The 55,826-nt window shown below is 65.4% G+C and carries 49 protein-coding genes, 2 rRNA genes, 1 pseudogene and 1 other annotated feature (2 of these 53 running past the window's edge); of the genes and pseudogenes, 26 read left to right on the forward strand and 26 right to left on the reverse strand.

The features are described from left to right. Window positions 1-2,368: ribosomal RNA gene (locus tag ACTPOI_RS09650) — 23S ribosomal RNA — on the forward strand; it begins 511 nt to the left of the window's first position. 144 nt (window positions 2,369-2,512) lie between these two features. After that, window positions 2,513-2,625: ribosomal RNA gene (gene rrf, locus ACTPOI_RS09655) — 5S ribosomal RNA — on the forward strand. 157 nt (window positions 2,626-2,782) lie between these two features. Here the strand turns inward: rrf and ACTPOI_RS09660 are convergent. The 5 genes and pseudogenes from ACTPOI_RS09660 to ACTPOI_RS09680 all read right to left on the reverse strand — a co-directional run bounded on the left by ACTPOI_RS09660 (window position 2,783) and on the right by ACTPOI_RS09680 (window position 8,483). Then, window positions 2,783-3,550 (reverse strand): class II glutamine amidotransferase, encoded by a 768-nt coding sequence (locus ACTPOI_RS09660; protein WP_440108413.1) that lies wholly within the window; start codon window positions 3,548-3,550, stop codon window positions 2,783-2,785. A gap of 303 nt (window positions 3,551-3,853) precedes the next feature. After that, window positions 3,854-5,337, reverse strand: a pseudogene (locus tag ACTPOI_RS09665) (DHA2 family efflux MFS transporter permease subunit). Between the two features lie 94 nt (window positions 5,338-5,431). Beyond that, complete coding sequence (locus ACTPOI_RS09670) at window positions 5,432-5,620, reverse strand: 4-oxalocrotonate tautomerase (protein ID WP_440108414.1); 189 nt, start codon at window positions 5,618-5,620, stop codon at window positions 5,432-5,434. A gap of 64 nt (window positions 5,621-5,684) precedes the next feature. Beyond that, on the reverse strand, window positions 5,685-5,924 hold the full coding sequence (locus tag ACTPOI_RS09675) for a cysteine-rich CWC family protein (protein ID WP_440108415.1): 240 nt from the start codon (window positions 5,922-5,924) through the stop codon (window positions 5,685-5,687). A gap of 351 nt (window positions 5,925-6,275) precedes the next feature. Beyond that, window positions 6,276-8,483 carry a malate synthase G gene (locus ACTPOI_RS09680; RefSeq protein WP_440108416.1) on the reverse strand — a complete coding sequence of 736 codons (2,208 nt, stop codon included), beginning with the start codon at window positions 8,481-8,483 and terminating at the stop codon, window positions 6,276-6,278. Between the two features lie 393 nt (window positions 8,484-8,876). Between ACTPOI_RS09680 and ACTPOI_RS09685 the strand changes: the two genes are divergently transcribed. Continuing rightward, window positions 8,877-9,824, forward strand: coding sequence for a LysR family transcriptional regulator (locus ACTPOI_RS09685; RefSeq protein ID WP_440108417.1), 948 nt, complete (start codon window positions 8,877-8,879; stop codon window positions 9,822-9,824). A gap of 63 nt (window positions 9,825-9,887) precedes the next feature. Continuing rightward, the gene (locus ACTPOI_RS09690; protein WP_440108418.1) at window positions 9,888-10,526 is read left to right on the forward strand and encodes a response regulator; all 639 of its coding nucleotides are present in this window, start codon (window positions 9,888-9,890) and stop codon (window positions 10,524-10,526) included. A 52-nt stretch (window positions 10,527-10,578) separates the two neighbouring features. Here the strand turns inward: ACTPOI_RS09690 and ACTPOI_RS09695 are convergent, their stop codons facing one another. Both ACTPOI_RS09695 and ACTPOI_RS09700 read right to left on the reverse strand, forming a co-directional pair. Continuing rightward, window positions 10,579-11,310, reverse strand: coding sequence for a hypothetical protein (locus ACTPOI_RS09695; protein WP_440108419.1), 732 nt, complete (start codon window positions 11,308-11,310; stop codon window positions 10,579-10,581). 159 nt (window positions 11,311-11,469) lie between these two features. Next, window positions 11,470-14,148 (reverse strand): hybrid sensor histidine kinase/response regulator, encoded by a 2,679-nt coding sequence (locus ACTPOI_RS09700; RefSeq protein ID WP_440108420.1) that lies wholly within the window; start codon window positions 14,146-14,148, stop codon window positions 11,470-11,472. A 295-nt stretch (window positions 14,149-14,443) separates the two neighbouring features. Here ACTPOI_RS09700 and ACTPOI_RS09705 point away from each other — a divergent pair, with 295 nt between their 5' ends. Beyond that, window positions 14,444-15,814: a dicarboxylate/amino acid:cation symporter gene (locus ACTPOI_RS09705; protein ID WP_440108421.1), complete on the forward strand. Its 1,371-nt coding sequence runs from the start codon at window positions 14,444-14,446 to the stop codon at window positions 15,812-15,814. 162 nt (window positions 15,815-15,976) lie between these two features. Further along, on the forward strand, window positions 15,977-16,423 hold the full coding sequence (locus ACTPOI_RS09710; protein WP_440108422.1) for a DUF2214 family protein: 447 nt from the start codon (window positions 15,977-15,979) through the stop codon (window positions 16,421-16,423). 92 nt (window positions 16,424-16,515) lie between these two features. On the opposite strand, the gene ACTPOI_RS09715 is transcribed toward ACTPOI_RS09710, so the two are convergent. Continuing rightward, window positions 16,516-16,818, reverse strand: coding sequence for a PsiF family protein (locus ACTPOI_RS09715; protein WP_440108423.1), 303 nt, complete (start codon window positions 16,816-16,818; stop codon window positions 16,516-16,518). 113 nt (window positions 16,819-16,931) lie between these two features. Further along, a complete protein-coding gene (locus ACTPOI_RS09720) occupies window positions 16,932-17,456 on the reverse strand; it encodes a hypothetical protein (RefSeq protein ID WP_440108424.1) in 525 nt (174 codons plus the stop codon). An 87-nt stretch (window positions 17,457-17,543) separates the two neighbouring features. On the opposite strand from ACTPOI_RS09720, the gene argS reads away from it, so the two are divergent. From argS to ACTPOI_RS09750, 6 genes are all read left to right on the forward strand, one after another. Further along, window positions 17,544-19,253, forward strand: a complete 1,710-nt coding sequence (gene argS / locus ACTPOI_RS09725) for an arginine--tRNA ligase (protein ID WP_440108425.1) — start codon at window positions 17,544-17,546, stop codon at window positions 19,251-19,253. A 15-nt stretch (window positions 19,254-19,268) separates the two neighbouring features. Then, on the forward strand, window positions 19,269-19,922 hold the full coding sequence (locus tag ACTPOI_RS09730; RefSeq protein WP_440108426.1) for an SPOR domain-containing protein: 654 nt from the start codon (window positions 19,269-19,271) through the stop codon (window positions 19,920-19,922). A gap of 69 nt (window positions 19,923-19,991) precedes the next feature. Further along, on the forward strand, window positions 19,992-20,648 hold the full coding sequence (locus ACTPOI_RS09735) for a thiol:disulfide interchange protein DsbA/DsbL (protein WP_440108427.1): 657 nt from the start codon (window positions 19,992-19,994) through the stop codon (window positions 20,646-20,648). Window positions 20,649-20,774: 126 nt separating this feature from the next. After that, a complete protein-coding gene (gene lptA / locus ACTPOI_RS09740; protein ID WP_440108428.1) occupies window positions 20,775-21,440 on the forward strand; it encodes a lipopolysaccharide transport periplasmic protein LptA in 666 nt (221 codons plus the stop codon). Continuing rightward, window positions 21,437-22,219, forward strand: a complete 783-nt coding sequence (lptB, locus tag ACTPOI_RS09745; protein ID WP_440108429.1) for an LPS export ABC transporter ATP-binding protein — start codon at window positions 21,437-21,439, stop codon at window positions 22,217-22,219. Before lptA ends, lptB begins: the two co-directional genes overlap by 4 nt. Before the next feature lie 99 nt (window positions 22,220-22,318). Beyond that, on the forward strand, window positions 22,319-23,920 hold the full coding sequence (locus ACTPOI_RS09750) for an RNA polymerase factor sigma-54 (RefSeq protein ID WP_440108430.1): 1,602 nt from the start codon (window positions 22,319-22,321) through the stop codon (window positions 23,918-23,920). 390 nt (window positions 23,921-24,310) lie between these two features. Here ACTPOI_RS09750 and ACTPOI_RS09755 read toward each other — a convergent pair whose 3' ends face one another. Together ACTPOI_RS09755 and ACTPOI_RS09760 are read right to left on the reverse strand one after the other, a co-directional pair. Continuing rightward, complete coding sequence (locus tag ACTPOI_RS09755; RefSeq protein WP_440108431.1) at window positions 24,311-25,963, reverse strand: methyl-accepting chemotaxis protein; 1,653 nt, start codon at window positions 25,961-25,963, stop codon at window positions 24,311-24,313. Window positions 25,964-26,067: 104 nt separating this feature from the next. Continuing rightward, on the reverse strand, window positions 26,068-26,535 hold the full coding sequence (locus ACTPOI_RS09760) for a cache domain-containing protein (protein WP_440108432.1): 468 nt from the start codon (window positions 26,533-26,535) through the stop codon (window positions 26,068-26,070). Window positions 26,536-26,814: 279 nt separating this feature from the next. Between ACTPOI_RS09760 and ACTPOI_RS09765 the strand changes: the two genes are divergently transcribed. Further along, entirely contained in the window at window positions 26,815-27,249 is a 435-nt protein-coding gene (locus ACTPOI_RS09765; protein ID WP_440108433.1) for an acyl-CoA thioesterase, read from the forward strand. A gap of 226 nt (window positions 27,250-27,475) precedes the next feature. Here ACTPOI_RS09765 and ACTPOI_RS09770 read toward each other — a convergent pair whose 3' ends face one another. Next, on the reverse strand, window positions 27,476-27,709 hold the full coding sequence (locus ACTPOI_RS09770; protein ID WP_440108434.1) for a hypothetical protein: 234 nt from the start codon (window positions 27,707-27,709) through the stop codon (window positions 27,476-27,478). 250 nt (window positions 27,710-27,959) lie between these two features. On the opposite strand from ACTPOI_RS09770, the gene ACTPOI_RS09775 reads away from it, so the two are divergent. The 4 genes from ACTPOI_RS09775 to ACTPOI_RS09790 all read left to right on the forward strand — a co-directional run bounded on the left by ACTPOI_RS09775 (window position 27,960) and on the right by ACTPOI_RS09790 (window position 31,753). After that, a complete protein-coding gene (locus ACTPOI_RS09775; protein ID WP_440108435.1) occupies window positions 27,960-29,114 on the forward strand; it encodes a zinc-dependent alcohol dehydrogenase in 1,155 nt (384 codons plus the stop codon). 16 nt (window positions 29,115-29,130) lie between these two features. Further along, window positions 29,131-29,673: a hypothetical protein gene (locus ACTPOI_RS09780; RefSeq protein ID WP_440108436.1), complete on the forward strand. Its 543-nt coding sequence runs from the start codon at window positions 29,131-29,133 to the stop codon at window positions 29,671-29,673. Window positions 29,674-29,972: 299 nt separating this feature from the next. Beyond that, window positions 29,973-31,271, forward strand: a complete 1,299-nt coding sequence (locus tag ACTPOI_RS09785) for a THUMP domain-containing class I SAM-dependent RNA methyltransferase (protein WP_440108437.1) — start codon at window positions 29,973-29,975, stop codon at window positions 31,269-31,271. Beyond that, on the forward strand, window positions 31,268-31,753 hold the full coding sequence (locus ACTPOI_RS09790) for a putative toxin-antitoxin system toxin component, PIN family (RefSeq protein ID WP_440108438.1): 486 nt from the start codon (window positions 31,268-31,270) through the stop codon (window positions 31,751-31,753). The genes ACTPOI_RS09785 and ACTPOI_RS09790 overlap by 4 nt, the downstream gene beginning before the upstream one ends. 63 nt (window positions 31,754-31,816) lie before the next feature. Here the strand turns inward: ACTPOI_RS09790 and ACTPOI_RS09795 are convergent, their stop codons facing one another. From ACTPOI_RS09795 to ACTPOI_RS09810, 4 genes are all read right to left on the reverse strand, one after another. Continuing rightward, the gene (locus tag ACTPOI_RS09795) at window positions 31,817-33,535 is read right to left on the reverse strand and encodes an ABC transporter ATP-binding protein/permease (RefSeq protein ID WP_440108773.1); all 1,719 of its coding nucleotides are present in this window, start codon (window positions 33,533-33,535) and stop codon (window positions 31,817-31,819) included. Between the two features lie 347 nt (window positions 33,536-33,882). Continuing rightward, window positions 33,883-34,311, reverse strand: coding sequence for a GNAT family N-acetyltransferase (locus ACTPOI_RS09800; RefSeq protein WP_440108439.1), 429 nt, complete (start codon window positions 34,309-34,311; stop codon window positions 33,883-33,885). Between the two features lie 12 nt (window positions 34,312-34,323). Further along, complete coding sequence (locus tag ACTPOI_RS09805) at window positions 34,324-35,178, reverse strand: hypothetical protein (RefSeq protein WP_440108440.1); 855 nt, start codon at window positions 35,176-35,178, stop codon at window positions 34,324-34,326. Further along, the gene (locus ACTPOI_RS09810; RefSeq protein WP_440108441.1) at window positions 35,175-36,926 is read right to left on the reverse strand and encodes an FMN-binding glutamate synthase family protein; all 1,752 of its coding nucleotides are present in this window, start codon (window positions 36,924-36,926) and stop codon (window positions 35,175-35,177) included. Before ACTPOI_RS09810 ends, ACTPOI_RS09805 begins: the two co-directional genes overlap by 4 nt. Before the next feature lie 233 nt (window positions 36,927-37,159). Between ACTPOI_RS09810 and ACTPOI_RS09815 the strand changes: the two genes are divergently transcribed. The 4 genes from ACTPOI_RS09815 to ACTPOI_RS09830 all read left to right on the forward strand — a co-directional run bounded on the left by ACTPOI_RS09815 (window position 37,160) and on the right by ACTPOI_RS09830 (window position 42,214). After that, window positions 37,160-38,038: a UPF0149 family protein gene (locus ACTPOI_RS09815; protein WP_440108442.1), complete on the forward strand. Its 879-nt coding sequence runs from the start codon at window positions 37,160-37,162 to the stop codon at window positions 38,036-38,038. Between the two features lie 315 nt (window positions 38,039-38,353). After that, a complete protein-coding gene (locus ACTPOI_RS09820) occupies window positions 38,354-39,868 on the forward strand; it encodes a SulP family inorganic anion transporter (protein ID WP_440108443.1) in 1,515 nt (504 codons plus the stop codon). Between the two features lie 655 nt (window positions 39,869-40,523). Continuing rightward, window positions 40,524-41,749 (forward strand): IS3 family transposase gene (locus ACTPOI_RS09825; protein WP_440108155.1). Its coding sequence is split into 2 segments (ribosomal slippage): window positions 40,524-40,812 and window positions 40,812-41,749, totalling 1,227 coding nucleotides; the frame shifts between segments, so codons are not numbered across the junction. Then, window positions 40,802-40,918 (forward strand) — a sequence feature (AL1L pseudoknot). Its footprint overlaps the gene before it by 117 nt. Window positions 41,750-41,797: 48 nt before the next feature. Then, complete coding sequence (locus tag ACTPOI_RS09830) at window positions 41,798-42,214, forward strand: GIY-YIG nuclease family protein (RefSeq protein WP_440108444.1); 417 nt, start codon at window positions 41,798-41,800, stop codon at window positions 42,212-42,214. Window positions 42,215-42,342: 128 nt separating this feature from the next. On the opposite strand, the gene ACTPOI_RS09835 is transcribed toward ACTPOI_RS09830, so the two are convergent. The 5 genes from ACTPOI_RS09835 to ACTPOI_RS09855 all read right to left on the reverse strand — a co-directional run bounded on the left by ACTPOI_RS09835 (window position 42,343) and on the right by ACTPOI_RS09855 (window position 45,269). Continuing rightward, window positions 42,343-42,831 (reverse strand): nuclear transport factor 2 family protein, encoded by a 489-nt coding sequence (locus tag ACTPOI_RS09835; protein ID WP_440108445.1) that lies wholly within the window; start codon window positions 42,829-42,831, stop codon window positions 42,343-42,345. 42 nt (window positions 42,832-42,873) lie between these two features. Then, a complete protein-coding gene (locus ACTPOI_RS09840; protein ID WP_440108446.1) occupies window positions 42,874-43,779 on the reverse strand; it encodes an alpha/beta fold hydrolase in 906 nt (301 codons plus the stop codon). Window positions 43,780-43,836: 57 nt separating this feature from the next. Then, window positions 43,837-44,364: a CinA family protein gene (locus ACTPOI_RS09845; RefSeq protein WP_440108447.1), complete on the reverse strand. Its 528-nt coding sequence runs from the start codon at window positions 44,362-44,364 to the stop codon at window positions 43,837-43,839. After that, on the reverse strand, window positions 44,364-44,879 hold the full coding sequence (locus ACTPOI_RS09850; protein WP_440108775.1) for a phosphatidylglycerophosphatase A family protein: 516 nt from the start codon (window positions 44,877-44,879) through the stop codon (window positions 44,364-44,366). The genes ACTPOI_RS09845 and ACTPOI_RS09850 overlap by 1 nt, the downstream gene beginning before the upstream one ends. A gap of 237 nt (window positions 44,880-45,116) precedes the next feature. Next, complete coding sequence (locus ACTPOI_RS09855) at window positions 45,117-45,269, reverse strand: hypothetical protein (RefSeq protein WP_291515906.1); 153 nt, start codon at window positions 45,267-45,269, stop codon at window positions 45,117-45,119. 252 nt (window positions 45,270-45,521) lie between these two features. Between ACTPOI_RS09855 and ACTPOI_RS09860 the strand changes: the two genes are divergently transcribed. Beyond that, the gene (locus ACTPOI_RS09860) at window positions 45,522-46,613 is read left to right on the forward strand and encodes a hypothetical protein (RefSeq protein ID WP_440108448.1); all 1,092 of its coding nucleotides are present in this window, start codon (window positions 45,522-45,524) and stop codon (window positions 46,611-46,613) included. A gap of 32 nt (window positions 46,614-46,645) precedes the next feature. Continuing rightward, window positions 46,646-47,857: a HupE/UreJ family protein gene (locus ACTPOI_RS09865; protein WP_440108449.1), complete on the forward strand. Its 1,212-nt coding sequence runs from the start codon at window positions 46,646-46,648 to the stop codon at window positions 47,855-47,857. Between the two features lie 64 nt (window positions 47,858-47,921). On the opposite strand, the gene ACTPOI_RS09870 is transcribed toward ACTPOI_RS09865, so the two are convergent. Next, window positions 47,922-48,806 carry a LysR family transcriptional regulator gene (locus ACTPOI_RS09870; protein ID WP_440108450.1) on the reverse strand — a complete coding sequence of 295 codons (885 nt, stop codon included), beginning with the start codon at window positions 48,804-48,806 and terminating at the stop codon, window positions 47,922-47,924. A 144-nt stretch (window positions 48,807-48,950) separates the two neighbouring features. Here ACTPOI_RS09870 and ACTPOI_RS09875 point away from each other — a divergent pair, with 144 nt between their 5' ends. Continuing rightward, complete coding sequence (locus tag ACTPOI_RS09875; RefSeq protein WP_440108451.1) at window positions 48,951-49,985, forward strand: NAD-dependent epimerase/dehydratase family protein; 1,035 nt, start codon at window positions 48,951-48,953, stop codon at window positions 49,983-49,985. A gap of 81 nt (window positions 49,986-50,066) precedes the next feature. Next, the gene (locus ACTPOI_RS09880) at window positions 50,067-51,251 is read left to right on the forward strand and encodes an Acg family FMN-binding oxidoreductase (protein WP_440108452.1); all 1,185 of its coding nucleotides are present in this window, start codon (window positions 50,067-50,069) and stop codon (window positions 51,249-51,251) included. Between the two features lie 64 nt (window positions 51,252-51,315). On the opposite strand, the gene thiL is transcribed toward ACTPOI_RS09880, so the two are convergent. After that, window positions 51,316-52,290, reverse strand: a complete 975-nt coding sequence (gene thiL, locus ACTPOI_RS09885; RefSeq protein ID WP_440108453.1) for a thiamine-phosphate kinase — start codon at window positions 52,288-52,290, stop codon at window positions 51,316-51,318. A 59-nt stretch (window positions 52,291-52,349) separates the two neighbouring features. After that, window positions 52,350-53,258, reverse strand: a complete 909-nt coding sequence (locus tag ACTPOI_RS09890) for a LysR family transcriptional regulator (protein ID WP_440108454.1) — start codon at window positions 53,256-53,258, stop codon at window positions 52,350-52,352. A 198-nt stretch (window positions 53,259-53,456) separates the two neighbouring features. Here ACTPOI_RS09890 and ACTPOI_RS09895 point away from each other — a divergent pair, with 198 nt between their 5' ends. Beyond that, window positions 53,457-53,855: a tautomerase family protein gene (locus ACTPOI_RS09895; RefSeq protein WP_440108455.1), complete on the forward strand. Its 399-nt coding sequence runs from the start codon at window positions 53,457-53,459 to the stop codon at window positions 53,853-53,855. 17 nt (window positions 53,856-53,872) lie between these two features. Here ACTPOI_RS09895 and ACTPOI_RS09900 read toward each other — a convergent pair whose 3' ends face one another. After that, window positions 53,873-54,997 (reverse strand): YbdK family carboxylate-amine ligase, encoded by a 1,125-nt coding sequence (locus tag ACTPOI_RS09900; protein WP_440108456.1) that lies wholly within the window; start codon window positions 54,995-54,997, stop codon window positions 53,873-53,875. Further along, window positions 54,987-55,826, reverse strand: partial view of a cation:proton antiporter gene (locus ACTPOI_RS09905; RefSeq protein ID WP_440108457.1) — the 3' portion only. Its footprint extends 420 nt past the window's final position; the window shows 840 of its 1,260 coding nt (coding positions 421-1,260); its start codon lies beyond the right edge, outside the window; its stop codon occupies window positions 54,987-54,989. Before ACTPOI_RS09905 ends, ACTPOI_RS09900 begins: the two co-directional genes overlap by 11 nt.

Here is a 55,826-nt window from a genome sequence, read left to right on the forward strand (position 1 = left end):
ACCGCATGCTTACAAAAAGTAGGAGCCCGCAAGGGTGACTGCGTACCTTTTGTATAATGGGTCAGCGACTTACATTCAGTGGCAAGGTTAACCGAATAGGGAAGCCGTAGAGAAATCGAGTCCGAATAGGGCGAATCAGTCGCTGGGTGTAGACCCGAAACCAAGTGATCTATCCATGGCCAGGATGAAGGTGCCGTAACAGGTACTGGAGGTCCGAACCGACTAGTGTTGCAAAACTAGCGGATGAGCTGTGGATAGGGGTGAAAGGCTAAACAAACTTGGAAATAGCTGGTTCTCTCCGAAAACTATTTAGGTAGTGCCTCAAGTATTACCGTCGGGGGTAGAGCACTGTTTAGGCTAGGGGGTCATGGCGACTTACCAAACCTATGCAAACTCCGAATACCGACGAGTACAGCTTGGGAGACAGAGCACCGGGTGCTAACGTCCGGACTCAAGAGGGAAACAACCCAGACCGCCAGCTAAGGTCCCTAAAATTGGCTAAGTGGGAAACGAAGTGGGAAGGCTAAAACAGTCAGGATGTTGGCTTAGAAGCAGCCATCATTTAAAGAAAGCGTAATAGCTCACTGATCGAGTCGTCCTGCGCGGAAGATGTAACGGGGCTAAGCCAGTTACCGAAGCTGCGGATTTGCAATTTATTGCAAGTGGTAGGAGAGCGTTCTGTAGGCCTGTGAAGGTGTCTGGTAACGGATGCTGGAGGTATCAGAAGTGCGAATGCTGACATGAGTAGCGTTAAAGGGGGTGAAAAGCCCCCTCGCCGTAAGCGCAAGGTTTTCTACGCAACGTTCATCGGCGTAGAGTGAGTCGGCCCCTAAGGCGAGGCAGAGATGCGTAGCTGATGGGAAACAGGTCAATATTCCTGTACCGATCAATAGTGCGATGTGGGGACGGAGAAGGTTAGCTCAGCCAACTGTTGGATATGTTGGTTCAAGCCTGTAGTCGTGCCTGGTAGGCAAATCCGCCGGGCTTAGATGAGGGGTGATAACGAGTCTGCTTGCAGACGAAGTGAGTGATACCCTGCTTCCAGGAAAAGCCACTAAGCTTCAGCTATTGACGACCGTACCGCAAACCGACACTGGTGCGCGAGATGAGTATTCTAAGGCGCTTGAGAGAACTCAGGAGAAGGAACTCGGCAAATTGATACCGTAACTTCGGGAGAAGGTATGCCCCAAGTAGGTGAACCTGTACAAGGCGAGCCCAACGGGGTTGCAAAAAATCGGTGGCTGCGACTGTTTAATAAAAACACAGCACTCTGCAAACACGAAAGTGGACGTATAGGGTGTGACGCCTGCCCGGTGCTGGAAGATTAAATGATGGGGTGCAAGCTCTTGATTGAAGTCCCAGTAAACGGCGGCCGTAACTATAACGGTCCTAAGGTAGCGAAATTCCTTGTCGGGTAAGTTCCGACCTGCACGAATGGCGTAACGATGGCCACACTGTCTCCTCCTGAGACTCAGCGAAGTTGAAATGTTTGTGATGATGCAATCTCCCCGCGGAAAGACGGAAAGACCCCATGAACCTTTACTGTAGCTTTGTATTGGACTTTGAACAGATCTGTGTAGGATAGGTGGGAGGCTTTGAAGTGAGGTCGCTAGATCTCATGGAGCCAACGTTGAAATACCACCCTGGTGTGTTTGAGGTTCTAACCTAGGTCCATTATCTGGATCGGGGACAGTGCATGGTAGGCAGTTTGACTGGGGCGGTCTCCTCCCAAAGCGTAACGGAGGAGTTCGAAGGTACGCTAGTTACGGTCGGACATCGTGACGATAGTGCAATGGCATAAGCGTGCTTAACTGCGAGACTGACAAGTCGAGCAGATGCGAAAGCAGGACATAGTGATCCGGTGGTTCTGTATGGAAGGGCCATCGCTCAACGGATAAAAGGTACTCTGGGGATAACAGGCTGATACCGCCCAAGAGTTCATATCGACGGCGGTGTTTGGCACCTCGATGTCGGCTCATCTCATCCTGGGGCTGTAGCCGGTCCCAAGGGTATGGCTGTTCGCCATTTAAAGAGGTACGTGAGCTGGGTTTAAAACGTCGTGAGACAGTTTGGTCCCTATCTTCCGTGGGCGCTGCAGATTTGAGGAAGCCTGCTCCTAGTACGAGAGGACCGGAGTGGACACACCTCTGGTGTATCGGTTGTCACGCCAGTGGCATTGCCGAGTAGCTAAGTGTGGAAGAGATAACCGCTGAAAGCATCTAAGCGGGAAACTCGTTTCAAGATGAGATCTGCCGGGGCCTTGAGCCCCCTAAAGAGTCGTTCAAGACCAGGACGTTGATAGGTCAGGTGTGGAAGCGCAGTAATGCGTTAAGCTAACTGATACTAATTGCTCGTGCGGCTTGACCCTATAACTTTGATTGCCAACGCAAGTAATTGCGATAAGCTCAAAGATTGTTATGCCAAGTTGACGCAGTCAAAAGACACAAAAATCTGATTCCAAACTCTATGAATTCGTTGTGTTGCTCCCAGAGCAGCCCGACACCAAGTTATGCCTGATGACCATAGCAAGTTGGTACCACTCCTTCCCATCCCGAACAGGACAGTGAAACGACTTTGCGCCGATGATAGTGCGGGTTCCCGTGTGAAAGTAGGTCATCGTCAGGCTCTTACAGCCCAAACCGCCCTTCTGCTCGTTCGAGTAGAAGGGCGTTTTGCTTTGCGGGTCTGAAAAGTGAATCAGCAATTAGTTCTACTGGTTCATGTGATCGCGTTCTGAAGATTGAGGCAGCGCGTGTCTGCCTGATGGGGACCTTCCCCCCGCTCAGCTCTCCAGCCTTCTTCCTTCCGAAAACACCAGCAGCTCTCCAGGCTCGAATGCCGTCCACGTTTCGTTCGTCGTCAGCGGGCTCGTCACAATGACCGCAACCCGGTCGCTCGCGCCCGTGTACTGCGCAAAGTCCAGAGCAATGTCTTCGTCGCTCAGATGCGCCTGACCAAATGGGTGCCTTCTCTCCAGGTAGTACAACTTGGTCGAGGCGTGGCTCCACAGCGCTTGGCCGTTAGACAGCAGGTAGTTGAATGTGCCCTGGGGCCTCAGATGCGCCGTCAGCTCACGCAGCGTCAATGTCAGCTCCGAGACGCTTGGCACCGTCGCGTGCGACTTCGACAGTTCCTGCATCAGCCAGCAAAACGCATGTTCACTGTCTGTATCGCCCACGGGGCGAAACTGCCCGTGAAGTCTGGGCCTTTTCGTCCCCAAGTCACCGTTGTGCGCAAAGACCCAGTACCGGCCCCACAGCTCGCGCACAAACGGATGGCAGTTCTCCAGCTTCACTTCGCCTTGCGTTGCCTTGCGGATATGGGCGATGACGTTGCGACTTTTGATGGGATACCGTTTGATCAGGTCCGCCACCGGTGAGTCGACCGCTGGCAAATGGTCCACGAAGTGGCGTACGCCCTTGTCCTCAAAAAAAGAGATCCCCCAGCCATCGCTGTGATGGTCGGTTCGCCCTCCCCGCTGAGCGAATCCACTGAAGCTGAACGTAATGTCCGTCGGAACGTTGCAGTTCATGCCGAGCAGCTGGCACATGTCGCTCTCCCTCTTCCGTAATCTGTAAACCCTGTTGGTATGCGCGTCGATGGTAGCGGCATCGCCATTTCAGACGCTGAATGATGAGGACTACCCGGCTCCAATCAGCGTAGCGCGTACGCTTTGCCAAGCAGCGTCCAGGCCCTTGCCACACTCATAACCGACGCGAAACGGTATCTGCTGTACGTCCCGACGCTCGCAGGGGCACGCCCAGCAATTGATCGAATGCCCCTGCGCGAAAAGGGCCCCAATCGTGCGAATGCGAAAACCACAGCCGACCGGACCTGCGCCACGTCCACTGGCTCAGTGCTTGCTACCGGCGGAGGCCGTTGCGTCCTTCGCTGACGGTCGCAGCTGCCACGCAGCCACCAGTGCCAACCCGCACAAGAATGTAAGCATCAAAAAAGTCTCACCAAACGCCGCAATGCCTGCGGCATTACTCGCTACGTCTGACAGCACAGCGCTGTGCGCGCTCAGGCGCCATTCCAAAACGATTCCGCAGAGACTCACCCCGGTGGCGCCGCCCAGCATTCTTACGAAGCCGATGGTGTTCGAGCCTTGCGAGATCAACGAGCGATCCAGCGGTCGCATGGCACCCAGATTGAGCGATGGAAGGATGAACCCAAGACCGATACGGCCGAGGATGACAAGACCTACCAGCATCCACAGAGATGTTCCGAGACCCACAAACACCACGAGCCCGAACGAAAGCGCCAGCAGGGCCAGGCCGACCGACACCAGCGCGTGGGTGGGTTGCCGATCCGCGAGCCTGCCCACCCAGGCAATGGTGAGCGCCAGCACGAACCCAGCCGGCAACATCAGCGTGCCCACATGCGATGCAGAAAGCTCCAGGCCCAACTGAAGGAACACGGGCAACAGATACGTAGAACCGAACAACGCCGTGCCGTAAATGAAGGCCACGATACTGCCCATGGTGAACTGCCGGCACTGGAACAGGCGAAAGTCCATCAGCGGCTTGCGGCCGTGCACAAGCTGCCTGCGTTGCCAGGCAATGAATCCAGCCAACGACAACACTGCACCCAGTAGCAAAAAACCGGCGTCAAGACGTGACCCACCATGCAGTGCAACCAGGCCGTTGAGCAGGCACAAAGTACCTGTTGCGCCCAGCAATAGCCCGCGCCAATCGAGGCCCTCCCCATTGCGGTTGGCCTCGACACCGCCGGGCGCAGTCGTCGGCACGAAGCGGTATGCGAGCGCGATCGACAGCAAGCACAACGGTACCACCATGAAGAAGATGGACCGCCAGCCAAACCAGTCCACCAGCAGTCCACCGATGCTGGGTCCTACCGCGGGAGCGAGCACCACGCCCATGCCAAAGATACCGCTGGCGCGACCCTGTTCGTGCGGGCGGAAGGCATAGAGGATGATCACGGCCGGGATGGGCTGCACCACACCAGCAGCCAGCCCCTCTGCTACGCGGGCGGCCAGCACCAGCCCGAAATCCCGCGCAAACCCACCGGCAACGCCCCCAGCCAGCAAGAGCAGTATGGCCCCACGTACGTCGCGCGGTAGCCGTAACGGGACAGCAGCCAAGGGGTGGTGAGCATCGACACCGTAGTGGCCACCATGAACCCGGAGGTGACCCACTGGGCGCGCTCCTGTCCCAGCGCGAAGAAGTGGCTCATGTCCGGGATGGCCACGTTGACGATGGTCGATGACATGATGGAGGCCATCGTCCCGACCATCACCGACAGCAGGACCAGCCAGCGGTAGCGCTCGCCGTAGCGCTCACGCAGTACCGCCAGTGACCCCGCGCGGTCTGTCATCGCAACGTGACTCCGGCCAGCGCAAGCGTTGACAGGTCCGGCCTCAGCAGGCGCCCGCGAACCGTTGCAACAGGCAGCAGGCGCAGAGGTACGCTCAGCTGCGTTCCGACCACAGCTTGCCGCCGGTGGCCCAGTTCTCACGCTTGATGTCGGTGATCAGGATGTCCACCGACTCAGGGGAGCCGCCAAGAACCTCCACCGACACGCGGGTGATCTCTTCCACCAGCTTGCGTTTTTGATCGACCGTGCGGCCTTCCATCATCTCGACGTGGTACGTGGGCATAGGATCTCCTTGAATGAACCGAATGGCAGCGCGACGCCCGCCAGGCGCCGCGTGAAGGCACGCATCATATCGACGGATGATCCTTGGCGCTGCCTGGGCCCGGGGCGTTCCCAACCACGCCGCACTGCCTGCAGATGCACCGCGTGCCGATTTCACTGGAGGGCAATGCCGCCAGCGCCTGATCGCTCACCGTGACGTTCATGCACCAGCACGACTCGGGCGGCAGCCCGGCGGCCATCGCGCACCCGTTGGGGCGGTGGCACAGCGGGCAGAGCGAGGGATCGGTGGGGAGTGTGGCGTCCATGGCGAGGGTTGTACCCGTGGGGTTCCAAGAAGATCAGTCTACGAGGTACCGGCCACGGTAGCGCAATGGCGCCAGCGCTACCACATGTCCCTCACCAAGGGCAACGTCGACGCACCGGCCGAGACCCAGTCGAACAAGTAAGGAGCCGCCTATGCCACCCCAAGACAGCACCACGCCGAAAACACCGCACAGCCGACTAACTTATCCGCCGGTTCAAGCAAAAAAAGCTACCAGCGCATGTTGAACATGCGCTGGTAGCTATCGATCAAATAGCAACCGAGGGGGATGCCCCGACTTCACGAAAAGTGGCGTGACGTCTGCAGCCCCCGGTCACCTAAAGATCTTGCGACATCAGCCGCCCGATGCCTTCACCTTCAGGCGCCACGCGTGCAGCAGCGGCTCGGTGTAACCACTGGGTTGCTCCATCCCCTTGAACACAAGGTCGCACGCGGCCTGGTAGGCCATGCTAGTCTCAAAGCGGCCCGCCATCGGCTTGTACAGTGGGTCGCCGGCGTTCTGGCCGTCCACCTTGGCGGCCATGCGCTCAAAAGTCTCGCGCACCTGGGCTTCGGTCACCACGCCGTGGTGCAGCCAGTTGGCCATGTGCTGGCTGCTGATGCGCAGCGTGGCGCGGTCTTCCATCAGGCCCACGTCGTTGATGTCGGGCACCTTCGAGCAGCCCACGCCCTGGTCCACCCAGCGCACCACGTAGCCCAGGATGCCCTGGGCGTTGTTGTCCAGCTCCTGCTGCTTTTCAGCGTCGCTCCAGTTCGGCGCGGCGGCCACGGGTACCGTGAGCAGACCGGTCAGCAGGTTGTCGCGCTCGGCGTTCACGTCGGTCTTTTCCAGCTCGATCTGGATGTCGCTCACCTTCACCTGGTGGTAGTGCAGGGCGTGGAGCGTGGCGCCGGTGGGGCTGGGCACCCAGGCGGTGTTGGCGCCCGCCTTGGGGTGACCAATCTTCTGCTTGAGCATCTCGGCCATCAGGTCGGGCATGGCCCACATGCCCTTGCCGATCTGCGCCTTGCCGCGCAGGCCGCAGCTCAGGCCCACCAGCACGTTGTTCTTCTCGTACGACTGGATCCAGGCGCTGGTCTTCATGTCGCCCTTGCGCACCATGGGGCCGGCGTGCATGGCGGTGTGCATCTCGTCGCCGGTACGGTCCAGGAAGCCGGTGTTGATGAAGGCCACGCGGCTCGACGCGGCAGCGATGCAAGCCTTGAGGTTGACCGACGTGCGGCGCTCTTCGTCCATGATGCCCAGCTTGACGGTGCTCTCAGGCAGGCCCAGCAGCTTCTCCACCCGGCCAAACAGCTCGGCGGCAAAGCCCACTTCGGCCGGGCCGTGCATCTTGGGCTTGACGATGTAAACGCTGCCCTTGCGGGAGTTGCGGATGCCGTTCGCTCCACGGCCCTGCAGGTCGTGCAGCGCGATGGTGGTGGTCACCACAGCGTCGAGGATGCCCTCGGGGATCTCGCGCTGCGTACCCTGCGCATCCGTCCAGAGGATGGCCGGGTTGGTCATCAGGTGGCCTACGTTGCGCAGGAACATCAGCGAGCGGCCGTGCAGGCGCACTTCGCCGCCCGCAGGGCCGGTATAGATGCGATCGGGGTTCAGGCCGCGCGTGAACGTCTGGCCGCCCTTGCTGACCTGCTCGGTCAGCGTGGCCTGGATGATGCCCAGCCAGTTGCTGTAGCCCAGTACCTTGTCTTCGGCGTCCACAGCGGCCACCGAGTCCTCCAGGTCAAGGATGGTGGACAGGGCAGCTTCCAGCACGAGGTCGCTCACGCCGGCAGCGTCGGTCTTGCCGATGGCGGTGCTGCGGTCGATCTGGATATCCAGGTGCAGGCCGTTGTGCTCGAGCAGCACCGACGAGGGTGCTGCGGCGCTGCCCTGGTAGCCCTTGAACTGCGATGGGTCCTTCAGCCCTGTGCTGCTGCCGTTGGCCAGCGACACAACGAGCTGGCCAGCCTCGACCTTGTAGCCGGCCGAATCCTTGTGCGAACCGGTGGCCAGCGGCGCGGTGTCATCCAGCACCTGGCGTGCAAACGCGATCACCTTGGCGCCGCGCACGGGGTTGTAGCCCTTGCCCTTTTCAGCACCGTCGGTCTCGGGGATGGCGTCGGTGCCGTACAGCGCGTCGTACAGGCTGCCCCAGCGGGCATTGGCGGCGTTCAGTGCGTAGCGGGCGTTCAGGATGGGCACCACCAGCTGCGGGCCGGCCTGCGTGGCCAGTTCGTCGTCCACGTTGGTGGTGGTGGCCTTCACGTCGGCAGGCTGGGGCACCAGGTAGCCGATCTTTTCAAGGAAGCTGCGGTAGGCCACCATGTTCTGGATGGGGCCGGGGTTGGCCTTGTGCCAGGTGTCCAGCTCGGTCTGCAGGCGGTCGCGCTCGGCCAGCAGGGCGATGTTGCGCGGGGCCAGGTCCGACACGATGGCGTCAAAGCCCTTCCAGAAGGCGGCCGCGTCAATGCCCGTGCCGGGAAGTACCTTGTCTTCGACAAAGCGGTACAGGGAAGTGGCCACTTGCAGGCCGTGGACGGAGGTGCGATCGGTCATGGAGAGCCTCTGGATAGGAAAGATGAAAAGGGTCTGCACGCCACAGGGCGGGAGTGGGATCACTGTATTGCAAATCTTTGACCACATAAATATGGCGAAAAGCTGGAAACCAGTGACTTATTCGCAAAAGTCGTGGAGATGGACCGCCATATTCGAGGTGAACAGACGTGGCGACTTGCGCCGCAAGCATCTAAATAGAAGCTATTTGCTATTGAAATGATAGCTTTCAAGGCAAATATAGCGTGCGCTACAGGCACTTTTTGCTTGAAACCGACGTGAAACAGGCCTGCGGAGCCCTCCGCTGCCGCCACGGGCAATTGCCACCCCGAGCGGGCTGCGCGCCCCGGGACGGCGCGCCGGAAAACGCCCGCCCTGTCCGCATAATTGGTGCCCATGGACAAACTCAAGGCCTTCGAATCGTTTGTGTCGGTGGCCACCCGGGGCAGCCTCACGGCCGCCGCCAAGGCCGAGGGCGTGGCGCCCGCCATCATGGGGCGCCGGCTCGATGCGCTGGAGGAGCACCTGGGTGTGAAGCTGCTGGTACGCACCACGCGGCGCATCAGCCTTACGCACGAGGGCAGCGCGTTTCTGGAGGATTGCCAGCGCCTGCTGTCCGACGTGGCCAATGCCGAGGCCAGCGTGTCTGAAGGCGGGGTGAAGGCCACCGGGCACCTACGCATCACCGCGCCTGCCGGCTTTGGTCGCCGCCATGTGGCGCCCCTGGTGCCGCGGTTTCGCACGGCCCACCCGGATGTCACGATCTCGCTCAACCTGAGCGACCGGGTGGTAGACCTGGCTGGCGAAGGCTTTGACTGTGCCGTGCGCGTGGGGGATCTGCCCGACTCATCCCTGGTGAGCGTGCGCATTGCCGACAACCGCCGCCTGTGCGTGGCCACGCCCGCCTATCTGCAGCGCCGGGGCACGCCGCGCCACCCGAGCGAGCTTTCGGGCCACGACTGCCTGACGCTGTCGAGCGAGGCATCGCAAACGCGCGGCTGGGCCTTCAGGATGCCGGTGGCGGGCAGTGCGGGCCCCGACGGCGCGCCGCGTGCCACCGAGGTCATGCACCTCAAGCCCGGCGGTCCGCTCGATTGCTCGGACGGGCAGGTGCTGCACGACTGGTGCCTGGCCGGCTACGGCATTGCCTGGCGCAGCACCTGGGAGGTCGAGGCCGAGATTGCCGCCGGGCGGCTGGTGGCGGTGCTGGAAGACTTTGCCGCGCCGCCCAACGGCATCTACGTGGTGTTTCCCCAGCGCAAGCACATGCCGCTGCGGGTGCGGCTGTGGATCGATTTCCTCAAGCACCACTACGCGCAGCCGGCGTTCTGGCGGGGTGCCTGATGGTGCGTGCATGGCACCTGCAGTCCGGGCGCCCATGCCCTGCCACCGCGCGACTGGGGGCCTATGCCTGAGCCCACACTCCTGGTTGCAGACGACCACCCGCTGTTCCGTGCCGCGGTGCTGCATGTGCTGCGCGAACGGCTGCCGCACTACCGCGCGCTGGAGGCCGCAAGCGCCGCCACCCTGGGGCAGATGCTGCAGGAGCAACCGGACATCGAGCTGGTGCTGCTGGACCTGAGCATGCCCGGCACGCGCGGTTTCTCGGCGCTGCTGCATGTGCGGGGCGAATACCCGGAGCTGCCCGTGGTCATCATTTCGTCCAACGACCACCCGCGCGTCATCCGCCGCGCGCAGCAGTTCGGCGCCGCAGGGTTCATCCCCAAGTCAGCCCCGGCCGACGCCATGGGCGACGCCATTGTGTCGGTGCTGGATGGCGGCAGCGGCTTTCCGCCGATCGCGGCCGAACGCTCCGAGGCCGATGACGAACTGGCCGCCCGCCTGGCGCAGCTCACGCCCCAGCAGTTTCGCGTGCTGCTGTGCCTGGCCGACGGTCTGCTCAACAAGCAGATTGCTGCCGCGCTGGGTCTGGCGGAGAACACGGTGAAAGTGCATGTCACGGCCATCCTCAAGAAGCTCAGGTGCTACAGCCGCACACAGGCAGCGGTGCTGGTGAAAAGCCTGGACACCGAATCCACGGCCTGAACGGTAAGCGATTCCACGGGATGCCGTGGCGAACGCTCTGCTCCAAGACGTGCTAAAGCGGAAGGAAGGTGTACACGGCGTCGAAGGGGTACTTGCCGTTGGTGCGTTCTGAATGGACGTGCAGGCCGTCCTCCTTCGCCAGACCGTCCATCTTGAACGCGCCGAACGAGGCTTTGAGGCGTGCGCTGAACGCGTGGTCGCCAGGCTTGTAGGTGCCTTTGACGATGAACGAGTCGCCGGTGGCAAAGCTGTCCATCGCGGCACGCCCCGTGAACCGGCCCCCCGCGCTTTGCCAGAAGATGTTTTTATCGGCCGTGAAGCACAGGTAGCTCCAGCCTGTTGCCGTCTTCGTCTCGTACACGCCGTCGAAGCGCACGCCGGATGTGCATTGGCTGGGGGCGCCCGGTGCCGGGACGGTCACCGACGGCGCCTGGGCTTCGCTGCCGTCCGCAAGGTACAGCACATGGCCTTCAGGATCGAACACGTGCACGCCATGCTCCTGGGCGATGGCGCGCAGTTGCTGTAGCCGCTCGCTGTCGAACTCGCGCAGTTCGAACGTCATCGCGAACACCGGGCCGACAGGCCGGTTGTGGTCAAAGCCTTCGTACCAGACAGCGCTGCCGGAGCCGTTTGCGGGCCAGGTTCGCAAAACATGATCAAAGAAGGCTGCCATGCGCTCGGTCGGTGCCTCTTTTTTGTCTTGCCACTTTTCAACAAAGTCTGCAGCTGCGTCTGCGTTCTTCACGCGCGGCGCGTCCATCGCGTACAGAATGGCTTCGCTCATCGTCTTCCCTCCGTTGTGGTGTGCTTCGTTACCGCCATCGTGTCATGCGCACGGCACGGATGTCCATTGAGCATGCGCTGACTCGGTATCGGATGGAAACCCTTGTGCTGCGGGCGCCGCCCGCGCCTCTCGCAAGTCCCTCTTGGGTCGAGAGGGCGCCTACGGTGTGTTGCTTTCGCGGAGCCGTAGCAGTGTCTGGCGCATCAATGCCCGCAGCGCCGGCGCCCGCACCGGCTTGGCCAGAAAGCCCCAGCCGCGTTCGGCGGCCTGGCGGCGCAGGGTGGCGTCGCGCTCGGCGGTGACGAGGATCACGGCGGGCGTCTGGCCCCAGCGCTCGCACAGTTGCACGAACACGTCGGGGCCGTGGTGGGAAGGGCTCAGGTGCACGTCCAGCAGGACCAGCCGGGGTGCCTGGCCGGGCTGCGCAGCGGTCAGTGCCTCGGGTGCGCCGCCGGCCAGTGGTACCTCGCAGCCCCAGCGCTCCAGCAGTGCGCGCGTGGCAGCGCAGGTGGGGTTGTCGTCTTCAATCACCCAGGCGCTGGTGCCCAGCAGCGGGGTTTCGTCGGATGACTGTTGTACCGTAGCGGGCGCTGGTGCGGGCGCCACCGCAGCAACATCGCCCAGTGGCACGCACACCCAGAATACGCTGCCGCGCCCCAGGTGCGAGCGCAGGCCGATCTCGTGGTCCAGCAGGCGACCCAGGCGCTCCACGATGGCCAGGCCCAGGCCTGCGCCGCGGTCATCGGCCCGGCCTTCGTCCAGGCGGCGGAATTCTTCAAAGATCTCGCGCTGCAGCGCCTCGGGAATGCCGGGCCCCTGGTCGTGCACTTCGATGCGCAGGTGGTCGCCGGCCACACGCTTGACCCGTCTGCAGCCCACCACGATGCGGCCGCGCCGGCTGTAGCGGATGGCGTTGGAGACAAAGTTCTGCAGGATGCGGCGCAGCAGGTTCTCGTCGGTGCGCACCACAGCGCGCGTGGGTATGCAGGCCAGCTGCAAGCCCTGGCTTTCGGCCAGCACGCCGAAGTTGTGCCCCAGCACCTGCAGCAGCGGGCCCAGGGCCACGTCGTGGATGTGCACGTCGAACTGGCCTGACTCCATGCGCGAGATGTCCAGCAGGCTGCCCAGGATGGCATCCTGCGCGGCCAGTGCGCCGTCGATGCTGTCCACCGCGTGCCGCTCGGCGTCGGCCAGCGGATGGCCGCGCAGCAGCGAGGTGAACATGCGGGCGGCATTCAGGGGCTGCAGCAGGTCGTGCACGGCCGCTGCCACAAAGCGCGTCTTGGAGCGGTTGGCCTGCTCGGCCTCGCGCCGGGCAGCATCCAGGTCGCGGGTGCGGTCGGCCACGCGTTGCTCCAGCGCATCGGCCAGAGACCGCAGTTCGCGCGCGGCGTTCTTGTAGCTGGTGATGTCGGCGTAGCTGGTCACGAAGCCGCCTTCGGGCAGCGGGTTGCCCCGGATTTCCAGTACCGTGCCGTCGTCCTTGGCGCTCTCGTGCAGGTGCGGGGTGCCGCTGCGCAGGTGGGCCAGGCGCCGCCCGATGGCCTCGTCGACCGGGCCAGGCCCCAGCAGCCCGCGCCGTGCGTTGTGGCGCAGCAGGTCTTCAATGGGCTGCCCCACACGCATCAGGTCGCCCGGAAATCGGAACAGCTGCACGTAGCGGGAGTTCCAGGCCACCAGCTTGAGCTGGGCATCGACGATGACCACGCCCTGCGGCAGGTGTTCCAGGCTGCGCGAGAGGCCGGTGTCTGCTTCACGGGCCGCCTGCACGATGCCGTCCTGTGCGGTGCGCAGCTCCTGCGCGTGCTGGTGCAGCACGGTCTCCAGCTCCTGGCGGCTGCGCTGGCGCAGGGCCGACAGCCTCTGGCGCTGGCGCACAAACAGGACCAGCAGGGCGAGCGCCAGCCAGCCTCCTGCCCCGGCCGCAGCGGCCCAGCGGCTGTCGGTCACGCTGCTGCGGGTGTCGTGTAGCAGGTGCAGCTGCCACGGGGTGCCGGGCAGAGGCTGCGTTTGCCACAGCACGCGGCCGGGCAGGGCGGGCACATCGGGCGCCCGCACCCGCACCAGGCGGCCGCCGTTGTCCATGGGCTCGTCCACCTGGTAGACCAGGGGCCGCAGTGCCTGGTCGGCGTATTGCCGGGTGGCCGTCAGTTCGCGCTGCTCCGCGTCAGACAGCGGCTCCAGCAGCCGGTAGCGCCAGGCATCCTGGCTGGCCAGGAACACCACGCCATGCGCGTCCGATGCCAGCACGATGTCCGGCGTTTGCAGCCACTCGCGCTCCAGTTCCTGCAGGGCAATCTTGATGGCCACCAGCCCCAGCGTGCGCCCGCTGTCGTCGCGGATGGCCTGCGACAGGAAGTAGCCGGGCTCGCCCGTGGTCACGCCAATGCCGTAGAAGCTGCCGCGCCCCTGTGCCAGCGCCTGCTGCACATAGGGGCGAAAGCTGTAGTCCACGCCCACGTTGCTGGTGGCGGTGCGCCAGTTGCTGGCGGCCACGGCCAGGCCTTCGCGGTTGAGCAGCGTGAGGGTGGACGACTGGCTCGCACCGCTGGCCTGCTCCAGCTTGTGGTTGAGCTGCGCCACCTCTGCCGGCGCCAGCGGGCGGCTCAAGGCGTCGCGCAGCTGCGCGTCTAGGGCCAGCACCTCGGGCAGGGTGCGGTAGCGGTCAATGCGCTGCGCCAGCGCCTGGCCGTACAGGGCCAGCTGGCGCTGCACGCTGTCGCTTTCCTCGTGCAGCGACCGCTGCCATGCCCACTGGCCGACGGCGTACATGCTGCCGGCCATGCCGGCGAGCAGGATCAGCACGGTCCAGAACTGGCGCAGGCGCGAGGGGGTCATGGCGGGGCGTGCAACGGGGGTGAAGGGGAGGTGCGCGATCAGGCGAAAAACGGCGGGTTGCCTGCAGGAGGCCGGCCGCCAGTGTGCAGGAGCGGGCAGGTAGGGCCGCTGTGGATGCTGCGTATCCATCCGTGACGGGCTAGGTATTTACCCTGATTTGGCATTGCGTGGCGCCTATGGCGGGCGCTGTGACTAATACCAATAGGTTATCGGCACCGAGCAGGGTGCGGCGGTACAAACGGCACCCCACACGCACCCTGGTGGTGCTGTGCAAACCGATTTTCCGGAGACATCCATGCACGTTCCTTCCGCCCCTGCCGCTCACGCCGAACGGCTGCCTTTTTACCGCCAGCTATATTTTCAGGTGGTGCTTGCCATCGTCCTGGGTGTGTTGCTCGGGCATTTCGAGCCCGCGTACGGCGAGGCGCTCAAGCCGCTGGGCGACGCTTTCATCAAGCTGGTGAAGATGATCATTGCGCCGGTGATCTTTTTGACCATCGTGACCGGCATCGCGGGCATGTCGCAGCTGAGCAGCGTGGGCCGGGTGTTCGGCAAGGCCATGGCGTACTTCCTGTTCTTCTCCACGCTGGCGCTGGTCGTTGGCCTGGTGGTGGCCAACGTGGTGCAGCCCGGCGCAGGCATGAACATCAATGTGGCCGACCTGGACCAGACAGCCGTGAAGAGCTACGTGGCCAAGTCGCACGAGATGACGCTCACCGGCTTTGCGATGGACATCATCCCCAAGACGCTGGTCAGCCCCTTTGTGGGCGACAACATCCTGCAGGTGCTGCTGGTGGCCGTGCTGTTTGGCGTGGGCCTGGCGATGGTGGGCGATGCCGGCCGGCCCGTGCAGCATTTTCTGGAAGCGCTGACGACGCCCGTCTTCAAGGTGGTGGGCATCGTCATGAAGGCCGCTCCCATCGGTGCGTTCGGCGCCATGGCTTTCACCATCGGCAAGTTCGGCCTGGGCTCGCTGGTCAACCTGGCGTGGCTGGTGGGCTCGTTCTACATCACGTCGCTGCTGTTCGTGCTGGTGATCCTGGGCTTCGTGTGCCGGCTGTGCGGGTTTTCCGTGCTCAAGCTGTGCCGCTATCTCAAGGCCGAGCTGATGCTGGTGCTGGGCACCTCGTCGTCCGAATCCGCCCTGCCATCGCTGATGGAAAAGATGGAGAAGGCGGGCTGCAGCAAGTCGGTGGTGGGGCTGGTGGTGCCCACGGGCTACTCGTTCAATCTGGACGGCACCAACATCTACATGACGCTGGCGGCGCTGTTCATTGCGCAGGCGACCAACACCGAACTGACGCTGGGGCACCAGATTGCACTGCTGCTCGTCGCCATGCTGTCGTCCAAGGGCGCTGCCGGGGTGACGGGCGCAGGCTTCATCACCCTGGCCGCCACGCTGGCCGTGGTGCCGGAGGTGCCCGTGGCGGGCATGGCGCTGATTCTGGGCGTGGACCGCTTCATGAGCGAATGCCGATCGCTGACCAACTTCATCGGCAATGCCGTGGCCACCGTGGTGGTGTCGCGCTGGGAAAACGCGCTGGATACCGAGCGCCTGGATGCCGCGCTCGACGGCCAGCCGCTGCCGTTGGCTGTGTCCACTGCGTCTGCCCCGGTGTTGCCTGCAGAGGTGTCAGTGGGGGCTATGGCCCGCACCGCGGCCTGACCGGTTTTTCAGGATTCCCCGCGAAACGGCGCAGGTCCCACGGCCTGCGCCGTTTTTTGTGTCCCTGGTCAGATGTCTTGGGCCGCCGTGGACAATGGCGGCAGATCCCGCCGTTGTGGGCGTGAGCCACTGCGCTCCGCCCGGCCCCCAAGGAACCTGACCATGACCCTCGAAGCCATCCTGGCCGCCCTGCACCTTCTGGCCATCCTCACCTTTGTCGTCTTCCTGTCAAGCCAGGCGGCGCTGTGCCGCATCGAATGGCTCAACGCCGCCGTGGTCGAACGCCTGGGCCGGCTGGATGTGATCTATGCCGTTGGAGCGGTGCTGATGATTGCCAGCGGTATTGCCCGCGTGGTGTGGGGCGTGAAGGGACCGTCGTGGTACATGTCGCAGCCGCTATTCCACGTCAAGATGACCCTGGTGGTGGCCATGGCCGTGCTGTCGTTCTGGCCATCCATCGCGTTTCGCCGGTGGCGGCGTGACTTGCGCGCCACCGGGGCGCTGCCCCAGGCTGCCGAGGTGGCTCGGGTGCGCCGCCTGGTGATGGTGCAGTCGCATGTGCTGCCGGTGGTGGCCATCATTGCGGTGTTCTGGACGCGGGGCTGGTAGCCACCACCGAAACGGTTTCAGCCAGGCAAAGACAAAAGCCGCCGGGCCTTGCGGGCCGGCGGCTTTCTTGTGTGGGTTGGGCGCTAGGTGGCTTACTTCTTGAGGCACTCGCTCATGAACGCCTTGCGTTCGTCGCCCTTGAGTGTCTTGGCCTTTTCGTCGGCGTTGCAGGCCTTCATCTTGTCCTGCTGGGTGGCGGGCTTGTTCTTGAGGCATTCGCTCATGAAGGCCTTGCGCTCGTCGCCCTTGAGTGTCTTGGCTTTTTCGTCGGCGTTGCAGGCCGCCATCTTGGACTGCTGCTTGGTCGGTGCGGCTGCCTTGTCTTCTGCAGCGTGGGCGGCAGTGCCCAGCGAAAGTGCCAGGCCAACGGCCAACAGGGAAAGAAGCTTGCTCATGGAATCTCCTGGAGTGGATACGTTATGGGGGGACCCGCCGGCATTGCACCATAGAACCCTGCACCGGACAACGTCGGCAAGCCCGCCTGCTTTGACGCGCGGCAGAGCTGGTTTCACGTTGATCGGCGCGTTTTTGTTGCCGACGTGGGCGCTTTGTGAAACATGGCCAGCGCGCGCTGCAGCTTGTAGGGGTTGTAGCCCAGCCCGTCCAGCGCGACCACGACATCGCCCCCGCGTTGCCAGCGCTGCAAGGCCTGGGAGACGGCTTGCAGCGCCGAAGCTCTTTCTGCCGTGCGCAGCCTGACCATGATGCGGTCCTCGTCCAGCCGTACGCGTTCCATGGCGCTCCAGGGAATCGGCTCTGGGTCTTCCTGCCGCAGGTCGGTGATGCCGGTGTGATCGATCACGACGGCAGGCTCCCGGTTTCTGTGCGCCTCCAGCGCCGAGTTTCCCAGCGTCCATGCGATGCAGAAAGTGCAGAAGGCACTCAGCGAAAACAGGGCGGTGAAAAGCCGATTATCCAGTGCGACCGCCAGAAAAATCGCATACACGGTGCAAGCCGCCATCACCGCGGCAAACGGCACCGTGAACCACTGCGTCCAGCGGCGTCGGTACATCACGATAGGCTGGGATGGCATACGCAATTTCCTTGTGAATGGGCGCTGTCGTGCATTGTGCCGCTGGCTCTGGCGAAGGCCGCGGTGGCCGCCCCGTAAAATTCGCCGATGCTTACCGCCAAAAATGAATTGCTCGCTGCGCTGGCAGCCGAGCTGGAAGTCCTGTCCGAAGGCGCTGGCGCCAAGGCAGCATTCGAATCCCCCAAAGTGGCTGCCCATGGCGACTTTGCCTGCACTGCTGCCATGCAGCTGGCCAAGCCGCTCAAGCTCAACCCCCGCGCGCTGGGCGAACAGCTCAAGACCGCGCTGGAAGCCACCCCCGCGTTTCAGCGCTGGGTCGATGCCATCGAGATCGCAGGCCCCGGTTTCTTGAACATTCGCCTCAAGCCCGCCGCCAAGCAGCAGATCGTGCGCGAGGTGCTGGCCGCCGGTGGGCAATTCGGCTACCAGGGCGGCAATGGCAAACAGGTGCTGGTCGAGTTCGTGTCGGCCAACCCCACCGGCCCGCTGCACGTGGGCCATGGCCGCCAGGCCGCACTGGGCGATGCCATCTGCAACCTGTTTGCCACCCAGGGGTGGAAGGTGCACCGGGAGTTCTATTACAACGACGCGGGCGTGCAGATCGACACGCTGACCAAGAGCACCCAGCTGCGCGCCAAGGGCTTCAAGCCCGGCGACGACTGCTGGCCCACCGACAGCGACAACCCGCTGGCCAAGAACTTCTACAACGGCGACTACATCGCCGACATTGCCGAGGCGTTCAAGGCCAAGGCCACCGTCAAGGCCGACGACCGCGAGTTCACTGCCAATGGCGACGTGGAAGACTACGACAACATCCGCGGCTTTGCCGTGGCCTATCTGCGCAACGAGCAGGACAAGGACCTGCAGGCCTTCAACCTGAAATTCGACGAGTACTACCTCGAATCCAGCCTGTACACCAGTGGCCGCGTCAAGGCCACGGTGAACAAGCTGGTGGCCAACGGCAAGACGTATGAACAGGACGGCGCGCTGTGGCTCAAGAGCACCGACTACGGTGACGACAAGGACCGCGTCATGCGCAAGCAGGACGGCACGTACACCTATTTCGTGCCCGACGTGGCCTACCACATCGCCAAGTGGGAGCGCGGTTTCACCAAGGTCGTCAACATCCAGGGCACGGACCACCACGGCACCATCGCCCGCGTGCGCGCCGGCCTGCAGGCGGCCGATGTGGGCATCCCGCAGGGCTACCCTGACTACGTGCTCCACACCATGGTGCGCGTGGTCAAGGGCGGCGAAGAGGTCAAGATCAGCAAGCGCGCGGGCAGCTACGTCACGCTGCGTGACCTGATCGAATGGACCAGCAAGGACGCGGTGCGCTTCTTCCTGCTCAGCCGCAAGCCTGACACCGAATACACCTTCGACGTGGATCTGGCCGTGGCCCAGAACAACGATAACCCGGTGTACTACGTGCAGTACGCCCATGCGCGCATCCAGTCGGTGCTGCGGGCCTGGCAGGAGGCGGGGGGAGGCGACGTGGCTTCGCTCAGCGATGTGGACCTTTCGGCGCTGGAGGGCCCACAGGCCCAGGCCCTGATGCTGCAGCTGGCCAAGTACCCCGAAATGCTGACCGCCGCAGCGGATGGCGAGGCCCCGCACGACGTGACCTTCTACCTGCGCGACCTGGCCGCCAGCTACCACAGCTACTACGATGCCGAGCGCATTCTGGTGGATGACGAGGTGGTGAAGAAAGCACGCCTTGCGCTGGTCGCGGCCACCGCACAGGTGTTGCACAATGGCCTGGCTGTGCTGGGCGTGTCGGCCCCAGCCAGAATGTAAGCAACCACTATCACCATGAAAAAGCAACAGACGGGCGGGACGATCATCGGCTTCATCGTCGGGGTCATCGTGGGCCTGGGCGCCGCGCTGGCCGTGGCCGTGTACGTGACCAAGGTGCCGGTGCCGTTCCTCAACAAGAGCAGCGGCCGCGCGGCGGACATGGACGCGGCCGAGTCCAAGAAGAACAAGGACTGGGACCCCAACTCGCCGCTGTATGGCAAGAACCCGGCACGTCCACCCGCTGCGGCCGTGGCAGAGGGGACGGCAGCTTCTGCGCCCGCCACTGCACCTGCGCCCGAAACCCGCGCTGCGGCGTCGGCGGCCAAGCCTGCGGCCAGCAAGCCCGAGGCCGCCAAGGCAGAAACCAAGCCCGGCGCAGATCCGCTGGGCGACCTGGCAGTGGCCAAGGCGGCGGCGGCAGGCAACGTCGACCCGTTTGACTACTTCGTGCAGGCAGGAGCTTTCCGCACCCAGGCCGACGCCGACGCCCAGCGTGCCAAGCTGGCCATGCTGGGCTGGGAAGCCCGCGTGAGCGAGCGCGAGCAAAACGGTCGCCAGGTCTTTCGCGTGCGCGTAGGCCCCTTCACCAAGCGGGCCGATGCCGAGCACATCAAGGAGAAGCTTGATGGCGCCGGGGTCGAGTCGGCCCTGGTGCGCGTGCAGCGCTGACCCTGTCGGATGAACTTTTTTACGGGGGCCGTCTCCCACACCGCAGACCCAAACAGGAGAGTCTTTGTCATGAAACGCCGTGAGTTTTCTTTGTCTGCCGCCTCTGCGGTGGCTGCTACCGCCCTGACGCTGCCCGTGTCCACCACGGCCCTGGCCCAGGCCCGCCAGTTCAAGGAGGGCAAGGACTACAAGCGCCTGGACAAGCCCGTGGCGCCCGACGCCCCGGCCGGCAAGGTCGATGTGATCGAGTTCTTCTGGTACAGCTGCCCCCACTGCAACTCGTTCGAGCCATCGCTGGAAGCCTGGGTCAAGGCCGCACCCAAGGACCTGAGCATCCGCCGCGTGCCTGTGGCCTTCAATGCCAGCTTTATCCCCCAGCAAAAGCTGTACTACGCCCTGGAAGGCATGGGCAAGCTCGACGAAATGCACGCCAAGGTGTTCCGTGCCATCCACGTCGAGAAGCAAAAGCTTGCCAAGGACGACGAAATCTTTGCCTGGGTGGCCAAGCAGGGCGCCGACGCGGCCAAGTTCAAGGAGGTCTACAACTCCTTTACGGTGTCCAACCAGATCCGCCGCGCATCGCAGCTGCAGGATGCCTACGGCGTCGAAGGCGTTCCGTCGATGGGCGTGGCCGGCAAGTACTACACCGACGGCACCATGGCCGGCAACATGCAGAATGTGCTGCAGGTGGTCGAGCATCTGGCGGCCACGGCACGCAAGGGCTGACGGCGCCTTGTCCGCTCGGTCCTGCTGCAGGCTGATTGCAGCCACCTGACGACAGCCCGCACGAGCGGGCTTTTTTCATGGCCGCCGGGCCGGGGTGGCTACAATGATCTGCAAGATTCGTGCCCTATGAACCACCGCCTCCTACCGATCCTCCTGCTTACGGCCCTGGCCAGCTTCCACGGAGCCGTTCAAGCCGAAAAGGCGGACCGCGCCAAGCCCATGAATATCGAGGCGGACGCCCTGCGCCACGATGAACTCAAGCAGACCAGCGTGTTCACGGGGCGCGTGGTCATGACCAAGGGCTCTATCGTGCTGCGCGGCGCGCGGCTGGACGTGCGCCAGGACGCCGAGGGTTACCAGTACGGCGTGGTCACGGCCGAGCCGGGCAAGCGCGCGTTCTTCCGGCAAAAGCGCGACACCGCGCCCGGCGCGCCGGACGAGTTCATCGAAGGCGAGAGCGAAACCATTGAATACGACGGCAAGTCCGACAACGTGCGTTTCATCACCCGGGCCGAACTGCGGCGCTACCGGGGCTCGGCACTCAGCGACGAGATCACCGGGGCCGTCATCGTCTACAACAACCTGACCGACGTGTTCACCGTGGACGGCCAGCGCACCACGCCGGGCGGCCAGGCCGCAGGGGCTAGCGCAGGTCAGAGTGGGCGGGTGCGTGCCGTGCTGGCACCCAAGGAGCCCGCGCCAGCGGCCGGCGGCGCCAGCGCTCCAGCAGCGCCAGCCGCATCAGGCCCGGCCCTTCGGCCCAGCAACAGCCTCAGCGGCGGCGCCAAGTGAGCGCGCAGCCCATCCAAACCGGCGCGGCAGATCCGGCCGGCAGCCGGCTGGAGGTCAGCCACCTGGCCAAGTCGTACGGCAGCCGCAAGGTGGTCAAGGATGTCTCGCTCGTTGTGCAAAAAGGCGAGGTCGTGGGCCTGCTCGGGCCCAACGGCGCGGGCAAGACCACGTCGTTCTACATGATCGTCGGGCTGGTGCGCAGCGATGGCGGCGACATCCGCATCGACGGGCAGTCAGTAGCGCACATGCCCATCCACCGGCGTTCGCGCCTGGGGCTGTCATACCTGCCGCAAGAGGCCTCCATCTTCCGCAAGCTGTCGGTCGAGGAGAACGTGCGGGCCGTGCTGGAGCTGCAGCGCGGCGATGACGACAAGCCCCTGCCGCGCGCCACCATCGAAGACCGCCTGACAGCTCTGCTGCAGGAACTGCGCGTGGAGCATTTGCGCGCCTCGCCGGCCATGGCGCTGTCAGGCGGGGAGCGGCGCCGCGTGGAGATCGCCCGTGCCCTGGCCACGCAACCGCGCTTCATCCTGCTGGACGAGCCGTTTGCCGGTATCGACCCCATCGCCGTGATCGAGATCCAGCGCATCATCGGCTTCCTCAAGGCGCGCGGCATTGGCGTGCTCATCACCGACCACAACGTGCGCGAAACGCTGGGCATCTGCGACCACGCCTTCATCATCAGCGATGGCCGGGTGCTGGCCCAGGGCACGCCCTCCGAGATCGTCGACAACGCCGAGGTACGCCGCGTGTACCTGGGCGAGCATTTCCGCATGTGACGGCATGAAGGACCGGATGCGCCTGCATGTTGCGTTGTTGCTGCCCTCTCCCTGCAGGCCTGAAGCCGGCCTGACGGGCCGCATGAAGGCGGGCTCCGCATGAAACCCGGCCTGTCGCTGCGCGTATCGCAGCACCTTGCGCTCACGCCGCAGCTGCAGCAGTCGATCCGGCTGCTGCAACTGTCCACGCTGGAGCTCTCGCAGGAAGTCGAGCAGATGCTGGACGAGAACCCGTTTCTCGAGCGCACGGCCGAGGAGGCCCCGCGCGAGGAGTTCGGCCTGGAGGCTGCCGATGCTCCACCGCAGGCCGACGACTACAGTGCAGATGATGCTATATTTTCAGGAGCATCCAGCACAGCTGCAACCAGCGCTGAAGGCCAAAACGAGTCCGAAACGCCTTCGGGCGCGGGCGACGAACCCGACTGGAGCGGCGACGGCACCGTGGAGATGGCGCCCAACGACGCCGAGTGGGGTGGCGACGCACCGCCGCGCACGCGCAACGACAGCGAGGGTGACGAGGCCGACGCCACCGAGCTGGCACGCTCGCACGAATCGCTCACCGCGTTCTTGCACCGGCAGGCCCTGGCATTGCGCTTGTCCGAGGTGGACTGCGCCGCCTTGCGCTTCCTGATCGAATCGCTCAACGACGACGGCTACCTGGAAGAATCGCTGGAGGAGCTGGCCATCACGCTGGCCGGCCCGGACGACCTGGAGCAGATCGAGGAGCTGGTGCACCGCTTTACCGTGGCGCAGCGCCTGCTGCAGAGCCTGGAACCCGTGGGCGTGGGCGCCCGCGGCCTGGCCGAATGCCTGACCCTGCAACTGCAGGCCATGGCCGCCGATGAAGACTGCCCCGCCGATGCTGCCACCGTGCAGACCGCGCTGCGCATCTGCCAGCAGCCGCTGGAGATGCTGGCCAAGCGCGACGTGCGCCGGCTGACGGTGCTGTGCAGCGAAGGCGGCGCTAGCGGCGAAGAGCGCACGCGCGCCGCCATGGCGCTGATTGCCCGGCTGGAGCCGCGCCCCGGGCGCCGCTTTGCGGATGTGGAGCGCAACGTCATCATCCCCGACGTGATCGTGCGCAAGGCCGGCCGTGCCAATGGTCGCGACGGGCAGCAGAACTTCATCGTGCAGCTCAACCCCGACGTGATGCCCCGCCTGCGCGTGCACGACATCTACGCAGGCGCCCTGCGCGGCCACAAGGGTGGCGAGGGGCACCAGGGCATGCAGCAGCGCCTGCAAGAGGCCCGCTGGTTGATCAAGAACATCCAGCAGCGCTTTGACACCATCCTGCGCGTCTCGCGCGCCATCGTAGAGCGGCAAAAGAGCTTTTTCACCCACGGCGAGCTGGCCATGCGCCCGCTGGTGCTGCGCGACATTGCCGACGAACTGGGTTTGCACGAATCCACCATCAGCCGCGTGACCACGGCCAAGTACATGGCCACGCCGATTGGCACCTACGAGCTCAAGTATTTCTTCGGCTCGGGGTTGGGTACCGAAACCGGCGGCAATGCGTCGAGCACCGCGGTGCGGGCGCTCATCAAGCAGTTTGTCGCCGCCGAAAATGCGGCCAAGCCGCTGTCCGACAGCCAGATCGCCGAGATGCTCAAGGAGCAGGGCATCGAATGCGCCCGGCGCACCGTGGCCAAGTACCGCGAGGCGCTCAAGATCGCGCCGGCGAACCTGCGCAAGACGCTGTAGTTTTCGCGCAGGCGTATGCATTGCAAGGCTGGAGCCCTCGGCCGTTAAGTCACGGGCACGCGCGACCCGTCCCCGCACCAATCTGCAATCAGCAATCAGAAACCAGCGGCACTGTCCCGTGCCCGCTGCCTGACTGGGCATCTTCAACGCAGCGCCACGAGCCTGAGACGTAAACCTCGTGAGGCGCTAGTCATCGGCCAGCAATAGGAAACTGTGCACGACCATCTGCGCAAATGTCTCTCCGGTTCAGCCCTGCACCTACGGAAGGCGGTGTTTACACGGCGTCTGCATCCACATCAGCCTCATCTGCGCGTGGCGTTCACGGCCGCGTGAGCTCCGCAAAGCGCACTTGCTTTTCGTCCTGAGGCGTTGGCGCTCGCCGCTTGGCACTTACCGGGTATGTGTCATGCGCAGCCGAGGCGCCGCGCCTTGCCGCCCGGCGGCAGGTGCCGGCAGCGAAGGCGCGCTGCCTGCTTCATCCTGCGGCTGCAGCTTGAACACGCTGACCACCTGCACCATGCGACCCGCCTCGCGGTTGAGGCTGTCTGCTGCTGCAGCAGCTTCTTCCACCAGTGCCGCGTTTTGCTGGGTGACGCTATCGAGCTGCGCAATGGCCTGGTTGATCTGGTCGATGCCCTGGGTCTGCTCGGTGGCCGTTGCGCTGATCTCTTCGATCAGGCCTGCCACCCGTTTGACCTGCGCGACGATTTCCTGCATGGATGTGCCTGCCTGGCCCACTAGGCGGCTACCCGCATCCACTTTGGTCACACTGGCGTTGATCAGCGTCTTGATCTCCTTGGCTGCCTCGGCAGACCGGCCGGCCAGGCTGCGCACCTCGCTGGCCACCACGGCAAAGCCGCGGCCCTGTTCGCCAGCGCGTGCCGCTTCTACCGCTGCATTCAATGCAAGGATGTTGGTCTGGAACGCGATGCCGTCAATCACGCCGATGATGTCGGAGATCTTGCGCGACGATGCCGTGATCTCTTCCATGGTGCTGACCACCTGCCCCACCACGGCGCCGCCAGCTGCCGCCGCGGCGCTTGCCGAGCTGGCCATCCGGTTGGCCTCCCGCGCGGTTTCCGCGTTGTTCTTCACGGCCGAGCTCAGTTCCTGCATCGATGCGGCTGTCTCTTCCAGGTTGGCGGCCTGCGTTTCGGTGCGACGCGACAGGTCGGCATTGCCCAGTGAAATCTCGCTGGCTGCATTGTTGATGAGTTCCGCGGTGGACCGGATGTCGACCACCACGCGCGAAAGGTTCTGTGTCACGGTTCCCAGCGCCTGGATCACCTGTCCGGTTGCATCAGTGGAAGCAGCCTGGGGGCGCTGGCTCAGGTCGCCCTGCGCTACCGACGTTGCCACATGCGAGGCAAGCGTCAGGGCGGGAACGATCATGTTGTAGATCAGCCATGAGAGGAACACGGTAGCCGCCAGCGCAATGCCAAAGCCGACGAGGATCAGCGTGCTGTTGCGCTCTGCCTGTGCCCGCCCGGCCGCCACGGCCTGTGCGGATTCGTCGGTCTGCTCTTTCACCATCGCGTCAAGCTCGCCCTTGAGCTTGGCGTAGTGGCCGTCCATGGTGGTCATGAAAGAAGCCGCGTTGCCCAGCATGCCGGTCTTGATGTCCAGTGCCTGCCTGGCGTTGTTGGCGTACTTGTCAAACTCTTCCATCGCCACACGCAGGTGCGCGCGCTCCCCTTCCGAAATTTTCGGCGCATCGATGTTTTGCTGCAGTGACTGCTTGTAGGCATCCAGCCGGCTGGCAATGCTCTTGTCCAGTGCTGCGATCTTGTCTTCCTTGTAGCCTGCGCCTTCCCAGGCAAGGCTCTGGTTCACCAGCGCGTGAATGCTGGTCACCTGCTCTGAAAGCGCGGCATCGGCAACGATGCGCGGCACGCGTTGTTCGCCAATGTCGATCAGCGCGGCACTCAGGCGCTGGTTTGCCAGCATTCCGGTCAGGCCGACCAAGACCAGGCAAAAGATCGCAAAGGCGGGAGCCAGCGCCATTTTGGTGGCCACCGCCGTGTTTCGAATCCACTGTGTCATTTTGCTGATCCTTACCCTCAGGGAAGCGGTGGCCGCCTGGTGGGCGGCAAGTGCCGGCCGTGGCTGTCCGCGCCGACGCCCCTGCGCCAGCGCGGCATGAGGCGTCAGCGGTAGGCGCCTACGCCCACGAAGCCATCAAAGTTCGCCATTTTTCGTGTGTAGGAAATCTTGCTTTCGATCTTTTTGGTCTGGGGGTGTGGCCAGTCGTATTCGACCCAGCCACCACCCTTTTGCGCCGTATCGCGCAATTCACGGATCAGGGGCTTGCCATTGGGATCCTTGAGATCGATGAGGTTCTTGCCGATCAGCTTGTCGTTGGCACCGTGGGCGACGCTCACCCCTTCGGATGAGTAGGCAAACACGTAGAGGTCTTTCTTTTGCCAGGCCTTGTTGTTCTTGTCGGTGAAATCCTTGAACGCCTGGTCCGGGCCTACCTTCTTCACGTGCTCGACGGCAGCGTCAACCATGGCCTTGGCTTCGTCCCGCGTTCCGTTTTCCTGTGCGTGGGCTCCGGCAGAGAGCGCACCCAGAACCGCCAGAGCGGCAAATGTGCGACGGCTGAGAAATTGCATGGGGATTCCTTTCATCTGAAGGGGCGAACAAGTTGCGACACCGCGCGTCACAACCTGTAACCCGCTCAAATAGTAGACCTGAGCCTTCGGTGAATGCCCCGAGGAAACCCTGCAACAGCGGCCTACAGCCCGTCCAGATGGGGGTGTTGTCAGCCCTGATTCAGCTTTGTCCGGCTGCACCAACCTGTCGTGCGCGGTAGACCGTGCGTAAGATCGCAGGAACCCTTGCCGCCGGCATCCTCCGCGAGCGGCGCAACGTCTTGAGTGTTTGCCCTTCCCATGCCCCGCATCGTTTTCGACCTCCCCGCGCGTTTCAGCTTCAGCACCGAAATGCAGATCTACATCAGCCACGTCAACCAGGGCGGGCATCTCGACAACGCGCAGCTGCTCAGTCTGGTGTCTGAGGCGCGCGTGCGGTTTTTCCAGTCCCTGGGGTATTCGGAGGCGGATGTGGGTGACCTGTCCATCGTGGTGGGCGACATCGTGGCCCAGTACAAGTCGGAGGGGTTTCACGGCGAAACCATGCGGGTGGCAATGGTGGCGGCCGACTTCAACCGCTACGGCTTTGACCTGGTGTTCTGCATGACCGAAAAATCCGGGGGCCGCGAAGTGGCGCGCGGCAAGATCGGCATTGTTTTCATTGGCAAGCACACGCGCAAGGTGGCGCCAGTACCGGAGGCGATCTTGCGGTTGCTGCAGGCTGCCGTGGCCTGATCACGGTGGAGGGCTACGCGGACCAAGCCTCTCGCGCACTGCGCACCCCGGGCTCCGCACGGTCTGCGGTTGCAAATCCTCGGGACAGGGCCGCCATTCCTTCAGTTTGCGCGTTGCAGCCCTCTCCATCCAGGGCACGCCGCACCGCCGGGGCTTATCCAGCGAGCCTTGGTCCAGCCAGCCAAGGGGCAGCATTCAGCAACGCCCCGGCGTCAGTCAATGCACGTCAGTGCCTGGTGCGTGCGTCTGGTTTGCGCTCTTCGCGCACCACCTTGGTGGACACCACGGATACCGGATCGCTTGCGGGAAAGCTCTCTTCTACGGCATGGTCGAGCGCTGGTTCGCTGACCTCCTGCACTTCCACGGACTTGTGCCCGGTCGCGCTATCGGGCGGCGCAGCAACAGGGTCCGGCTTGGGGTGTGATTGGGCGGTAGGAAAAGGCCAAGGCTTGCGGGTCATCGGGCGCTCCGGTTTCGGGATATGAGACGGGCGCAGTGTTGCGACCCCAGCTGCACGGTAAGCCCGCCAGGTGCATGGCACGTGTAGGACGCGCGGCGCACGCGCGATAGGCGGCCTGCGCATTGGGGCTGAATGACCGGCGGTGCGGTGCCGCTGGGGCTGTGCCTGTTCCTGCGGGTTCAGCGGGTGTTTTCCTACAGCCGGGCCGCCGAAGCCGCAATGAAGATGGCGCGAACTGAAAGGTATCGCCATGCTTGCAATGAACTACCGCGGCCCCTACCGGGTCCGCGTGGCCCACAAGGCCGAGCCAGAGATCGAACACCCCGGCGACGCCATTGTGCGCGTCACGCGCTCGTGCATCTGCGGGTCTGATCTGCACCTGTACCACGGGCTGGTGCCCGACACGCGAGTGGGTACCACGTTTGGCCACGAGTTCACCGGCGTGGTGGAGGCCGTGGGGTCTGCAGTGCAGAACCTCAAGCCGGGCGACCATGTGCTCGTGCCGTTCAACATCTTCTGCGGCACTTGCTTTTTCTGCCAGAAAGAGCTCTACAGCAACTGCCACAACACCAACGCCGAGGCGACCGCCGTGGGCGCCATCTACGGCTACTCACATACCACGGGCGGGTACGACGGCGGGCAGGCCGAATTTGTGCGCGTGCCCATGGCCGATGTGGGCCCCACGGTGATCCCGCAAGACATGCATGTGGAAGACGCCGTGCTGCTGACCGATGCGCTGCCCACCGGCTACCAGGCCGCCGAGATGGGTGATATCGAAGAGGGCGACACGGTGGTCGTCTTCGGTGCCGGGCCCGTAGGTATCTTCGCGGCCAAAAGCGCCTGGCTCATGGGCGCGGGCCGCGTCATCGTGGTCGACCATGTGGAATACCGGCTGGAGTTTGTGCGCAACTACGCGCAGTGCGAAACGGTGGACTTCAAGCAGGTGGGCGACATGGCCGTGCACCTCAAGAAGATGACCGATGGCCTGGGGCCTGACGTGTGCATTGACGCCGTGGGCTGCGAGGCTGCGGGGAATGCAGCGCAGTACCTGACGGGGGTGCGCCTCAAGCTCCAGGGCGGGGCCGCCACTGTGCTGCACTGGTGCATCAACTCCGTGCGCAAGGGCGGGCGCGTTTCCATCGTCGGGGTCTACGGCCCCACCTTCAATGCCGTGCCGATTGGCAACGCAGTGAACAAGGGCCTCACGCTGCGCATGAACCAGGCCAGCGTCAAGCGCCACCTGCCGCGGCTCATCGAGCACATCCAGGCCGGGCGCATCCGCCCGCGCGACATCATCACCCACCGCTTTGCGATGGAAGACATCCCGGAGGCGTACCACATCTTCTCCAGCAAGCTTGACCATTGCATCAAGCCCGTGATCGTTCCGCGCGGCGCGCCGCAGTGACCAGGAGGCACCGACCATGCACAAGACCTACATCGAAAACACGCCCCCCGGCCCGCGCGCGCAGGCCGACCGCGCCGCCATCACCGGGTGGGGAGCCGACCTGGACAAGGCCAACCGCCCCGCCTACCCCATGGAGCGCACGCCGCCCCGCCTGCCGCACGTGCACTGGGCCGAACCTGCCGCCCAGCCGCATACCGTGGAGGTGCTCACGTCCATCGAGCGGCCGGGCATCACCCCCGTGTTCGGTACCGCCGCGCCGCCGCGTGGTCTGAGCGGATCGCTGCGGCGACTTGCCTTCGAGGCCAGCGAGAACGATGTGCGCCGCTGGATGCTGCTGTTGCTGGCAGACCGCATCGACGTGGTCGAAGGCGTGCTGGAAGACCTGATGCGCGGCCACATCCCCAACGTGCTGGCCGAGATGGGCGCCGCGTCGGAATGGAAGCACAACCGCCCGGCCCTGCTGCGCAAGCTGGCGCTGCTGGCTGCGCTGGCTGCAGCAGCAGCGCTGATCGCGCGCAGCTTGCGCCATCGGCGGGAGGAGCGGCGGTTGCTGCGGTGAGTGATCTGCAAACGAGCCCGGCACGGCTCAATTAAGTGGGCGGTCCGCGCAGCGGCCGGAACGGTTGTAGCGGGTGCAATCAACCCCGATTTGTGGTCATTTAGGGCTCTGGCGCACGTTCTGATTGCCTGTAATACTATATAAAACATAGCGGTTGACTGGTGGGCTTTCAGGGTTTGGGCGGAGCGGGCCTCTTGCCGCTGCACCCACACGCCGAGCGCAGGCATCTCGCCCACAGCCCCCGCAAGCGCCTTGCCTGGGCGCCGAGTGCGCCACAGGGCTTATCCTCACGCCCTGCTATGAACCAACTCCAACTTTTTCTTCCGTGCGCTGCGGGCGTCGAAAGCTTCCTGGCTGACGAGGTGCACGGCATCACCGGCCTGACTGGACAAGACCTGCTGGTGGGCCGCGGCGGTGTGCTGCTGCGCGCATCGTGGCGCGACGCGCTGCTGTTGAACCTGCACAGCCGCCTGGCCCAGCGCGTGCTGGTGCAACTGGCGCACCGGCCTTACCGGTCCGAAAATGATCTGTATGCCGCGGCCAGCGATGTGGCGTGGGAGATCTGGTTCACCACGCGCCAGACCTTCAAGGTCGAAGTCACCGCCCAGCACAGCCCGCTGCAAAGCCTGAACTTTGCGGGCCTGAAGGTCAAAGACGCCGTGGCCGACCGCTTTCGTGCCAAGAGCGGTGTGCGCCCCGACGTGAACACCCAGTGGCCCGATGTGCGCATCCACCTGCACCTGACCACCGACGAAGCCACGATTTACATCGACACCAGCGGCGAGCCGCTGTTCAAGCGCGGCTGGCGCGAGGACAAGGGCGACGCGCCGCTGAAGGAAACCCTGGCTGCCGCCATGATTGCCGCCAGCGGCTGGGACCCGCACGGCGACACCCCGCAGCCGCTGTACGACCCCTGCTGCGGCAGCGGCACTATCGCCATCGAAGCCGCGCAGATCGCCTGCCGCATCCCCGCGGGCATGATCCGGCGCTTTGCGTTCGAGAAACTGCTGCCGTTCCAGGTGCATGTCTGGTCTGCTATTAAAAACGAAGCAGAAGGGGCAATCACCACCAGCGCTGTGCCCATATTTGGCAGTGATGTGACCTTCCGCATGGTCGATTTTGCCCAGCGCAATGCCGAACGCGCCGGCGTGGCCGATGCCGTGCAGCTGCGCGGCGGTGATGCCCTGCAGCGCATGCCGCCTTGCGACGAGCCCGGCGTGATGCTGCTGAACCCGCCCTACGGCGAGCGCATTGCCGCTGCCGGTGCCGCCGGCCGCAATGCCAGCGAGCGTGCCGCAGACCGCGCCCAGGGCATGGCCGTGGGCCGCGAAGAGGCGCAGACCGAAGACGGCGGCGAATTCTTCAGCCAGCTCGCATCGCACTGGAAGAAGAACTACACCGGCTGGACGGCCTGGATGCTCACGCCCGATCTGAAGCTGCCGGGCAAGATGCGCCTGAAGGAATCGCGCCGCGTGCCCATGTGGAACGGCCCCATCGAATGCCGCATGTTCCGCTTCGACCTCATCAAGGGCGCTGTGCGTGACCGCGCCGCGAAGGCCGGGCCCGGCGACACCCCGGCACCCGGCACCCCGCGATGAAGGTGCAGCTGCGCCTGCCCGCCGCAGCCCCGGCAGATGAGCCGGTGCGGCCGGTGGTGGTGGACACCAACGTCGCGCTCGACCTGCTCATCTTTAGCGACGCGCGCACCGTGCCACTGCGCACGCTGCTGGCCGAGGGCCGCCTGGCGTGGATCGCCACGCAGGTCATGCGCGATGAGCTGGAGCGCGTGCTGGCCTACCCGCACATCATGGAGCGCATGGACTTCTATCAGGTGAGCGCCGCACAGGTCCTCGCTGCATTCGATGCGCAGGCACGGCTGGTTGACATTGCGCCCAAGGTGGTCTACGTGTGCAAGGATTCCGACGACCAGAAGTTCATCGACCTCGCCGCTGCGTACCAGGCGATCTTGCTGAGCAAGGACAAGGCGGTGATCTGCATGCGCAAGCGCTTGCTGAACCTGGGCGCGCATGTGGCCACGGAACTGGCGCTCGATATGCAGGCGGCACCCGCCGCCGTCTGAGCGCGCCACGCGCGGGGCGCAAGCGGCCGCGCTATGCCGCGCTGTGCCGTGGCCAGCCCGGCCTCAGAGGTCGAAGCTGAACTCCGCCGCCGGATGCAGCTGCCACGCCCCTTCCCCTTTGAGCTCCAGCACATGCGTGTGGTGCCGCAGCACCGCAGGCCGGTGCGCGATGCTGACGATGGTGGTACCGCTTGCGCGCAGGCGTTCGTAGAGCGCGTTCTCGTTGGCGCTGTCCAGGGCACTGGTGGCCTCGTCCAGCACCACGATGCGAGGCTCCTGGGCCAGCACGCGGGCAAACGCCAGCCGCTGTTGCTCGCCGGTGGACAGCAGCTTTTCCCAGTCCTGCGTCACATCCAGGCCGCCGACGCGTTCGGCCAGCGCCGGCAGGTGTACTTCCTCCAGCAGCTCCAGCAAACGTTCGTCGGTCAGCGCCGAGGATTTGGCCGGATAGATGATCTGGCTGCGCAGCGTATCGACCTGCATGTACGGCCGCTGGGGCAGGAAGAACATGTCTTCCATGGGCGGGCGGGCGATGATGCCGCTGCCCGTGCGCCACAGGCCGGCAATGGCCCGCAGCAGAGAACTCTTGCCGCACCCGCTGGGCCCTGTGATCAGCAGGGCGTCGCCGGCGTTCAGCTGCAGTGACAGGTCCTTGACCAGAAGCCTGCCGAATTGCGGCGTGTAGAGCGTGACGTCTTGCAGCTGCAGCGTGTCGCTGGTGCGCGTGCTGATTTCCCCGGCGGGCCCGGTCGCCGTTACCTTCGGGTGGCCTGCCGGTGCAGGGGGCTCGGCCCACGGCGTGGGCGCGGCCGGGGTCTTGAGCACGGCCTGGGAGAGCGCGTGCAGCCGGTCGATGCCGGCCACGAAGCGGCTCAGGCTCTCGAAGTTGTCGACGATCAGCGACACCGCGGCCAGCACGGCGGCGAAGGCCCCCGCCGCCTGGATGGCACGGCCCACTTCCAGCCGGCCAGCCAGCACATCACTCGCCAGGATCACCGCCGGCAGCACCAGCGTGAGCTGGCTGAAGGCGCGCTGGTACAGGTTGAGCGAGCGTTGCTTGCGGATGAGCCTGGCGAAGTTGCTGAACGCGGATTCGAAGCGCTGGTCGATGAGCGCGCGTTCCTGGGGCTCGCCGCGGTAGAACGCAATCGATTCGGCGTTCTCACGCAGGCGCATGAGGCTGAACCGGAAGTCCGCCTCGCGCCGGATCTGCCAGAAGTTCAAGCGGATGAGCGGTGCGCCGAAGAAATACAGCGCGCCGAAGGTGCCCAGCAGCGCATACGCGGCCAGAAACGCCACCAGCGTGTGCGAAATGGACCACAGCACCGCGCTGAAGGCGACCAGCTGCATCAGCGAGCCCAGAAAGATCAGCAGAAAGTGCGTGGAGCGCCCGGTGAAGGTGTTGATGTCTTCGCTGATGCGCTGGTCGGGGTTGTCGATGTCGGTGCCGTTGCCGATCTCGTAGTACTTGCGCTCACCCAGGTAGCCATCCAGAAACCGGTGCGTCAGCCAGCGTCGCCAGTGGTTCGAAAACGCGTCGCGCATGTAGTAGTAGAAGGCGTACACGGGCACGGCAAAGGCCACCACCAGCAGGCTGGCGCGCACCGCCGACCAGAACCGGTCGGCCTGCTGTGCGGCCAGGGCCGAGGTGAGTTCACCCGTCTTGTCGACCAGCATCACGGCCAGCTGCGTCTCGCACACCATCAGGCCGACCAGCAGGGCCAGGAGGCCCCAGGCGGTACTCTTCTTGTCGCCCTTCCAGTAAGGGCGGGCCACGCTCATGAACTGCTTCCACGCCGACCATGACAGGGTGGGAGGGCGGCGGCGCCGCGGCTTGGCCGCTGGGGGTGCCGCAGCGGCGGCAGGATCGTGGCTTGGGTCTGGCAGTGCGGCGGCCGACAGGGGTTCGTCAAGCGCGGCAGCGGCAGCAGGAAGGGGAGATTGCATGGAATACGGTAGGAGGGCAACGCAGTGCACGGTGCACCGGGCTCCACCATAGCCGCGGATTGATGACCAGCCTGTCAGCCGAGAACCACGCCGCGCCCCAGCCGCCAGCGCGAGCCGCGTGCGCAGCCTCACCGCGCGCGCCGTGCTTTACCCGAGCCCGGCAAGATCGCTGCCGGGTGGCCTCAAGGCGCGAGGGACTTTTTCAGGTACGGCAGGTGAAATCCCGCGATGTAGTTGTCGATGCGTCCGCACTCCTCGTAGCCCTGCTTGAGGTAAAAACCGCGCGCCTGCCACTCAAAGGTGTTGAGCGTGGCGCTGTGCGCCCCCAGCTCTTGCGCCCTGTGTTCGGCTGTTGCCGGCAGGCTGCGGCCCAGCCCCTGGTGCCGGGCAGCCTCGTCCACAAACAGCAGATCGACATTCAGCCACTGCAAGAACACAAAGCCGCGCAGCCCGCCCACCAGCGTGCCCTGTGCGTCCCGTGCGCTCACCCACACAGGCTGTGACTGGCCGCACTCGCCCACAAAGCCGTAGTTGAACGCCCGCAGCCGGCGGCCGAGCACACCAGAGTCCACTTCTTCGGCCGTGGGTGTGTAGATCTCGAAGCCGCTCACCGCCAGGCGCCGTCAGGCCAGCAGGTCATATGCCGCCCGCACCCGCTGCAAGTCGCGCCCCAGTTTGCGGTTCTCGGGCAGGTGCCGCATCCAGCCCATGCGGCGCACGCTGTCGGCCAGCACGTGCTGCATCTCGGCACTTTCATCCGCAACCCATGCCGCCCAGCTCTGGCGCGCCTCGGCCAGCGTGCCGCCTTCGCGCAGGTAGATGGCGGTGGAGTGTGCGTAGCACAGCGCATCGCGCACATGGCACAGCGCCAGCGGCAGCACGGCGGCAGGGTCGTCCTCAAAGTCGATGCAGGCCATTGCGCCGTCGGGGCAGCGCACCAGGTTGCGGGCAAAGGCCTGGCTCAGGCAGGTGCCCTGTCGGTGGACATGGGCCAGCGTCTGCAGGCCTTGCTGCCACATCGCCAGCACTTCGCGGTGCTGGCCCGCACGGGCAGCGTCGTCGATCTCGTTGCCCAGTGAGGGCGTCACGTCGGTAGGACGGCCCAGGTGGCGCATGGCAAACCCGTCGGGCTGCGCGGCCAGCACCACCGGTACGCGAATGCCGCGGGTGGCCAGGTCCTGCAGGCGGCGCACCTCGGTGGCAATGGCGGTGGGGCCGCCCGGGTTCGGCACGGGGCGCAGCACCGGCAGGCGCAGCAGCCCGGCCAGCAGCGCCATGGCGCGGTAACGGCCGCTGCCGTGCGGCGCGCCTGCGCGCTTGACCCAGATCTTTTCATCACCCAGCAGGTGGTCCATCACGTTGCGGGGCTGCGTGGCCAGCTGCTGCTTCAGGAAGACGGCGTAGTCGCCCCCGGTGGTGTGCGGGTCCGTGGCGACAGAAGGAGGCGGGGTGGGGGTGATCGGAATTCCGTGGGTCATGCAGCGGGAGGAGGTGTCTGGACAGCAGTGGCGCCCGCAGCCATGGCTTGCACCAGCTCGACATGGTGCGGCACCGAGGGCTCCAGCTCGGGCTCGCAGGCCTGAAAGCTGTGTGCGCTGGCCAGTGGCCAGTATTGGCGGAACACATTGTGCTGCGCATCCAGCGGGCCCAGCAGGGCGCCCGGCTGCATGCGCGTGATCAGGTTGGACAACAGCCGCACATGCGTGTCGCTGATGCGGCGCACGATGTGGTGGGCGGTGATCTCGTTGGGGTGGCGCAGGCCGGCGGCCTGCACCAGCTCCTGCAGCGCATGCAATGTGCTGCGGTGGAACTGCGCCACCCGCGTGGCCTTGTCAGGCACCACCAGGGCCTGCTGGCGCAGCGGGTCTTGCGTGGTCACGCCGGTGGGGCAGTGGCCGGTGTGGCAGGTCTGCGCCTGTATGCAGCCGAGCGCCAGCATGAAGCCGCGCCCGGCGTTGCACCAGTCGGCCCCCAGCGCCATCATGCGGGCGATGTCGAAGGCGCTGACCACCTTGCCCGCGCAGCCCAGCCGCACGCGGTCGCGCAGGTTCACGCCCACCAGGGTGCTGTGCACCAGCAGCAGGCCCTCCTGCAGCGGGGCGCCCACATGGTCGATGAACTCCACCGGGGCGGCGCCCGTGCCACCCTCGGCGCCATCGACCACGATGAAGTCGGGCGTGATGCCCGTGACCTGCATGGCCTTGACGATGGCAAACCATTCCCAGGGGTGGCCCAGGCAGAACTTGAAGCCCGTGGGCTTGCCGCCCGAGAGTGTGCGCAGCCGGCCGATGAATTGCATCATCTCCACCGGTGTCTTGAACGCGCCGTGGCTGGCGGGGGACACGCAGGTCTCGCCCACGGCCACGCCGCGCGCCTCGGCGATTTCGGCCGTGACCTTGGCCCCGGGCAGCACCCCGCCATGCCCCGGCTTGGCACCCTGGCTGAGTTTCAGCTCGATCATCTTGACCTGCGGGTCGGTGGCGTTGGCGGCAAAGCGCTCTTCGCTGAAGGTGCCGTCGCTGTTGCGGCAGCCGAAGTAGCCGGAGCCGATCTCCCAGATCAGGTCGCCGCCATGCTCGCGGTGGTAGCGCGAGATCGAGCCCTCGCCCGTGTCGTGCGCAAAGCCGCCGGCCTTGGCCCCCTTGTTCAGGGCCAATATGGCATTGGCCGACAGCGCGCCAAAGCTCATGGCCGAGATGTTGAACACGCTCGCGTGATACGGCTGGGTGCAGGGCTGCACCGAGGGCGAGGGCGCATCGGGGCTGCCGCCGATCCACACCCGGAAGTCGTGCGAAGGCAGCTGCGTGGGCGCCATCGAGTGGTTCACCCATTCGTAGCCATGCGCGCGCACATCGAGTTGCGTGCCAAACGGTCGGTTGTCGGGCTCGCCCTTGGCGCGCTGGTACACCAGCGAGCGCTGCGCCCGCGAAAACGGCGCGGCCTCGCTGTCGCTTTCAATGAAGTACTGGCGCACTTCGGGCCGGATGTACTCCAGCATGAAGCGCAGGTGGCCGATGACCGGGTAGTTGCGCAGCACCGCATGCCGCGTCTGGCGCAGGTCGTAAAAGCCCAGGCCCACCAGGCCCCCCAGCAAGCACGCCAGTGCCGCCAGCCACAGGGTGAAGCCGAAGGAAAAAAGCCCCCCCAGTGACAGCGCCAGTCCGAGGGCGCACAGGCCCAGCGCGGTGTACCGCACGGGATACAGTTGGTTGAGCTGGTGGATCATGGGACGTCCCGGGTTTTGGTGGCAACAACGTGCAGGGCTACACTGGCCGCCTTTTGCGATGCCGTATCACGGCCGCGGCCGGGTCCATGGACGGCGTTGCACGCGGCTTGTCGTGCCAGCGCCGTCCAGTGCATCATAAAAGTAAACGTTTGTGACAGCATGCGCCCCCGCGTTTTCCCTGCTGCCGCCTGCCGCCCCGCGTCGCCCTTATCTCCTGACCACGGATACCCGCCATGACTGCCCCCGTACAACCGCCCATCTCCGCCGCCCCGACCGAAGACGTCACGCCCGCCAGCGCGCTGGCCAGCCCGGCCATTCCCGCCGGCCTGGGGCCGGACGAACTCGAAGAGATCGACAACATCCTCGATGACCTGCGCTCGCGCGGCGAAGAAATCCCGCAGTGGGAGTTCTGCGATGGTTTCATGACCGCCGTGATCTGCAGCCGCCGCCCCATCCCGCCCGCCGAATACCTGCCCATGCTGCTGGGCGACGGTGCCGAGCTGGATGTGGAAGACGGCGCGCCGCTGCCCCTGCTGCCCGCGTTTGCCGATGCCGCGCAACAGGCGCGGTTCATCGCGCTGTGGGACCGCCGCTGGAACGAGATCACGGCCCAGCTCGACACCGACGTGAAGACGCTGGACGACGACCGCACCTTCCAGCCCGAAGCCATGGACATGCGCGGCGCGGTGGCCAGCCTGACCGACGAGCAGCGCGCCGAAATGGGCGACGACCAGGAGATCCCGTCGTTTGGCCAGGTGTGGGCGCTGGGCTTCATGTTTGCGGTGGAAAACTGGCCCGAGGACTGGGCCGCCCCGCGCGACAAGGAAGCCGCCAAGTGGCTCGACGATGCGCTCGACAGCATCGTCGCCCTGACCGAAGACGACACCGGCAAGCCCGAGGTCTGTATGTTCAGCGAAGACGGCCCGCCCAGCACCAGCCAGGCGCGCGTGGAAGCCTTCGGCGAAGCCATCTGGGCCGTGTACGACCTGCGCCAGCTGTGGAAGAGCATGGGCCCGCGTGTAGAAACCGTGCGCAAGGCCCCCGAGCCGGGCCGCAATGACCCTTGCCACTGCGGCAGCGGCAAGAAGTTCAAGAAGTGCCACGGAGGATGAGCACATCCCCCTGAGTCGCTGCGCGCCTTCCCCCTTCTCTCGAATCGCCATGCGATTCGGGAAGGGGGACGCCACCAGCGCGGCGGGGCGGCCCTTGCGCGGTGGCCGCTGATGGGGCTGCGCGCGCTGAAGAGATTGGAGTCGATGCGAGCAGATGACCCTCAACGTCGATGAATTCGCGGTATCGGTTTGCTACGTAAGTGATGTCTACCGGTGCTTTATGGATAGGCTCCCTTGAGGCTTGTCTGGCTTGTTTTCCTGCCACGCGCCTTCGGGCGCGTTTTGTTTGGCGCCGCACCACCCTGTTTTTTGCCTATGTCGTCTTTCTTGACCCGCCTGCGCGCCGAATGGGCCCCGAGCATCCCGCGTGAATTGCTCGCGGGGGCCGTGGCCACGTTTGCGCTGATTCCGGAAGTCATCGCGTTCTCGTTCGTGGCCGGCGTGGACCCGTCGGTGGGCCTGTTTGCCTCGTTTGTCATCAGCATCGTCATCGCCTTCGCTGGCGGGCGGCCCGCCATGGTGTCGGCCGCTGCAGGCTCGGTGGCGCTGGTGGCGGCGCCGCTGGTGCAGTCGCACGGCTTGGGCTATCTGCTGGCGGCGGGGCTGCTGGCGGGTGCGGTGCAGGTGGTGTTTGGGCTGCTCAAGCTGGGCGTGCTGATGCGCTTTGTCTCCAGCTCGGTGCGCACGGGCTTTGTCAATGCGCTGGCTGTGCTGATCTTTGCGGCGCAGCTGCCGCACTTGCAGGGCGCAGCGCCCGCCACCTGGGCCATGCTGGCGCTGGGGCTGGCCATCATCTACGGCTTGCCGTGGCTGGGGCGGGTGCTCAGCCTCCCGGCGCTCTCGGCCATACCGTCGCCGCTGATCTGCGTGGTGGCGCTCACGCTGCTGGCATCGTGGCTGGGCTTGCGCCTGCCCACGGTGGCCGACCTGGGCAACCTGCCCGATGCACTGCCGGTGTTTGCGCTGCCGCAGGTGCCCGTGTCGCTCGACACCCTGCGCATCATCCTGCTGCCCGCCCTCGCCATTGCCATGGTGGGCCTGCTCGAATCGGTGCTGACGGCCGCCGTGGTCGATGAGATGACCGAGACCCCCAGCGACAAGAACCGCGAGTGCACGGGCCTGGGGCTGGCCAACATCGCGGCCAGCCTGTTTGGCGGCATCGCAGGCTGCGGAATGATCGGCCAGGCCGTGGGCAACGTGAAGTACGGCGGCCGCGGGCGGCTGTCCACGCTGTTCGCCGGGGTGTTTCTGCTCATCCTGATGGTGCTGCTGAAAGACTGGGTATCGCAGGTACCGGTGATCGCGCTGGTGGCCATCATGGTCATGGTGTCGGCCGAGACGTTCGACTGGAAATCGCTGGGCACGCTGGTGCGTCACCCGCGCATGTCCAGCGCCGTGATGCTGGCCACCGTGGCCGTCACCATCGGCACGCACAACCTGGCCGCCGGCGTGGCGGCGGGTGTGGTGCTCAGCGGCGTGTTCTTTGCGTTCAAGGTCTCGCGCATGCTGCAGGTGCGCGCTGTGGACGACGCGGCGACCGGCCAGCGCATATGGCATGTGTCAGGTCAGGTGTTCTTTGCGTCGGCCGATGCGTTTATCGAGGCCTTTGATGTGCTGGGCGCCGAGGGCCGGCCCGTGTGCATCGACGTGACGCACGCGCATTTCTGGGACGTGACGGCCGTGGCGGCGCTGGACAAGGTGGTGGAGCGGCTGCGTCACCACGGCTGTGTGGTGCAGGTGGTGGGGCTTAATGAGGCCAGCGCGGTGTTGGTGGATCGGATGGGGAGCGATGCGGCTCCCGCCGGTACTCAGGGCAAAGCGGGAGGGTGACCGGTGCAGGGGGGCCCGGTGTGGTTGGGGGTTCAGGGAGTGCTCAGCCGCGTAGCCCGCCAAGCGGCGTTAAGGCTGAGGGAGCGGCCAGTTGGATGAGCGCAGCGATGGGCGCTTTGGGCCTAAGCAGCCGTTGATTCATTTCCAGCTGGCTTGCAGTCCAAACCGCGCTGCCCACGCGTCCGGCGATAGCCTGCGTGCAAGCTATAGTTTGCTGGGCAAAGGCGTGCGGGGCTTGGCGGAATGTTTGTGCCCATGCTTTTGACCATCGCACTGACCGCAAGTCCAATGTCCAAGCCGCGTCGAGGAGAAATCAGTGTTCAGCATAACTCGCACGCTCCGGTTTATTCCGCACGTCGTGCGGGATACATCACGGTAGGCCTCATCACATGCGTCGTCGCCACTCAAGCTCACGAACCGCTCATCGATACGTCACTGGCTCAAAGTCGTCATACACACAGAACGACGGGTTGCCAGGAGTCGTCTACGTCCTTCGGAATACCGCGCTTAGGGATGGGCTGTTCAAGATTGGTCAATCCACACGTTCCGGGAGCGCCCGGGCTGCTGACTTAAATAGGGATGCAGCTACGGGAATGCCCGCGAACTGAACCGCCCCGGGTTTCGAGGAGGCTCAACACTCTGAGAGGATTGAGCCATGAAGAAGACGAACAAGTTCTCGCCTGAGGTGCGTGAGCGCGCAGTGAGGATGGTGCAGGAGCAGCGCGGGGAGTACCCTTCACTGTGGGCCGCCATCGAGTCCATCGCCGCCAAGATTGGCTGCGTGCCACAGACACTGAACGAATGGGTCAAACGCGCCGAAGTTGATGCAGGTACGCGAGAAGGTGTCACCACGGCCGAAGCCCAACGGGTCAAGGAGCTGGAACGCGAGGTCAAAGAATTGCGCCGGGCCAACGAGATATTGAAGCTGGCCAGCGCGTTTTTCGCCCAGGCGGAGCTCGACCGCCGGTTGAAGTGATGTACCGGTTCGTGGACGAACACCGCGAAGTCCACGGGGTCGAGCCGATGTGCAGGCTGCTGCAGATCGCCCCGTCGGCCTATCGCAGGCATGCAGCCCGGTTGCGCGACACCGGCCTGCTCAGCCACAGGGCCCGGCGCGATGCGGTGTTGATGCCGACCATCGAGCGGGTGTGGAACGCCAACTTGCAGGTCTACGGCGCCGACAAGGTGTGGATGCAGCTGAACCGCGAGGGCGAGGTCGTTGCTCGGTGCACGGTCGAGCGCCTGATGAAGCGAATGGGGCTGCAGGGTGTCAGACGCGGTAAGGTGATTCGCACGACCATCAGTGACCGTAAGGCACTGTGCCCGCTGGACAAGGTGAATCGGCAGTTCCATGCACAGCGGCCGAACCAGCTGTGGGTCTCGGACTTCACCTATGTCTCTACCTGGCAGGGCTGGCTCTATGTGGCATTCGTCGTTGACGTCTTCGCCAGGCGCATCGTGGGCTGGCGCGTGAGCACATCGATGACCACGGACTTCGTTCTCGATGCTCTGGAGCAAGCGCTGTACGAGCGGCAACCCGAGCGCGACAGCAGCCTCATTCACCACTCGGATCGCGGCTCGCAGTACGTTTCGATTCGGTACTCGGAACGCTTGGCAGAGGCAGGGGTCGAGCCGTCTGTGGGCAGCAAAGGCGACAGCTACGACAACGCCCTGGCCGAGACGATCAACGGCCTGTACAAGGCCGAGGTGATCCACCGACGGACTTGGAAGACCCGCGAGGCAGTCGAGCTCGCCACGCTGACGTGGGTCTCGTGGTTCAACAACCATCGTCTGATGGGGCCGCTGGGCTACATCCCGCCTGCTGAAGCTGAGGCAAACTACTACCGCCAACTCGTCGAGCAATCAGCTGCAGTGGCATGAGCACTTAAACCAAACAGCCTCCGCGAAACCCGGGGCGGTTCAAACTACGTGTGCGTCTTCGAGAGCCAGACGAAAGACTGTGGGCGCGCCGAGCGACGCGTTCACGCCGCCTTAGCTCGGCATCGGACCGGCAAGTGGGGGCAAGAGTTCTTCGAAGTGGACTTGAGTCTCGCAATTGAGGTTATTGAGCGTGAGTGCTATTCAACTGACTCAACTCAGCCAGTGAGCGCAAATCTTCAGCGCGAGGCGACTCTTGGTGATTTCAAACCGGCAAAACCTACGAGCCACGACTCAGCTTCTAATACTCATACATCAAGGGCAAGGTACCCGAGTACACGCGACTCGACGCTCTTATCGAGCGAACGCATGGACTCAGCCACAAGTAAACGCGGGGTCCGCTGGTTCACCGTGCTTCTCGTCGTATGGGGCCTAGTTGCCATAGTTCGCGCTCTATCTAAGACCTAATTCAAGTCAACGACCTGCCATGAGGCCTATCCCCTCGGTCGAGGCGATGCCCAACGTCAACTCGAATGTGAAGTGAAGCGTCCGCTTTTACTCGCGGTGATCGACTGCCACCCGCAGAGCGACACCCCTCACCCCTGCCCCAAAAACTTCTTCAAATTCCCCGCCGCCGTACTCCGCACCTTGCGCCTCAGTGACGGCGACCAGCCCAGCAGCAGCCCCGGCGCCCCCAGTGCCTGCCGCGCCCAGCGCCAGAAGCTGAAGCGGTCGCGGTGCGTGGCGATCAGGCCTTCGGGGGTGAAGGTGAAGCTGCCATCAATGATGTTGTGTACCTTGCGCCCCGTGGCGCTGAAGAGGTAGTGCGCTTCCCAGTGGGCTTTGCCGCCCGTGGCGTCGGCGTCGATGCCACTGAACTCCAGCTTCCAGTGCTCGCGCGCGCCAGGCTTTTGCGTGGCGGTGCACAGCATGCGCCACATGCCCGCCACTTGCTCGCGGCCTTTCAGGGAAAAGGCTTCGTCTTCAAAGGTTGCGTCGGGCGCGTAGCAGGCCGCCATGGTGGCGTGGTCCAGCTGGCTGAAGGCGGTGTAGAAGCGTTGCAGGGTTTGGGCGTTGGGGTGCATGGGGTGTAGCGTGGTGATGAAAAGGGTGGCGCAATGGCGGTGTCAGCGCATGAAGGCGCGCAGCGCCTGGGCCGTTTCATCGGGCAACTGTTCGGGAATGAAGTGTCCGGCCGGCACGGCCTGACCCGTCACGCGGCCGCTGCACTGGGCCTGCCACAGTGCCAGCGGTTCAAAAAGCCGCTGCACCACACCCTGCGCGCCCCACAGCACCAGCGTGTCGCAAGCGATCTTGTCGCCCTGCGCGCGGCTGGCGCGGTCGTGCTCCAGGTCGATGCCGGCACTGGCGCGGTAGTCCTCGCAGGCGGTGTGGATGGCTTCGGGCGTGCAAAAGCAGCGCTCGTATTCGGTCAGCGCCTGGGGCTCGATGTGGGCCAGGCCCGCGCTGCCCCAGCCGCCCAGCTTGGCGTGCAGGTAGGCCAGCGCGTTGCCCCCGATCATGGTCTCGGGCAGGGGCGCGGGCTGGATCAGGTGGAACCAGTGGTAATAGGCGCGCGCAAAGTCCATGTCGGTGCGCGCGTACATGTCGAGCGTGGGGGCGATGTCGATCACGCATAGCTTCTTCACGCGCGCGGCATGGTCCAGCGCCAGGCGGTGTGCCACGCGGCCGCCCCGGTCGTGGCCGCACAGGGCAAAGCGCTCGTGGCCCAGGGCGGTCATCACCTCGGCCATGTCTTGTGCCATGGCGCGTTTGCTGTAGTTGCTGTGGTCGGGCAGACCGGGTGCGTGCGATGAATCGCCATAGCCGCGCAGGTCTGGCATCACCAGAAAGAAGTCCTGGGCCAGCTGCTGCGCCACGCGGTGCCACATCACATGCGTTTGCGGAAACCCGTGCAGCAACAACAACGGCGGGGCACCCGCGGCGCCGCCGGTGCGCACAAAGATGTCGGCGCCCGATGTGGCGATGCGCTGGGCCGTGAAACCGTCGAACCAGGGGGATGCAGTGGTCATGGATGCATTCGTTGATGAAAGGCAGGGGTTTCGGGCTTGGGGCCCGGCCAGCAGTGGTCAGGCCGTCAGCCAGCCCAGCAGGCGCTGCAGCGCATAGCGCACCGTGGCGGCGCGCACCGTGGCACGGTCGCCCGCAAAGTGCTGCATCTCGGTGTGCGTCTGCCCGCCCACGCACCAGCCGAACCACACCGTGCCCACGGGTTTGGCAGCGCTGCCGCCCGTGGGGCCAGCCACGCCGGTCACTGCCAGGCTGATGTGGGCCTGCGAATGGGTGATGGCGCCGTCGGCCATGGCGCGCACGACCTCTTCGCTCACGGCACCGTGCTGTTCGATGAGGGCGGCGGGCACGCCCAGCATGTCGGTCTTGGCGGCGTTGGAGTAGCTCACAAAGCCACGGTCAAACCACTGGCTGGAGCCCGCGATGTCGGTGCAGGCCGCGGCGATCATGCCGCCGGTGCAGCTTTCGGCCGTGGCCAGACGGTGTCCGTGCTGCATCAAAATCAGTGAAATCTGGGTCAGATTGGCCTCTAGCGCTTCTGTATCAAACGCTTGCAGCTCACTTTTTGATAGCGATGTGACGGTCATCAGAATCTCCAGAAGGCAATGACGAGCAGGGTGCAAAAGGCTGCCACAAAGTCGTCAAACAAGATACCCCAGCCACCGCGCCAGCCGAACCCCTTGAACAGGCTGTCGGCCCAGGCCACCGGCCCGGGCTTGGCGGCATCAAAAAACCGGAACAGCGCAAACGCCACAATTTGCCCCCAAAGCCCCATGGGCATGGCCAGCCACAGTACCAGCCAGAAGGCCACCACCTCGTCCCACACGATGCTGCCGGGGTCGGCCACGCGCATGTTGCGTGCGGCGGTCGTGCAAGCCCACCAGCCCACCAGTGTGCTGGCGGCAATCACCAAGCCCATGGAGGCGGGCGATATCCACTGCTGCATGACCAGGAACGCCAGCCACGCCCACAGCGTGCCCACGGTGCCAGGCGCCATCGGCGACAGCCCGGCACCGAACCCTAGCGCAATGAGGTGGGCCGGGTGGGCCAGCAGAAACCGGACGCCCGGGCGTCCGGGCCTGCGGGGCGCGGCGGAGGGCATGTGAGCAGAAGACGCGTTCATTTCATCCATGGCGCGATTGTCGGGGCTGGCTGCCCGGGCAGCGCCGGCCGGGGCGACGGCGCCGTGTGCAAGCTGCACTGAAGCCGGGGGACATTGCCAAACCACCGGGCATGAAAAAGGCCCACCGCCGTGATCGGCGTGGGCCTGGCCAGGCAGCTCTGCAGGGCATGGCCGCGCGGCCATCGCCTCTGCAGCGCAGCTGCAAATCCGGTGTGCTTACTTCTTCTTGCACTCGGCCTTGGTTTCGTTTTCTTTCTTGCTGCAGTCCACTTTCTTGTCATCCATTTTGCCGCCGCCGTGGCTACCGGCCATGGCAGGAGTGGCAGCAAGGACGAAAGCGGCGGCGATGGCGGAGATCAGAGTTTTCATGGTTCACCTCGTTGGAAAGCGGTTACGCGAAAAACAAAGCAGAATGCCCGTAACCTGACACCCCGAGCGGAGATTAACGCTTTGTCATCAAATTTGCTGCTTCGCCCAAAGCCCTGCGGTTTCACTAAGGTATCGGGCTTTGCTGGTTCCAGCGCATGGGTGCGGCACGCGGCGCTGGCCTGTGCCGCGGCGGTTTCCTGCGGCTTTGTCCAAGCCCAGCCCCGCTTTCAGCCGCCCGCCGGTCAGGTGGTGTTGCCCGCATCGCTGCATGCCCTCGGCGGCCAGTCGGCCGCCCTGCGCGAAGCCGACAAGGCGCGCCGCGCGGCCCCCGGCGACATCGACAAGGCGCTGGACTATGCCCGCGCCGTCTTCGTGCTGGGGCTCACTGAAGGCGATTTGCGCTGGTACGGCGCTGCCCGGGCCGCGCTTGCGCCCTGGTGGGATGCCACGGCCTTGCCCGCCCGGGGCCACTACCTGCGCGGCCTGGTGCGGCAGGGCTTCCACGACTTTGCGGGCGGGCTACAGGACATCAATGCCGCCATCGCGCTCGACCCGGCGCAGCCCGAGTTCTGGTCGTGGCGGTTTTCTCTGCACCTGCTGGCTTCCGACATGACCGCCGCCGCGGCCGATTGCGCCGAGATCGCGCAGCGCTTCGGGGCGGATGAGGGCAATGCCTGCCGTGCCACGCTGCTCTACCGCACCGGCCGCGCGGCCGAGGCCCTGCCGCTGTTTGATGCGCTGGTGCGCAAGACTGACTACCAGGGGGAACTGACCCAGGGCTGGCTGCGCTTCCACCAGGGCGAGGCCTTGCGCGTGGCGGGCCAGCCCGACCGGGCCGCGCAGGTGTGGGAGCAGCACCTGCAGGCCTACCCTCGCGCGCACGGCGTGCGGCTGGCGCTGGCCGAGTTGTACAACGAGCAGCGCCAGCCCGATCGCGCGCGCCGCGTGGCCAGCGTCAAGTCGCCCTCCGATGCGCTGCTGGTGCAGTCGCTGCTGGCCAGCCGCGCGCTGAACGATGGCGAGGCCGAGCGCCTGGCGGCGCTGGTCGAAGGCCGCATGGCAGTGCAGGCCGAGCGTGGCGAGGCCATGATCGAACGCCCGCAGATGGTGTACTACATCCGCACCGGGCGTGACCTTGCGCGGGGCCTGGCGCTCGCGTCACAAAACTGGCGCGAGCAAAACGAACCTGCCGACGCCGTGCTGCTGCTGGAGGCCGCGCTGCAACTGAACCAGCCCGCCGCCGGCGAGCCCGTGCTGCGCTGGATGGCCGCCACCGGCTACACCGACCCGGTGCTCGCGCCGCTGGCCGGCAAGCTGCAGGCGCAGCTCAAGGGGGCACGATGACACGCTGTCGCCGCACTCCCGCCCGGATCCCCATGCCGACGCTGACCTTGCCACTGCCGTTCCAAGCCCTCACCGGTCACCGTAAGCCTCACTCCAGCCTGAGCGGCTGGATGGCTCTGCTGGCGGCCTGCCTGCTCTGGTGGTGCGCCGCCAGCCCGGCGCTGGCGCATTCCAGCAGCAACAGCTTTCTGGCGCTGTCGGCCCGCGATGGTGCGCTGGTGCTGCGCGCCGACGTGCATCTGCGCGACATTGACCTGCAGTTTGACTTGGACCGCGACCGCAACGGCGAGGTCACCTGGGCCGAAGTGGCCGAACGGCAGGGCGAACTGCAAGCGTGGCTCACGGCCGGCATCACGCTCACGGCGGGCGGCAAGGCGTGCGCGCTGGCGCCGGTCGATGTGCTCGCCAGTCAGCGATCCGACGGCATCTACCTGAGTGCTGAATGGACGCTGCCCGACTGCGCGCGCGCGCTGGATGCCGGGCAGGGCCCGCTGGCGCTGCGCTACGGCCTCATCTTTGCGCAGGACAGCCTGCACCGCGCCTTGCTGCGCGTGGATGTGCCCGCGCTGCAGACCAGCGCCATGCTCAGCCCCGAGCAACCCGAGGCGCAGTTGCAGGCCGGCGGCGGGTCGGCCCTGCAGGTGCTGCAGCGCTATGTGGTCGACGGCGTGTGGCACATCTGGATCGGCATCGACCACATCCTGTTTCTGCTGAGCCTGCTGGTGCTGGCGCCGCTGGTGCCCTCGCGGCAGCGCGTGACGCGCTGGGCGCCTGAGGCCTCGTTCCGTACCGTGTTCCTGCAGGTGCTGGCGGTGGTCACGGCCTTTACGGTGGCGCATTCGATCACGCTCATCGCCTCGGTGATGGGCTGGCTCAACCCGCCCGCCCACCTGATCGAGCCGGTGATTGCCCTGTCGGTAGTGCTGGCCGCGCTCAACAACCTGCTGGGCTTCTGGGCGTTCACGCGCTGGCGGCTGGCGTTTGCCTTTGGCCTGATCCACGGCTTTGGTTTTGCCAACGTGCTGCTCGACCTGGGCCTGCCCGCACGCGACTTGGCGGTGGCGCTGGGCGGTTTCAATGTGGGGGTGGAGCTGGGCCAGCTCGCCATCGTGCTGGTGTTTCTGCCGCTGGCCTGGGCCTTGCGCCGCACGGCGTTCTACCGCGTGGTGGTGGTGGCGGGCGGGTCGCTGGCCATTGCGGTCATCGGCACGTGGTGGATACTGGACCGCATGGGGCTTTTGTAAGCCCTTGGTACCTTGGCCGCGCATCGCATCGCATCGCATCGCATCGCATCGCACTGCGCGGCGGCTACAGCACCTGCGGCACCTCTGCCGCCAAAAAGTCATACACCGCCCGAATCCTGCGGCTGGTGCGGATCTCGCGGTGCACCGTGAGCCAGATGGGCAGTTCGGGCAGGGGCAGCATGGGCAGCACCGGCACCACGTCTGGGTCGGTGCGGGCCATGTAGGTGGCCACAAAGCCGATGCCCAGCCCGGCGCGCACAGCGGCCCAGTAGGCCATGAGGTTGTCGGTGCGAAACGCAAAGTGCCCGCGTTCGACCGGGTAGCCCATGGTGGCAAAGCCCTGCAGGATTTCCTCGTTGCGGTCCCCGCCAATCAGTTCGTGCTGCAGCAGCTCGGGCGGCTGGCGCGGGGTGCCCTTGCGGCGCAGGTAGTCGCGGTGGCCAAAGGCGCCCAGCTTCACGCTGCCGATGCGCTTGGCGACCAGGCTGGCCTGGTCCGGGCGCACCATGCGCAGGGCGATGTCGGCCTCGCGGCGCAGCAGGTTGGTGACCTCGTTGCTGGCGACCAGTTCGACCTGCACGTCGGGCAGCGCCTGCCGCATGCGCGCCAGCACGGGCGGCAGCAGCACGCAGGCCACGGGTTCGCTGGCGGTGATGCGCACGCTGCCGCTGATGGCGGTTTCTGCACCTGACACGCTGCGCGCCAGCTGGTGCGCGCCGGCCTCCATGGCGCGGGCAGATTCCGCCAAACGCAGGGCGCTGGCCGTGGGCAGCAGGCCGCGACCCGTGCGCTCGAACAGCACCACGCCCAGCTGCGATTCCAGCTCTGCGATGTGGCGGCCGATGGTGGGCTGGCTGGCATCGAGCACGCGCGCCGCGCCGAGCAGGCTGCCCTGGTCCAGCGCGGCCAGGAACGAGCGCACCAGGCCCCAGTCGAAGTTCTGTTTCATGACAACGCTTGCGGTGTGGTGGGTGCCGATTCTGCGGGCAAGGAGCTATTCATAAATGCATTTCTGCTATGGCGAGTTAGGCAATTGTGTTGTGTGGCGGCTGTTTCCACAATCGCTCCATTCACTTTTGCAACGGAGCCCGCCATGTCCCCCCACCGCTTTGCCGACGCAGCCCCTGCCGCTCCTTCCACCGTGCTGGTGCTGGGCGCCCGGGGCCGGTTCGGGCTTGCTGCCGTGCGGGCGTTTGCCCAGGCCGGGTGGCAGGTGGTAGCGCAGGTGCGGCCCGGCGCGCAAGGGGTGCCCGCCATCCCTGGCGTGTGGTGGCTGCAGGCCGATGTGCACAACGCAGCGGCGCTGGCGGCCCAGGCCCATGGCGCGCAGGTGGTGGTGCATGCACTGAACCCGGCCTACACGCACAAGGCCTGGCGCGACGAAGCGCCCGCCCTGATGGATGCTGCCATTGCCGTAGCCCGCCAGCTGCGCGCCACGCTCATGCTGCCAGGCAATGTGTACAACTACGGGCAGGGCATGCCTGCGGTGCTGTACGAAGGCACGCCCCAGCAGCCCACCACGCCCATGGGTGCCATGCGCGTACAGCTGGAGCAGCGCCTGCATGCCGCCACGCGTGATGGCGTGATGCGCGCCGTGGTGCTGCGCGCGGGCAACTTCTTTGGCAGTGGCACCGGCAGCTGGCTCGACCAGGCCATTGCCAAAGACCTGCCCCACGGCCGCGTGACCTGGCCCGGCCCGCAGCAGGCCATGACGCCCTGGGCGTACCTGCCCGACCTGGCTGCGGCGCTGGTGCAGGTGGCGCAGCACCGGCACCGGCTGGCCCCTTTCGACAGCTTGCATTTCGCGGGCCATGCCGTCACCGCGCAACCGTGGCTGCAGGCCCTGGGCGATGAAGCGGTGGCGCGCGGCTGGCTGCCTCCGGGGCGCGCGCTGCGCGTGCGGTCTTTGCCGTGGCCGCTGCTGCGCCTGGCGGGCCTGGCCGTGCCGACGCTGGCTGCGCTGGCATCCATGCGCTACCTGTGGACCACGCCGCACCAGCTCGACAACAGCCGCTTGTGCGCCCTGATCGGGCCCGAGCCGCACACGCCGTTTGCGCAGGCTGTGCACCAGTCGCTGGACGACATGGGGTGGCCACGGCGCGTGGCCGTTCGCACGGTGTCTGCCTGATTCCGCACTGATCGCGGCCGCATCCCCTTCATCGCTTTTGCACCACCCCCACGACAGGGCCACCGGCCCGAGGAGCTTTTCATGAACCGTCGAAACTTCATCCGCCTGGCTGGCGGCGGTACCGTCATCGCTGCATCGGCCGCCTCGCTGTCGGCCTGCGGCGCGTTCAGTGGCGAATATCCGCCCGCTGCGGTCGAAGCCTGGCGTGGCCCCGGCGAGCTGGGCGACCCGCGCAAGCGTGCGCTGGCCTATGCCATCACCGCGCCCAACCCGCACAACCTGCAGCCCTGGGTGGCCGACCTGCGCGTGCCGGGCCGCATCACCATCACCACCGACCCGCAGCGCGTGCTGCCGCAGACCGATCCGTTCGGCCGCCAGATCCTGATTGGCCACGGCGCATTTCTGGAGCTGCTGGTGATGGCGCTGGCACAAGAGGGGTTGCAGAGCGAGGTGCGCCTGTGGCCCGAGGGCGAACTGCCCGGTGACCTCAAGGGCTGGAGCGAGCGGCCCGTGGCAGTGCTGCAGCTGTCGTCCGGCGGCAAACCTGACCCGCTGTTTTCGCAGGTGCTCCAGCGCCGCACGCCCAAGTCCGATTACGACACCACCCGCCCCGTGGCGCCCGACACGCTGGCGACCCTGCTGCGTGACACGGCCCCGGCGCTGCCCGGCCTGCGCACCGGTGGCACGGTGGATGCCGCCCGGCTGCCCGCCCTGCGCACGCTGTGCTGGGAGTCCGCCAAGGTCGAGCTGCTCACGCCACGCACGATGATGGAGAGCATCCACCTCACCCGGGTGGGCCCGGCCGAGATCCTGCAGCACCGCGACGGTATCTCGTTGAACTCACCGTTCATTCGGGCTGTGACGGCGCTGGGCATGTTTGACCGCACGGCCCCACCGGCCGAGGGCAGCGCGGCCTACAAGAGCGCGATGGACCGCTTCGAGGGCCACAGCCGCACGGCCATGGGCTTTGTGTGGATCACCGGCGGCAACACGCGCAGCGACCAGATCAATGCGGGCCGTGCCTATGTGCGGATGCAGCTGCAGTCCACCGCGCTGGGCGTGGGCGTGCACCCCATGAGCCAGGCGGCGCAGGAGTTTTCCGAAATGGCGCCGCACTACCAGCAGTTGCACCAGCTGGTGCTGGGCAAGCCCGCGCCGCGCGCTGCGGGCGACGAAACCGTGCAGATGTTCTGCCGCATTGGCTACCCTCAGGGCGCGGTGCCTGCCACGCCGCGCCGGCCGCTGGCGCAGTTTGTACGGGCCTGAAGTCCGCTAGTAGCCCGTCCGTGCCTGTACCGCATGCCGGCGGGTAACGCCGCAGCACCGGCGGTCACGCAAAGTGGTTGAACGATGCGTAGCGATGGGGCACCGGCGCGCCAGTCGCATCCACCAGCTGCAGCCCGGGCTGGGCGAGCACGGTGCCGATGCGGGTCACTGGCGTGGAACTGGCCTGGGCGGCTGCGGCCACAGCGTCACGCCGCTCGGGCGGCGCGGTGAAGGTCAGCTCGTAGTCGTCGCCGCCCGACAGGGTGCACTGGCGGACCATTTCTAGGTCAAATCGGGCAGAGGCCCACGAATCGTTTGCCTGTTGCGCTATCAAAAGTGAAGCAAAATGCGTATCGATGCGCGCACCTGCCCCCGATGCCTTGAGGATGTGCGAAAGGTCGCCCAACAGCCCGTCGCTCACATCCATGGCACTGCTGGCCACGCCGCGCAGCGCCAGCCCCAGAGCCACGCGGGGTGTGGGGCGCTCCAGCCGCTGGCGGGCGCAAGCCAGCACATCGGCGGGCAGGGTGATGTGGCCCAGCAGGGCTTCCAGCGCCAGCCGCGCATCGCCCAGCGTGCCGCTCACGTAGATGTCGTCCCCCGGCTGGGCGCCGCTGCGCAGCAGGGCCTGGCCGGCGGGCACCTCGCCGAACACGGTGATGCAGATGTTGAGCGGGCCCTGCGTGGTGTCGCCGCCTATCAGCTCGCAGCCGTGTTCGTCCGCCAGGGCCCACAGCCCGCGCGAGAAGCCCGCCAGCCAGATTTCATCCACGCGGGGCAGTGACAGAGCCAGTGTGAAAGCGAGCGGCTTGGCGCCGCACGCCGCCAGGTCCGACAGGTTCACCGCCAGCGCCTTGTGGCCCAGCGCCTCGGGGTCCACGTTGGCAAAAAAGTGGCGGCCTTCCACCAGCATGTCGCTGGAAATGGCCAGCTGCATGCCGGGCGCAGGTGCCAGCAGCGCGCAGTCATCCCCCACGCCCAGGGCAGCCTTGCGCACGGGGCGTGTGAAGTAGCGCGCGATGAGATCGAATTCACCCATGGTGGTGTGCGTGCGTGAGTGCGTTGGTGTGTGGTGCGAAGGCGGTGAGAACGGGGCTTTCACACGCTGTGTTCCTGATCGGCAAAGCACCGGGCCCAGTGGTCGATGCAGGCCTGTATTTTGGGGAGCCGGTGGCGGCGGGTGAGCGTGATGGCATGGAGGGGGCTGGGCTGCAGTTCCACGCACTGTGCCAGCACGGGTGCCAGCAAACCTTGGCGGACAAGGGGTTCAGCCACCAGCGTGGCGAGCCGCGCAATTCCTAACCCTTGCAGCGCCATGCGCGCGGTGATGGCCGTGCTACCCGAGCGCCAGTGCCCCTCTGCTGCGAATACATGCGTGCCACCGTCGAGTTGGAAAGGCCAGTGGTTCAGAAACGTCGCTGTGGTGTTGGTGATGAGCCGGTGCCGGTGCAGATCGTCAGGGTGCTCGGGCAGGCCGTGCGCCTGCAGGTAGCCCGGCGTGGCATACAGGCCGCGCGCCAGGGTGCCCAGCGGGCGAGCCACCACGGTGTCGGTCTGCGGCGGGCCGGTGCGGATGGCGATGTCGATGCCGCCCTGCACCATGTCGGCCAGGCGGTCGTCCACCAGCAGTTCCACGCGCAGCAGCGGATATTGCTGCTGAAGGCTGTCGAGGCTGGGTATCAGCAGATGCTCGGCCACCACCGCGCTGCAGGCCACGCGCACCCAGCCCGCTGGCTGGCCGCTGTGGCTGGCGAATTCGCCTTCCAGCTCGTCGAGCGTGCCGGTAATGCGGCGGCAATAGTCCAGAAACGTCTGCCCTTCGGCCGTGAGTGCCAAGCCATGGGTGGAACGGTGCAGCAGGCGCGCGCCGCAGGCTTTCTCGATGCGCGCCAGCGTGCGCGAAACCTGGCTCACCGGCGCGTCGCGCTCGCGCGCCACCGCCGAGAGCGAGCCCAGGTCGGCCACGCGTGCGAACAGGTGCATGTCTTCAAAGCGGATCTCGCGCATGCGGCGATGGTAAGGGCCGCGCGCTTGCGGAAACAGCAAAACGGTCTTGCACAGCGGGCCGTTTCCGCGAAGTGCGGCGCTGCCTACAGTGGCGGCCAGCCCTGCAGACGGCCTGCATTGCCGCAGGCGGCGGGGCTGAACGATGCGCTGGAGCGCCATTCCCCTTGATTACCCCTGACCTACCCTGGAGCCCAAACGATGCCCACCCTGATCCTGAAAATCACGCCACCGCAAGATGCGCAGCGCTGCCAAAAGCTGGCCAGCGCTCTCACCGACCTGACCGTGAAGCACCTGGGCAAGCGCCGCGCCGTGACGGCGGTGGTGGTCGAAGCACTGCCTGCCGGGCGCTGGTACATCGGCGGCGCGCTGCCGGTGCAGCCCACGGCGATGCTGGAGATCAGCATCACGCAGGGCACGAATACGTCTGATCAGAAGGCCGCTTTCATCCAGGCAGCCTTTGCCGAGCTGCAGCACCAGCTGGCCGCCGGCAGCACGCTGGCCGAAGCCAGCTATGTGTTGGTGCGTGAGCTGCCCGCCAGCGACTGGGGCTATGGCGGGCTGACGCAGCAGGCGCGCAAACAGGCGCTAGCTGCGTAGGCGCACGGTATCGCCGATCAGGCCGTGGCGCCCCGAAACCGCTGCGCCGCCTGGCGGCTGACTTCCGCCAGCAGCTGCTCTTCGCTTTGCCGCTGCCGCAGCCAGCGCGCGTCGTTCTGCCCTGCCTCGACCTCGGTGCGCAGCATGTGCATGGCGCTGGCCGAGCCCTGCATGGCGGCATGCGTGGCAATGCGGTCCATGGTGCGCAGGATGTGTTCGCGCAGGGGCATGTGGTCGCCCGTGGCCGGGTCTACATACACGGCATCCATGCCAAAGCGGCAGGCCTGGAAGCGGTTGTAGGTGTAGACGAGGTAATCGTCTTCCTCGGGCATGAAGGGCTGGTCGGCCAAAAACCAGGCGCCCAGCGCCTGCACGTAGCCGGCCAGCGCGGCAGCGCGTTCGATGGTGAGCGGGGTGTCGAACACGCGGATCTCGATGGTGCCGAACTCGGGCTTGGGGCGGATGTCCCAGTAAAAATCCTTCATGCTCTTGACCACGCCAGTGCGCGTCATCTTGTCGAAGTACACCGTGAAGTCGTCCCACGTCAACGCCATGGGCGCGCGGCCCGACAGCGGGAATGCGAACACCGAGTTCAGCCGCGCCGAATCAAAGGCGGTGTCCTGCCCCTGCACGTAGGGGCTTGATGCCGACAGCGCAATGAAGTGCGGGATGTAGCGGCTCATGCGGTGCAGCATCAACAGCGCGGCATTGGCATCCGGGCAGCCGATGTGCACGTGCTGGCCGAAGATGGTGAACTGCTTGGAGAGATAACCGTACAGTTCCGACAGCTCGCGAAAGCGGGGCTTGTCGTAGATGCGCCGCTCGTGCCACTGCTGGAAGGGGTGCGTGCCGCCACCGACCACGGCGATGTTGAGCTTGTCGGCGCTTTTGACCAGCGCATCGCGGATGGGCGTGAGCTGGCCCAGCACCTCGCTGCTGGAGTGACAGATGCCCGTGGATATCTCGATCATGCTGTTCGTCATCTCGGGCACCACGCTGCCGGGCAGCGGGGTTTTCTGCATGAGGCGCAGCATGTCCTCGGCATACGGCGCCAGGTCGTAATCGTTGGTATTGACGAGCTGCAGCTCCAGCTCCACGCCCAGCGTCAGCGGTTCGGAATGGTTGAAGGCTTCAAGACTCACGGGGGTTGTCTCCGTTGTGGCCGCGGGTCAGCGGTGCCCAGGGTTTCGAGCTCTCGCCCGCACGGTAAATGGCCACGGTGGCAATCACCGCGCCCAGCACTTCCATCAGCAAGATTGCCGGTAGCGCCACGCCGGCAATCACATGGCCGGTGGCGGGTGATGCCAGCACGAACTGCGAGGCAATCAGCAGTGCGATGGACGACATCGGCGTCATCGCACAGCCCACCCAGAAAGCCTGCTTCCAGCTGGCGCCGCTGCCCACGTTGCCCAGAGCCACGCCCAGGGCCTTGGCCAGCAGGCGTACGGCAATCAGTGCCAGCACCACCCCGGCCACAGGCGCGCTCCAGTCGGCCTGCGCCGCCACGGTGGACACCAGCACAAACATCAGCATGGTCAGCAGCGACGATGCATTGCCCAGTTGCCGCGGCCACGCCCAGGGGCGTGGGTTGAGCTGCTTGAGCAGCATGCCGCCCAGCAGCGCCGCCAGCGGGGCCGAGCCGCCCATGTGCGCAGCCACGGCCGTGCCCGCGGCGACCAGCGCCAGGAACAGCATGGAGGTGTTCTCGCTCGTCGGACTCATGAAGCGCAGGGCCATGCGCAGCACCAAGGCCAGCACGGCGGCAATGACGATGGAGACCCCCAGCACCACCACCACGGGGTACACGGTTTCCATCAGCGTCACGCTCTGCCGGTTGATGAGTTCGGCCTTGGCGCTGCCCAGCGTGAGTGCGTACAGCGTGGACAGCGTGGTGAGCACGATGGCGCGCTCTGTCACCGGGCCGGCGGCGCGGGTGTCGTTGACCACCCGCGTCAGCACCGCGGGCGATGC

The sequence above is a fragment of the Acidovorax sp. BL-A-41-H1 genome, from assembly GCF_051942715.1.

Bases quoted from the DNA above. Each gene is read 5' to 3' on its own strand.
- ACTPOI_RS09660 (WP_440108413.1), bottom strand. From the start codon at position 3,550: ATGTGCCAGCTGCTCGGCATGAACTGCAACGTTCCGACGGACATTACG.
- ACTPOI_RS09670 (WP_440108414.1), bottom strand. From the start codon at position 5,620: ATGCCCACGTACCACGTCGAGATGATGGAAGGCCGCACGGTCGATCAA.
- ACTPOI_RS09675 (WP_440108415.1), bottom strand. From the start codon at position 5,924: ATGGACGCCACACTCCCCACCGATCCCTCGCTCTGCCCGCTGTGCCAC.
- ACTPOI_RS09680 (WP_440108416.1), bottom strand. From the start codon at position 8,483: ATGACCGATCGCACCTCCGTCCACGGCCTGCAAGTGGCCACTTCCCTG.
- ACTPOI_RS09685 (WP_440108417.1), top strand. From the start codon at position 8,877: ATGGACAAACTCAAGGCCTTCGAATCGTTTGTGTCGGTGGCCACCCGG.
- ACTPOI_RS09690 (WP_440108418.1), top strand. From the start codon at position 9,888: ATGCCTGAGCCCACACTCCTGGTTGCAGACGACCACCCGCTGTTCCGT.
- ACTPOI_RS09695 (WP_440108419.1), bottom strand. From the start codon at position 11,310: ATGAGCGAAGCCATTCTGTACGCGATGGACGCGCCGCGCGTGAAGAAC.
- ACTPOI_RS09700 (WP_440108420.1), bottom strand. From the start codon at position 14,148: ATGACCCCCTCGCGCCTGCGCCAGTTCTGGACCGTGCTGATCCTGCTC.
- ACTPOI_RS09705 (WP_440108421.1), top strand. From the start codon at position 14,444: ATGCACGTTCCTTCCGCCCCTGCCGCTCACGCCGAACGGCTGCCTTTT.
- ACTPOI_RS09710 (WP_440108422.1), top strand. From the start codon at position 15,977: ATGACCCTCGAAGCCATCCTGGCCGCCCTGCACCTTCTGGCCATCCTC.
- ACTPOI_RS09715 (WP_440108423.1), bottom strand. From the start codon at position 16,818: ATGAGCAAGCTTCTTTCCCTGTTGGCCGTTGGCCTGGCACTTTCGCTG.
- ACTPOI_RS09720 (WP_440108424.1), bottom strand. From the start codon at position 17,456: ATGCCATCCCAGCCTATCGTGATGTACCGACGCCGCTGGACGCAGTGG.
- argS (WP_440108425.1), top strand. From the start codon at position 17,544: ATGCTTACCGCCAAAAATGAATTGCTCGCTGCGCTGGCAGCCGAGCTG.
- ACTPOI_RS09730 (WP_440108426.1), top strand. From the start codon at position 19,269: ATGAAAAAGCAACAGACGGGCGGGACGATCATCGGCTTCATCGTCGGG.
- ACTPOI_RS09735 (WP_440108427.1), top strand. From the start codon at position 19,992: ATGAAACGCCGTGAGTTTTCTTTGTCTGCCGCCTCTGCGGTGGCTGCT.
- lptA (WP_440108428.1), top strand. From the start codon at position 20,775: ATGAACCACCGCCTCCTACCGATCCTCCTGCTTACGGCCCTGGCCAGC.
- ACTPOI_RS09750 (WP_440108430.1), top strand. From the start codon at position 22,319: ATGAAACCCGGCCTGTCGCTGCGCGTATCGCAGCACCTTGCGCTCACG.
- ACTPOI_RS09755 (WP_440108431.1), bottom strand. From the start codon at position 25,963: ATGACACAGTGGATTCGAAACACGGCGGTGGCCACCAAAATGGCGCTG.
- ACTPOI_RS09760 (WP_440108432.1), bottom strand. From the start codon at position 26,535: ATGCAATTTCTCAGCCGTCGCACATTTGCCGCTCTGGCGGTTCTGGGT.
- ACTPOI_RS09765 (WP_440108433.1), top strand. From the start codon at position 26,815: ATGCCCCGCATCGTTTTCGACCTCCCCGCGCGTTTCAGCTTCAGCACC.
- ACTPOI_RS09770 (WP_440108434.1), bottom strand. From the start codon at position 27,709: ATGACCCGCAAGCCTTGGCCTTTTCCTACCGCCCAATCACACCCCAAG.
- ACTPOI_RS09775 (WP_440108435.1), top strand. From the start codon at position 27,960: ATGCTTGCAATGAACTACCGCGGCCCCTACCGGGTCCGCGTGGCCCAC.
- ACTPOI_RS09780 (WP_440108436.1), top strand. From the start codon at position 29,131: ATGCACAAGACCTACATCGAAAACACGCCCCCCGGCCCGCGCGCGCAG.
- ACTPOI_RS09785 (WP_440108437.1), top strand. From the start codon at position 29,973: ATGAACCAACTCCAACTTTTTCTTCCGTGCGCTGCGGGCGTCGAAAGC.
- ACTPOI_RS09790 (WP_440108438.1), top strand. From the start codon at position 31,268: ATGAAGGTGCAGCTGCGCCTGCCCGCCGCAGCCCCGGCAGATGAGCCG.
- ACTPOI_RS09795 (WP_440108773.1), bottom strand. From the start codon at position 33,535: ATGAGCGTGGCCCGCCCTTACTGGAAGGGCGACAAGAAGAGTACCGCC.
- ACTPOI_RS09805 (WP_440108440.1), bottom strand. From the start codon at position 35,178: ATGACCCACGGAATTCCGATCACCCCCACCCCGCCTCCTTCTGTCGCC.
- ACTPOI_RS09810 (WP_440108441.1), bottom strand. From the start codon at position 36,926: ATGATCCACCAGCTCAACCAACTGTATCCCGTGCGGTACACCGCGCTG.
- ACTPOI_RS09815 (WP_440108442.1), top strand. From the start codon at position 37,160: ATGACTGCCCCCGTACAACCGCCCATCTCCGCCGCCCCGACCGAAGAC.
- ACTPOI_RS09820 (WP_440108443.1), top strand. From the start codon at position 38,354: ATGTCGTCTTTCTTGACCCGCCTGCGCGCCGAATGGGCCCCGAGCATC.
- ACTPOI_RS09835 (WP_440108445.1), bottom strand. From the start codon at position 42,831: ATGCACCCCAACGCCCAAACCCTGCAACGCTTCTACACCGCCTTCAGC.
- ACTPOI_RS09840 (WP_440108446.1), bottom strand. From the start codon at position 43,779: ATGACCACTGCATCCCCCTGGTTCGACGGTTTCACGGCCCAGCGCATC.
- ACTPOI_RS09845 (WP_440108447.1), bottom strand. From the start codon at position 44,364: ATGACCGTCACATCGCTATCAAAAAGTGAGCTGCAAGCGTTTGATACA.
- ACTPOI_RS09850 (WP_440108775.1), bottom strand. From the start codon at position 44,879: ATGCCCTCCGCCGCGCCCCGCAGGCCCGGACGCCCGGGCGTCCGGTTT.
- ACTPOI_RS09855 (WP_291515906.1), bottom strand. From the start codon at position 45,269: ATGAAAACTCTGATCTCCGCCATCGCCGCCGCTTTCGTCCTTGCTGCC.
- ACTPOI_RS09865 (WP_440108449.1), top strand. From the start codon at position 46,646: ATGCCGACGCTGACCTTGCCACTGCCGTTCCAAGCCCTCACCGGTCAC.
- ACTPOI_RS09870 (WP_440108450.1), bottom strand. From the start codon at position 48,806: ATGAAACAGAACTTCGACTGGGGCCTGGTGCGCTCGTTCCTGGCCGCG.
- ACTPOI_RS09875 (WP_440108451.1), top strand. From the start codon at position 48,951: ATGTCCCCCCACCGCTTTGCCGACGCAGCCCCTGCCGCTCCTTCCACC.
- ACTPOI_RS09880 (WP_440108452.1), top strand. From the start codon at position 50,067: ATGAACCGTCGAAACTTCATCCGCCTGGCTGGCGGCGGTACCGTCATC.
- thiL (WP_440108453.1), bottom strand. From the start codon at position 52,290: ATGGGTGAATTCGATCTCATCGCGCGCTACTTCACACGCCCCGTGCGC.
- ACTPOI_RS09890 (WP_440108454.1), bottom strand. From the start codon at position 53,258: ATGCGCGAGATCCGCTTTGAAGACATGCACCTGTTCGCACGCGTGGCC.
- ACTPOI_RS09895 (WP_440108455.1), top strand. From the start codon at position 53,457: ATGCCCACCCTGATCCTGAAAATCACGCCACCGCAAGATGCGCAGCGC.